Genomic DNA, 56,638 nt, shown 5'->3' with positions numbered 1-56,638 from the left:
GTCCGAACTGGTTACGCTCCGCGATTCAAGGATCCGATAGGTTGACCCGGTGACATCCCTCCCCACGCAGTCTGCTGAGCAGCAGGTCCCGCAGTCCCCCGCCGCGGCGTCCGCCGCGACCGCCCCAGACCTCCCCGCCGACCTGCGCAAGCGTCCGTCCCTGCCGGTGGCGCTGGTGCTCGCGGCCCGGCCCCGGCAGTGGGTGAAGAACGTCCTGGTGCTGGCCGCCCCGCTGGCCGCCGCCAAGCTCGGCCACACCGATGTGCTGCGCACCTCGGCGATCGCGTTCGTCGCGTTCTGCTTCGCGGCCTCGTGCATCTACTACGTCAACGACGTGATGGACGTCGAGTCCGACCGCCGGCACCCGAAGAAGCGGTTCCGGCCGATCGCCGCCGGCTGGGTGCCGATCCCGGTGGCGCTGGTCGTGGGGCCGCTGTGCGGCCTGGCCGCCCTGGGCGTGGCGGCGCTGGCGAACTGGACCACGGTGCTGGTGGTCGCGGTGTACATCGTGCTGCACATCGTCTACTCGCTGTGGCTCAAGCACGTGCCGGTGCTGGACCTGGCGATGGTCGCCTCCGGGTTCCTGCTGCGGGCCATCGTCGGCGGCGTGGCGGCGAACCTGGAGCTGTCCCAGTGGTTCCTGCTCACCACCGGGTTCGGGTCGCTGTTCATGGTGGCCGGCAAGCGGTACTCGGAGATGGTGCTGATGGGCGAGGACGCCGCCTCCTCGCGCAAGTCGCTGTCCGAGTACTCGCAGAGCTATCTGCGCTTCGTGTGGCAGGCCGCGGCCACCGTCACGGTGATCACCTACTCGCTGTGGGCGTTCCAGCTGGCCTCGACCCCGGATCTGGCGCACAAGTCGGCCAAGCCGTGGCTGGAGATCTCGGTCATCCCGTGGGTGTTCATCTTCCTGCGCTACGCGATGTTCATCGACGGCGGCAGCGCCGGGGAGCCCGAGGACGTGGTCCTGAAGGACCGCGTCATGATGGGGCTGGGCGCGGTGTGGGTCGCGATCTTCGCCACCGGCGTCGTCCTCGTCGGCGCCCGCGGCTGAGCCCGGGCACCGGCCGGTATTCTGATGGTTGCGATGAGGGACGTGAGAAACGTGGCGGTGCCACAGGAGATTTCCCCGGGGACCGGACTGCACCAGGAGCGGCTGTACGGCTGGGGGATGACCAGCCCGTCGGTGGCCGAGGTCGCCGACCCCACGGCGCTGGAGCAGCTCTCCGAGCTGGTCGTCGGCGCCGGCCCGCGCGGCGTGATCGCCCGGGGCCTGGGCCGGTCCTACGGCGATCCGGCGCAGAACGGCGGAGGACGGGTGGTGCGCACCACCTCCCTCAACAAGATCCTCAACATCGACATCGAGCGCGGGATCGTCGTCGCGCAGGCCGGCGTCAGCCTGCACCAGCTGATGGGCACCATGCTGCCGCTGGGCTGGTTCGTGCCGGTGACGCCGGGTACCCGCTACGTCACCGTCGGCGGCGCGATCGGCGCGGACATCCACGGCAAGAACCACCACAGCGCCGGCTCCTTCACCCAGCACGTGCTGGCGATGGACCTGCTCGGCGCGGACGGGCAGATCCGGACGCTGACCCCGGACACCGAGCCGGAGCTGTTCTGGGCCACCGCCGGCGGCATGGGCCTGACCGGGATCGTCACCCAGGCCACGATCGCGTTCAAGAAGGTCGAGACGGCGCGCATCAAGGCCGACATCTGGCGCGCGCCGGACCTGGACGGCGTGATGGCCGAGCTGGCCGCCACCGACGACAAGTACCCGTACACGGTGGCCTGGATCGACTGCCTGTCCACCGGCAAGAACCTCGGCCGCTCGGTGCTCACCTGCGGCGACTTCGCCAAGCTGGACGAGCTGCCGGCCAAGGTCCGCCGCGAGCCGCGCAAGTTCGCGCCGCTGTCGCTGGGCACCGTGCCGCCGGTCCCGGTGAGCGGCCTGCTGAACAAGATGACCGGCCGGGTCTTCAACGAGATGTGGTTCCGCAAGGCGCCGCTCCGCAAGGAGGGCGTGATCCAGGGCGTCGGCGCGTTCTTCCACCCGCTGGACGGGATCATGGAGTGGAACCGCGTCTACGGGCCGGCGGGCTTCCTGCAGTGGCAGTTCGTGGTGCCGTTCGGCGCCGAGGACACCCTGCGCCAGATCGTCGAGCGGATCTCCGCCCACGGGGCCCCGGCGGCGCTGACCGTGCTCAAGCGCTTCGGCGCGGGCAACTCCGGCTACCTGTCGTTCCCCACCCGGGGCTGGACGCTGGCCTTGGACTTCCCGACCAACACCCCGGGTCTGGCGCAGCTGCTGGACGGCCTGGACGAGAAGGTGCTGGAGGCTGGCGGCCGCCTGTACCTGGCGAAGGACTCCCGCATGCGGCCGGAGCTGCTGGACGAGATGTACCCGCGGCTGGAGGCGTTCCGCAAACTGCGCGCCGAGATCGACCCGCACCAGGTGTTCATGTCGGACCAGGCACGCCGCCTGCACCTGTAGCCCTCGGGCCTTCACAGCCACAAACGGATAGGAACAACGGATATGAAGGACTCCCTGGGCGCGGCCCAGTCCCTGCTGGTCCTCGGCGGCTCCTCGGACATCGCCATGGCCACGGCCCGCAAGATGGCCGCCCTCCGCACCAAGAAGATCTACCTGGCCGGCCGCACCTCCCGGCAGCTGGAGGACAACGCCGCCGAGCTCCGTCAGCTCGGCGCGACGGTCGAGGTCGTCCCCTTCGACGCCGCCGCCACCGAGGACCACGACAAGGTCCTGTCCCAGGTCTTCGCCAACGGTGACGTCGACGTGGTCCTGATGGCCTTCGGCGTCCTCGGCGACCAGGCCGAGGACGAGAAGGACCCGGCCCGCGCCGCCGCGGTCGCGCACGTGAACTACACCGGCGCGGTGTCCAGCGGCATCGTGGTCGCCCAGGCCCTGAAGAAGCAGGGGCACGGCGCCCTGGTGGTGCTGTCCTCGGTCGCCGCCGAGCGCGCCCGCAAGGCCAACTTCATCTACGGCTCCAGCAAGGCCGGCCTCGACGCCTTCGCGCAGGGGCTCGGCGACTCGCTGGTCGGCACGGGCGTCCACGTGATGGTCGTCCGCCCCGGCTTCGTCGACACGAAGATGACGAAGGGCATGGAGAAGGCGCCGCTGTCGACCACGCCCGAGGCGGTCGCCGACGCGATCCTGACCGGCCTGCGGCGCGGGTCGCACACGGTGTGGGCGCCGGGAGCGTTCCGGTACGTGATGTCGGGGCTGCGGCACGTGCCGCGGCCGATCTTCCGCAAGCTGCCCATGTGATCCGGCTGTTCCAGCGGCGCGCCCGACCTGCTCCGGTCGGGCGCGCCGCTTTGTCATGTCCGGGGTTCCGGCCCCGGCGTCGCCAACAGCCAGTCGACGGCGGTGGCGAAGTCAGCAGCCGCATGCCACACCCCGGGCCCATCGGGGACCTGCCGATACTCTCCGGTTTTCACCCTAATAGCCCTTATATCAAGCCTCGCAGCCCCGCTGACGTCTTTTTCAGGACGATCGCCGATGACAACGCAGCGCTCCGGCCTCACGCCGAGCTCCTTCATCGCTTCCCGAAACGGCGCCGCATGCGGCTTGCGCCACTGCCGTCCCCCGAGCGCATCCGAGACGACGACGCAGTCGAAGAATGCCCCGATCCCCAGCGCCCGTACCTTCCATTCCTGCCCGGCCACATCCCCGTCCGTGACCACGCCCAGCCGCAACCCCGCCATCCGCAACCGCGCCAGCGCCGCCCGCACCCCGGGGTAGGGCTCCAACCGCGCCGGCCGGTGCGCCCGGAAGGCGGTGACGAGCTCGGTGATGAGAGCATCCGGTCTCCCGCCGCCGACCGTGGCGAGCGCCCGGTCGATGATCCCGCCCCGCGCCGACCCCAGCGCGGCGTCGGCACGCAGCGCGGCCAGGAAGGCCGCCTCGTCGAGGCCGTACCGCGTGCCGGTCCTGGCCACGGCGTGCCACGCGCCGTCGAGCCACGCCTGCTGCGGGTACAGCGTGTCGTCGAGGTCGCAGAGCACCGCGTCCACGTCGAAGGCGCGGGTGCCGTGACGCGACGCGCTCTGGTCCGCCCGGGTGCGGCGCCCACCGCTCAGGCCCACGGTGTGCCTCCCGCCTCGCCCGGCGGCACCGGCCGGCCGACGAAATCCGGCTCGCGGAACTCCAGCAGACCCGCCGCGGCGGCCTCCGCGATCGCCGACACCACCCGTTCGGCCGCGAAGCCGTCGCCGTAAGGGCACTCCAACGCGTCGACGCGCTTCAGTTCGGCCGCGCCGCCGAACCGTGCCACGGCCGCGAGCACCGCGTCGCCGTCGAGTCCCACCAACTCGGACGAGCGCGCGGCGACCCCCTCCCACCGGGGCGTGGACCGGCGGAGCACGACCACCGGTACCCCGAACCACGCCGCCTCCTCCTGCAAACCGCCGGAGTCCGTCACGACCACCCGCGCCGAGGCGACGGCGGTCAGCATCTCGCGGTAGGGGAGCGGCGGCGTGACCTCGATCCCCGCGGCGGTCAGCCGGTCCAGCAGGCCCGCCGCCGTGAGACGGTCACGCGTCCGTGGATGGACCGGGAACACGACGGGGCCGAGCGCGACGTCCGACGACGCCAGCGCCTCGACGCGCACCAAAAGCTCGACCAGCGCGGCCAGCCGCGAAGGCGAGTCGACCGTCGACGCCCGGTGCGCCGTCACCAGCACCCCGCTCCGGGCGTCCACCGGGACCCGCTTCACCCCCGACTCCCGCACCACGTCCACCACCGTGTTGCCGACCACCCGGATCCGCGCCGCCGCCACGCCCTCCGCCCGCAGGAACCCGGCGGCGAGTGCTGTCGGCGCCAAGTGCAACGACGCCGTGGCCGCCGCGACCCGCCGGTTGACCTCCTCCATCGACGTCTCGTTGAACGAGCGCAGCCCCGCCTCCACATGCACCACCGGCACGCACGCCCGCCGCGCGGCCAGGCAGAACACCGGAACCGTCATCGTGTCGCCGAGCACCAGGACCGCGTCGGCGCCCGCCGCGCCGACCTCCTCGACCGCGCGCTCCAGCAGCGCGCCGAGAGCGGCCGCCGGATCGGCCGGCAGCGTCCACCGCGCATCGGGCTCCATGTCCAGCGAGCGCAGGAACTCCTCACCGAGCGCCGGATCGAAGTGCTGTCCTGTGAACACCAACCGCGTCGGCCATTCCCGCCGACGCGCCGCCCGCACCACCGGCGCCAGCTTCACGATCTCCGGCCGCGTCCCGAACGGGATCGTGAGCCTCATCCTTCGAACACCTCGCAGAACCGTCGCACCATCCGCACCCCCGGCCGGTACCCCAGCCGCGAGCTGCGGACGGGCAGACCCCTGACCGCCCGCAGGTACTCGCCGACCAGATCGGCCCCGGCCGCCAGCGACAGCGGCAGCCCACCGGAGAAGCGCGGGTTGCACTCGACGAAGACCACCTCGTCGTCATCCGTCACGAACCCCTGCACGCAGGCCACCCCGCGCAGCCCCACCGCCCCCAGAACGGCCGCCGCTCCTATCAGCACCCGGTCGTCGGCGAACGTCTCGCCCTTCGTCGAGATGCCGCCCCGCGTCTCCAGACGCCATCGCGGTACGCCGCCGGCGAACCGTCCGTCCCGCTCGACCAGCGCGTCGACCGTGAACTCCCGCCCCGACAACCGCGTCTGCACGATCGGCTCGCCGACCCGCCGCAGCGCCCACGTCACCTCCTCCGCCGAATCGCACGCGTACACGTCCCGCGACCCGCGGCCATATCTCGGCTTCACGATCCAGGGCCCCGCCACGTCGGAGGCCACCCACCCCGTCGCCGGTGTCGCGATCCCGGTCTCCCCGAGCGTCGCGGCGAACAGCGCCTTGTCCGAGCAGCACTCGACGGCGCGCTGCGACGGCACCCACACGGCGACCCCGCTGTCCGCCAGGTCCTCGGCCCGCGACCCGAGCGCGCCCAGCTCCTCGGCGACCGTCGGCACGATGACGTCGGCACCCTGCGCGACCGCCACGTCCCGTACCGCGTCGACGAACTCCGGGTCGTGTCCGGGAGGTACGACACCCGACGCGTGCCCCAGTGGCAGCCCTGCCGCCGTCGCGTCACAGTCCACGGCGACGACGCGGACTCCCGCCGTCAGCAGCGCGTTCACCACTGAGATCCCCGCAGCCCCGCCCACCCCCGTCACCAGGACCGAGTCCGCCATGTCACTCCTCCCACCAGCCGGTAGCGGATAACGACGCCTGCACGGGACCATCACTGTCGGCCCCGGCGGGCTCGCTCACTGCCGAGGACGTGATCGCCGTCGGCGCTTCCAACCGGCCCCACAACAGCTCCTGCTTCGCCCAGATCCGCAGCCGCACCAGCGTCTCCGTGCATGCCGGCTCCCACCGATGCCGTATCACCGTCTGGGCCAGCGCTTGCCGCACCCAGATGTCCTCCTCGGACTCGGCGACCGTCAGCAGCAGCCGTGCGTTGCGTCCCACGCCGTTCTCGCCGGCGGTCTGCACCGCCGCGACCCGCGCCGCCGGCTCCGCCGCGTGCAAGGCGTTCCGCAGCTGCCGCCGCACACCGGCGCGCATCAGGGTGCCGCGTACCGCGGCCGCCGCGATCAGCGATCCCCCGACCGCGAGCGCCACCGGCTCAGGACTCACGGCGCACCCCCGCGGAACGGGAAACGAGACAGAGATCGTCCAAGGCCACGCCGTCCCGCGGCAGCAGCAACCACATCATCACCAAGAACCCTCCCAGCGTGTACGCGAACGCGAACAGCGAGCCGACCCAGTCGTGGAACAGCACCAGCGCCGACGGCCCGACCAGCAGCCCCACCCCGACCGACGCCGTGATCCGGGCGATGTTGCCCAGGAACACCAGCGCCATCGCCGCGACCACCGCCAGGGCCAGCCGTCCTCGCGCGGCCGGCGGGCGCAGCACCGCGAGCCCGGCCAGGGCCAGCAACGAGGCCAGAGACGAACACGGCGCCGTCAGCACCGCGGCGAACTCCCCGTGCGTGCCGGAGCCGACGACGATCGAAGCCTGATAACCCCGCGAAACCGAGCCGGCGCCGAGCAGGTGGAGCACGTCCACGGTCGCCGCCGCCTCCACTCCCCGCATCCAGCTCTGCAGCAGCGCGAAGCCGAGCAGCGTCCCGACCAGGAGGACTCCGATCCGGGTGAACACCCGCCACGGCTCCGGTCTCACGACCCCACCCGCCCCGTCGGCGCCGCCGCCCGATCCGTCCGCACCCACGTGTAGGAGGACCCCGACAGCCCGTCGATCCAGGCCTTCGCGCACAGCACCGCCGAGATCAGGAACATCGGCAGGAACCACACCAGGGCCGGCACGTCCGACCGCCGCGTCCGCGCCAGCAGCATCCCCCCGCCGATCTCCAGCAGCGGTCCCAGGAACAGCAGCGTCCACAACACGAAGCCGCCCGGCACCGACGCGGCCGGCACCGCCCCCACGGCCGACAGTCCCAACAGCCCGAGCGCAAGCAGCGAAGCCACCGGCACGTGGTAGACGAGAAGGAACATCACGGTCTCGACGCGCTCGAGCACTGACAAGTGCGGCGCGCGCAGCACGTGCCGCAGGTAGTCCCGGCACACCTGCTGATGCCCTCGCGCCCACCGATAGCGCTGCTTCCAGTACCGGCGGATGGTCGTGACGCCCTCCTCGTCGTCGACGGCTGCCGGTTCGTAGCGCACGTGCAGTCCGGACAACAGCAGCCGCAGCGTCACGTCGGTGTCCTCGGTGACACTGTGCACGTTCCACCCGCCCAGATCGCGCAGCGCCGACAGGCGGATCGCGCAGTTCGCGCCGCCGTAGGCCGGCAGTCCGAACACCGCCTGCCGCCCGAACTCGTTGACCAGATAACCGGCCAGGTAGTCCACCGTGATCAGCCGGGTCAGCGGCGCGTCGGCGGCGTTGCGGATGCGGCACCGGCCCTGTACCGCGCCGACGCCCTGGTCCTCGAAGTGCCGCACCAGCAGCGCCAGGCTGTCGCGGTGCGGACGGTGGTCGGCGTCGAAGACCACGACGATCTCGCCGGTCAGCCGGGGGAGGGCGAAGTTCAACGCGGCCGACTTGCCCGCGGGCCCCGAGCCGGCCGGGCGGTGCAGCGCCAGCAGGCGCGGCTCGGCGGCGGCGCGGGCGTCGAGGATCTCGCCGGTCCCGTCGTCGGAGCCGTCGTCGACGATGACGATCTGCAGCAGCTCGGCGGGATAGTCCAGCCCCAGCAGCCCGGTCACCAGCCGGCCGGCGACGAAGCGTTCGTTCTTGCACGACACCAGCACCGACACGGCCGGCCGGTAGCCCACCGCCCCCTCGACCTCGAGGGTGTCGGCCTTCGCCGACGCGATCCGCTCCGGGTTCGCGTGCCGCAGCGCCGAGACCGTGAACGCGGTGTGGCGCAGGAAGAAGCCCAGGAACACGACGTCGAGCGCGTACACCACGACCGCGGTCGACGTGGCCGTCCCGAGCACCGCCCACGCCACCAGCACGCCGCCGAGCAGCAACGCGAGTCTCGGCCATCCGGAGGTCAGGCGGACGGCCGGGGCACGGCGGTGGCCGGCGCGCCTCACCGGCCCGCCGGAGGTGCGCCGGCTCCCGCGCGTATCGCGGCCGACACGCCGTCGGCGGCGTCCCTCCCGGAGTCGGCGCCGCTCAGATCCCATGCGAACCGCTCGGTTTCGAATCCCTCCGCGTGCAGCAGCCGGGCCTGGAACCCCCGATACCGTGCCTGGGCCTCGACCGCGTCCAGATCGACCAGCTCGTTCCGCAGTACCTGCGACACGTGCGCCCGCAACGCCTTCAGCTTGCCGGGCAGGTGCTCGGCGGCGTCCACGAACACCGTCGGCGCGAACCCGAGCGACGACGGCGTCTCGTACAGCAGGATCCTGCGGACGTGCCTGCCGGCCGCGAGCGTCGCCGCGGCGGCCGAGCGGTGGTCCTGGTGGCTGTCGCGCGGGCTGTGGGTGTAGACGACGTCCGCGCCGGTGGCCCGGATCGCCTCCTCGACCACGGCGACGGCGGCGCGGCCCTCGGGCACCGCACCGTCCTCGAAACCGCCCCAGAGCAGGTCGGCGCCGAGGAGCGAGGCGGCGATCTCCTGCTCGGACGTCCGCGAGGACCGGCCCTGCGGGCCGTGCTCACCGCCGGTGAGCACCAGCAGCCCGACCCGGTCCCCGCGGGCCCGGTGCGCCAGGAGCGTGGCACCGCACCCGAGCTCCACGTCGTCCGGGTGCGCGCCGACGGCGAGCACCCTCACGCGGCGGTCCCTTCGTCACCGGGGCCGCCCGCACCCGTCGCGACCGCCTTGCCCGTGCGCCGCTTGCGCACCTGGTAGCCGGTGAACAGCACACCGAGCACGCCGGTCAGCACCACGCCCCCGACCGCGCCGACAGGCATCTCCGGCCCGTTCGTCAGCGAGCACCGCGACTGCGCGGCGTAGACGTCGCCGGTGCCGAGGCCGAGCAGGCCCGACAGCAGTTTGATGTGCACCGCGGTGACCGTGATGCCCGGCGAGGACGCCGACCCGCTCGGCGTCTGCTCGTTCACCGTGACGTCCGCGATTCCCGCGACCGTGACGTGCGTGTTCGGCGCTGCGTTCGCGGCCACCTTCTGCCCGCCGATCACCAGGTTCGCCAGGGTGCTGCCACCGGACGCGCCGGAGCCGTCGGCGGTGCACTGCGAGTGCACGGCGTTGTCGCCGGTGATCAGCGCGGGCACCGCCAGGTTCTGCACGTCGGCGGTGCTCTGCACGCTGCCGCCGGCCGGTGTGCCGGCCGTGCTGACGTCCAGCACGCCCAGTGCGGCCAGCGTCCCGACGTTGAGGCCCACGACGTGTCCGGTGAGCGGCGTGGCGCTGCCGCCGGGCGCCGGCAGGGACACCGCCGGAGCCGGGCCGACCTGCAGGTGCAGGCCGGCCAGCAGCGTGACGTCGGCGGAGACGCCGAACGCGCCGCCGCCCACGCCGGCCGGCGCGGCCTGCGCCGCCGTCGTCCCGCCCAGGCACAGGGCCATGCCCGCGGCGGCGACCCCCAAACCCCGGGAGGCCAGGCCTCGTCGAAGTGCCCTCATATGGGGTGTACTCCTCATCTCGTGCTCGGTTGCGGGGAAGCATGGGAATGTGAGCCGAACGCACGTGGTGACGGCCCGCTCACCCGTAGTCTCTTCACCGGACGCGGAAAGGGGATCGTGCAGGCGCCGTCACTTCGGACTCCTGCATTCGGAGTACTGGACGGACGACGTGGGGGCGGTGATGGCGGACGGCACGATCGTGGTCTGCGACGGGCTGCGCGCGGTGGGCGAGTCGCTGGCGGCCTACCTGGTGCGCGACGGACTGACCGTGGCGGCGGTGGTCGTCACGGCCGAGCAGCTGCTGGACGCGGTCGCCGGGCACCAGCCGGCGCTGGTGCTGCTGGACGTCGCGGTGGCGCGCCGCTATCCCGGGCGGCTGGTCGCGGCGCTTGCCAGGACCGGCGACGCCAAGGTTTTGATGCTGGGGCCGCTCACGGCGGCCGGGGACGCCGCCGAGGCGCTGCGCGACGGCCTCCAGGGCTGGGTGTCGGATCGGGCCTCAGGCGCCGAGATGCTGGACGCGGTGCACGCCGTGCTGCGCGGCGAGTTCCAGGTGCCGCCGGAGCTCGTGGTGGGCGCGTTACGGAGTACCGCCGGCTCCCTCGCCCTGCTCGCGCAACCCGGTGACCGGGGGAGCGCCTGCGGGGATCCGCGGATCGCGGCACTGGGGGACCGCGAGCGGACGGTCCTGGTCTGTCTCGTGGAGGGGATGGACCGGCGCGGCATAGCCACCCGCCTGCGGATCTCCGAGAACACCGTCAAGACCCATATCGGACGGATCCTGGTCAAGCTCGGGGCGCACAGCATGCTGGAAGCGGCGGCCATCGGGCGGGCCGCCGGACTGAACAACTCATAGTCCGATACGACGGGAAGTTTGTCCGATGGAGTGACCTGAACCTGGTGGCGTCGTTGTCCCGGGAGTGAGAGTCCTGCTTTGCGACGCCTACCGCCTGTTCGCAGAGGCCTTCGCGGCGGTGCTCGCTCAACGTGGCCACGACGTCGTCGGCGTGTGCTTCGATCCGCGCACGCTCCCCGGCTCCGCGCCCGCGGAAGCCGACGTCTGCGTCGCGGACTTCGGCCGGCCGGGCGGGGATCTGGCCGCTCTCACCGACGCCGCCACCCTGCACAGCGCCAAGACGCTCGCGCTGACGAGCGAGGAGGCGGCGGGACCGCTGCACGCGTTGATCACCGCCGGGGTCGACGGCCTGATCTCCAAGCGGCGCAGCCTCGAAGAGATCATGACCGCGATAGACCGTCTGCACAGCGGCACCGGGTACTACGACCCGGTGTTGGTCCGGCACGCGGTGGCGGCCGGACCACCGAAGCCGGAAACGGGGACGCGTGCTCTGACCGGTGCTTTGACCCCGCGCGAACTGGAGGTGCTGACGCAGCTCGTGCGCGGTATGTCGACCGGCGGCATGGCGGCCGCGATGGGCATCTCGGTCACGACCGTCCGGACGCACACGCAGTCGGTGCTGAACAAGCTGGGCGTGAACTCACGGCTGCAGGCGGCGGCCTGCGCGGTCAGTTACGGGCTCGTGGAGCCGCCGACAGCGTGAGAACCGCCGAAGGTGTGAGAGCCGTCGGCGGTGGCCGAAGCGGTCGGAGGTCGCCATGACCTCGGCGAACAGTTCCTCGAATGCCATCGTCGGAGCCTACGCGCCCGGCGCCGCGCGAGCGCACGGGTTTTCGCCGGGCCGGGGCGGCCGACCCTCCCACAAACCGGCCGCCCCGGCGTGATCCGCGCCCGGCCGGCAGGAACGGGACGCGGAGTCTGGAGGGCGGCTAGGCGACCGCCAGAGTGGGCACGAAGTCGGCGCGCGGCAACGGGTCGAGGGCGGGGAAGTGGTCCTCGGGGCGCAGCAGGCCGAATCGTTCCCGCAGCGTTCCGCCGTCGTAGCCGCTCCGGAACAGGCCGCGCCGCTGCAACACGGGCACCACGCGGTTGACGAACGCCGTGAGTCCGCCCGCGGCGGCCGGCGGACGCACCACGAAGCCGTCCGCCGCACCGGCTTCGAACCACTCCTGCATCACGTCCGCGATCTGCTCGGGCCTGCCCGCCGGCACAAGGGCCGGCAGGATCAGCGGAAGATGCGGTTCCCTGCCGTAGGCCGCGGCACGCGACTTCACCTCACGGGCGAACCCGGCCGCCTTGTCGACGTCGCGATGCGGGGTGAACACCGTCTCGGCGTACCGTGCCGCGAATTCCGCCTCGTCGGCCGAGGACCCGGCCTGCTGCGCCAGCAACGGCCATCCCTGCGGAGTCCGACGGACGTTCAACGGCCCGCGGACTTTGAAGAACAACCCGATGTGCTCGATCTGCCGGACCCGTCGCGGATCCACCACACCGGCTCGCGTCACGGCGTCGTCGGCCCAGCTGTCCCACAGTTGCGTGACGACGTCCAGCAGCTCGGCCGCGCGCTCGTACCGCACCGCGTCCTCGACCGGCTCGTCCAGATGGAAGTTCGCCGCCTCGTCCAGATCGCCGCCGGTGTCGATGGTCCACCCAGCGCGGCCATGCGAGATGTGGTCCAGCGACGCCAGCGCCCGCGCCAGGAGGTAGGGCTCGTGGAACGTCGTCGACATGGTCGCGATCAGGCCGATGTCCTGCGTGGCCGACGCGACGGCCGCCAGCAGCGTCAGCGGCTCCAGGCCCCCGGCGGCGCCGGGACCGCCCCCGCCGTCCGCCGTGGGCACCGCGAGCCCGTCGTCGACGAACACCGCGTCCAGCAACCCGCGCTCGGCGGTGCGGGCGAGGTCGACGAAATGGGCGATCTCGTGGATTCCGGGGGCGTGCAGGGACGCGATGAGATGCAGCATGAGCACTCTTCTGAAATGAGATTCTTCGGACACGAAGACGAAAGGGTCCCGAATATTTCGGAGACAGAACCTAATGCTCTGAATCTAGGCGCACGCAGGACAGATGGCGCTCGCGGTCCGTCGCAGATCGACATGCCGGCGAGCCACGAGAATGGCGGCGCGTCCCATGTTCCGAGAATGGCAGCGCATCTCAGAGAGCGTCAATATCGCCGAATAGCCGTCTCAGGATCCGGACCGAAATGGCCCACTCCGCCGCGGCAAGATCAGCTCTACCCCCGCCGTCGTCGCACACCCTAGGGTCGAAGCCATGTCGTACCCGTCACCCCGTTACTTCGCCGACCAGGGCGAGATCAGCGCCACCTTCCGCACCGCCGGCACCGACCCCGAGCTGCGCATCGGCGAGCGCTCCCGGGTGAGCCTGCTGTCCACCGGCACCACCTCCGGCGGCCTCTACGGGCTCTACCGCTGGGACCTGCTTCCCACCGACCCGGAGCCGACCCCCGCCAACTCCGGCCACTACCACCGCACCTTCTCTGAAGCCTTCTTCATTCTCGACGGCAGCGTCGCCCTCTACGACGGCGACACTTGGCGCGAGGCCACCGCCGGCGACTATCTGTTCGTCCCGCCCGGCGGCGTCCACAGCTTCGCCAACACCTCCGGCGCCGCCGCGTCGATGCTGGTCCTGTTCGCCCCCGGCGCCCCGCGCGAGCCCTACTTCGAGGAACTGGCGGCGATCCGCGCCGAGGGACGCCAGCTCACACTTGAGGAATGGGACGAGCTCTACGCCCGCCACGATCAGTACCGTGCCTGATGTGACGAAATCCCAAGCTTCTGAAATACGCGTCTCAGCGCGCGTCCTCCTGGTCGACGCCCAGAACCGGCTCCTACTGTTCCAGACCAAGACCGCCCCGGACGCCCCCGAGGCCGACACCCTCTGGATCACCGTCGGCGGCGGCGTCGAACCGGGCGAGGATCTGGTCGTCGCCGCCGCCCGTGAACTCCGCGAGGAGACCGGCCTGGACGTGGCTCCCGCGACGCTCGGCGGCGTCGTCGCCACCACCGGCGGCCCGGCGGACCTCGGCTGGCTGTCCGGCGTGTTCCGCGACGACTTCTTCTTCCTCCGGATCGACGCCCACGAAGTGGACATCAGCGGCTTCGAGGACTTGGAAGCGAGCACCTACGTCGGCCACCGGTGGTGGACGCTTGACGAACTCGCCGAGACCGACGAGCGGATCGTGCCCTACGGCCTGGCGGAGCTGATGCGCGACCTCACGGCTGGCCGGATTCCCGCCGAACCGGTTCGGCTGCCCTGGCACCACTGACGGTTGCCAGCGCGGGTCCGAGGCCGGGGAGCAGGTTCTGTCGTGGCTGTCATCGCCGTGGCACTCACTTGCTCCAAGGCCCGTTGAGCTGCCCATATCTCATCAAGTAACTACCGTCACAGTGTGATCGCTCACAGCGAACGCCCCGCGGGGAACACCAGTCGGCTCACAGACATTGAGTGAGTCAGACTCAACTTACCTCTCGTAGGGAGCCACAGCAGATGAGTGAGAACATGACCGGCGCGACCAAGGCCTTCCCGGTCATCCCGCTGGACGACGCGGTCGTCCTGCCGGGCATGGTCGTGCCGCTGGATTTGTCGGACTCCGAGACCCGGGCCGCGGTCGACGCCGCCGCGAACGGGCCCACGCGCGGGGGCAAGGCGCAGGTGCTGCTCGTCCCGCGGCTGGACGGCAACTACGCCAAGTCCGGCGTGGTCGCCATCATCGAGCAGACCGGGCGGATGGCCGGCAGCGGGCGCATGGTCGCCGTGGTGCGCGGCACCCACCGCGCCACCATCGGCGTCGGCACCACCGGTCCGGGCGCGGCGCTGTGGGTCGAGGCGATCGTGCTGGAGGAGCCGCCGGTCACCTCGCGCACCCGCGAGCTGGCCAAGCAGTACAAGGAACTGGCCATCGAGATCCTGCAGCACCGTGAGGCCTTCCAGGTCGTCGACATGGTGCAGCAGATCACCGACCCCTCGCAGCTGGCCGACTCGGCCGGCTACGCCCCCTACCTGAAGGCCGTGCAGAAGGTCGAGCTGCTGGAGACGCTCAGCGTCGACGAGCGGCTGGAGAAGCTGCTGGAGTGGGGCCGGGAGCACCTGGTCGAGCTGGACGTCAACGAGTCCATCCGCAAGGACGTCGAGGACGGCATGGAGAAGCAGCAGCGTGAGTTTCTGCTGCGCCGCCAGCTGGCCGCGATCCGCAAGGAACTCGCCGAGCTCGACGGCAAGGAGGCCTCCGAGGAGGAGGACTACCGGGCCCGCGTCGAGGCCGCTGACCTTCCCGACAAGGTCCGCGAGGCGGCGCTGAAGGAAGTGGACAAGCTGGAGCGGGCCGGGGAGCAGGGCCCGGAGGCCGGCTGGATCCGCACCTGGCTGGACACCGTCCTGGAGATGCCGTGGAGCGAGCGCTCCGAGGACGCCTACGACATCGCCGGCGCCCGCGCCGTCCTGGACGCCGACCACGCCGGACTGGACGACGTCAAGGAGCGCATCGTCGAGTACCTGGCCGTGCGCAAGAAGCGGCAGGACAAGGGCCTGGAGCTGGTCGGCGGACGGCGCTCCGGCGCGGTGCTGGCCCTGGTCGGCCCGCCCGGCGTCGGCAAGACCAGCCTCGGCGAGTCCGTGGCGCGCGCCATGGGCCGGAAGTTCGTCCGCGTCGCCCTGGGCGGCGTGCGCGACGAGGCCGAGATCCGCGGCCACCGGCGCACCTACGTCGGCGCGCTGCCCGGCCGGATCGTGAGGGCGATCAAGGACGCGGGGACCATGAACCCCGTCGTGCTGCTCGACGAGATCGACAAGGTCGGCGCCGACTACCGCGGCGACCCGACCGCGGCGCTGCTCGAGGTGCTGGACCCGGCGCAGAACCACACCTTCCGGGACCACTACCTGGAGGTCGAGCTGGACCTGTCCGACGTGGTGTTCCTCGCCACGGCCAACGTCCTGGAGGCCATCCCCGGCCCGCTGCTGGACCGCATGGAACTGGTGCGGCTCGACGGCTACACCGAGGACGAGAAGGTCCTGATCGCCCGCGACCACCTGCTGCCGCGGCAGATCGACCGCGCCGGACTGTCCGCCGACGAGGTGGCGTTCGACGACGACGCGCTGCGGCTGCTGGCCCAGCAGTACACGCGGGAGGCCGGTGTGCGCGATCTGGAGCGCGCCATCTCCCGGGTGCTGCGCAAGGTCGCCGCGAAGACCGCGCTGGCCGACTCTGAAGCCGCCGCCAAAAGCCCGGCGACGGTTCTGGATCAGGACGGTGCGGAAGCATCCGACCGCGACGCGGCGGCATCGAGCCCTGAGGCCGGGGCCGGGGTGACGTCCGGCGAGGCGGCCAAGCTGGTCGTGACGGTCGAGAACCTGAAGGACTACCTCGGACGGCCGCGCCACACGCCCGAGACCGCCGACCGCCTGGCCGTGCCCGGCGTGGCGACCGGCCTCGCGGTGACCGGCGCCGGCGGCGAGGTGCTCTTCGTCGAGGCCTCGCTGGCCGACCCGGAGACCGGGAACACCGGCGTGACCCTGACCGGCCAGCTGGGCGACGTCATGAAGGAGTCGGCGCAGATCGCGCTGAGCTACCTGCGGTCGCACGGCGCCGAACTGGAGCTGCCGGTGGCGGACCTGAGCAAGCGCGCGGTGCACATCCACGTGCCGGCCGGGGCCCAGCCCAAGGACGGCCCGAGCGCCGGCGTCACGATGACCACCGCGCTGGCCTCGCTGCTCAGCGGCCGGCTGGTCCGCCAGGACGTGGCGATGACCGGTGAGGTGTCGCTGACCGGACGGGTGCTGCCGATCGGCGGCGTCAAGCAGAAGCTGCTGGCCGCGCACCAGGCCGGCGCCACGACCGTGCTGCTGCCCAAGCGGAACGGCCCCGACCTGGACGACGTCCCGGCCGAGGTGCTGGACAAGCTGGACGTGCACCTGGTCGCCGATGTGCGTGAGGTCCTGAACCTCGCGCTGGAGCCCGCGGAGCGCCCTGTCGCTGTGGCTGCCGTCTAGGCACTCCGTGTGAGGAAACCGAGGCCCTGGACCGATCCCCTCCGGTCCAGGGCCTCGGCGTTTCCGGGTGTCAGACCGCTTCGGCGAACAGGTCGCCGCGCGCCGAGGCCGCGGTGACGGAGACGTCGTAGACGTAGCCGAACCACTTGCCGCGGGTGACGGAGACGGTCGCGCCCTCGCTGAGGCTTCCGAACGCGTCACGCGCGACCGGCCAGGCGTGGATCTTGGCCACACCGCCGGGGTCCACCGCGAGATGGCGGTCGTCGGAACGGTCGCGGATCCGGACGAGCTCGCCGACGATCTGCTCGCGCAGCGCCAGGTCGGCCAGGGCGCCGAAGAGCAGCACCACGTTCCAGGCGGTCACCAGGGACAGGAGCGTGCTCACGGCGATGACGCCGTAGCTCACGTAAGTGTGGGAGACCTCGTAGTCCGTGAGCTTCAGCCCGTGGCTCACGTACCACAGCAGGGCGCCCGGGGCGAGGATGTAGAACGCGATGCCCACGACCTTGCCCTTCGAGACCCGGCCGCCCACGTTGTACAGCGACACGCTCACGATGACGCAGGCGACGGCGATCCCGAGAGCGGTGAACGCCTTCACATCGGTGCCGTGCCCCAGCGGCAGCCGCACCATCCAGTGCTTGTGCACGGCGATCCACACCAGCCCCGGAGCCAGGACCAGGCACGCGGCGATGCGGCGCACCGCGATGCGGACGCTCTGCTTCGGATGCCGGACGCGGCGCTCGGTCGCCGCGAGGTAGCCGAGGCGCACCTCGTGCCACACCCCGCCGTACGTCGACCAGGCACGGCGCTCGTCACGGGCCCCGAGCGGCAGCGCTCCGATTGTCTTGCGCGCGATCCCGAAACCGGCGGCGAACGCGAGGTACCGGTCCCAGATCGCGACCGCGGCCGGCGGCAACCGCCGGAACTGCTCGTCGGCGGCCAGCCAGTCCCGCACCCCGAGCCACTCGGCGCAGACCTCCTGCCCCGCCTTGGTCTCCCGCTCCCCGGTGAGCGTGCCGAGGACGATCAGCGCACCGGCCATGACGACCGCGAACGCGCCGCCGTCGCCGTCCCCGTTCGCCCGGCTCCTGGTCGCGGCGGCCGCGGCGAGGACCGCCGGAACCAGCGCGGCCACGGCCAGCAGGGCCTTGATGCCGAAGCCGTACCGCGCACGCGACAGCCCCCGGGCCCGGGCGTCCGCGACGACCTCACGGTCGAAGGCCTTGTGCCACTTCGCATCCTGGTCCTTGGTGCCCTGCGCCAGTGCGCGAGCCGGGACGACGCCGTCTCTGGCGAGAACGCTCACGCGGTGGAGGACGCGCTTCTCGAAGGGGAGGAGCGGACCGGGGTTGCCGCGGGCGGGGACGTGGACGGGGCGGCCGGCGACGGTGGGGGTGGCTTCGCTCGCCGAACCACCGGTCGCCGAGCCGGGTCCATGCCCGGTCACCGCGAACGGAGCCGCCAAGCCTTCGCTTGCTGCTACGCCGTACATGCGCGCGGCCGCCGGGATGGTCGAGCCGAGGCCGCTGTTCGGAGCCGAGCCGGTCGAGCCGGGACTGCTGCCTTGGCCGAAGCCGCTGCCCGGAACCGAGCTGCTCTGGCCGAAGCCGCCCGTCGGGCCGAGGCTGCTGCCCGGTGCCGCGCCGGCCTGGCCGAGGCTGCTGCCCGGTGCCGAGCCGTACTGGCCGAAGCCGCTGCCTGGAGCCGAGCCGTACTGGCCGAAGCTGCTGACTGGAGCCGAGCCGTACTGGCCGAACCCGCCCCCGCCCCCGGCCTCACCCTTCACCCGCACGATCGTGTCCCGCGGATCCGGCCCCACCTGCTCGAACCCGAGCAGCCCGCGGCCGGCCAGATCCACCAGCGTCGCCTGCACCGCGCTGCCGCCGACCTCCCAGCCGCCGGTCAGGAACTCGGCGACGGCCGGCGGCTCGGGGCGCAGGTCCATGGTCTTCGGGCCGGGGCGGGGCATGCGGGGGCGGGTCGCCGTCCTCGCCGCCAGGACCGCCAGCAGCCACAGGGCCACCGCCGCCAGGGCGGCGAGGGTCAGCGGGACGTTCAGGTCGCTGAAGTGCCACGCCGGGCCGGTGGTGTGACCGTGGTGCGGCGTGCGGGCCGCGTGCATGTCAGAACTGCACGCGGACGGGCGCGGTCTCGGCGCCGGCCGCGCGGAAGAACTCGCGGCTGCGGAAGCCGAGCATGGCGGCGAAGAGCACGGTCGGGAAGGTGCTGACCGCGTTGTTCAGGCCCAGCACCGCGTCGTTGTAGTACTGGCGGGCGTACGCCGCGCGGTCCTCGGTGGTCGCCAGCTCCTGCTGCAGCGCCAGGAAGTTCTGGTTCGCCTTCAGATCCGGGTACGCCTCGGCCACCGCGAACAGCGTCCGCAGCGTCCCGGTCAGCACGCCGTCGGCCTCGGCCGCCTCCTGCGGCCCCCCGGCGCCCACCGCCCGGGCCCGTGCCTGCGACACCGCCTCGAAGATCCCGCGCTCGTGGGAGGCGTACCCCTTCACCGTCTCCACCAGGTTCGGGATCAGGTCGTAACGCCGCTTGAGCTGCACGTCGATCTGCCCCCAGGCGTTGTCCACCTGGTTGCGGCGCTTCACCAGGCGGTTGTACAGGCTGACCAGATAGAACAAGAACAGCACGACGGCGGCGCCTACCGCGATGAGCCCGATCATCATCTTCGTGTCCCGATCCCCTGGCGCGGTGATCCGCGCGTTCGGTACCGATTGTGGGCTGGCCTGACCTGCGTCGACATGCGGGTTTTCCCTAGTGGGTCACGCACGGTGAACGCGTCGGCCGAGACCCCTCCCGGCCGACGCGCCCACCGTCTCGTCGCTAGCTCAGCGCCCACCGCTGCGTCGCCGCACCGGTGTCCGCTTCCTGGGTCACCGACGCCCCGTCCGCCGTAGAGGCCGCCGTCATCAGCAGCCCCGTGTGGTTGTTCTTCAACGTCCACAGCCCCGACGGCAGCTGCGTCGCCGTCCACCGCTGGTTCGACGCCCCCGAACAGTCCCACTGGATCACCGCGGTCCCCGGCGCCGTGAACCCGCCGTTGTCGTCCGCACACAGCCCCGAGTCGCCGTTCGTCAGCGTGTAGCTGCCGTCCGTCTGCCGCGCGAACGTCCACTTCTGGTTCGCGGCCCCCGAAGCGGCCCCGGTCACCAACTGGTCGCCGCCGTCCTTGGAGCCGTTCGGCGTCTGCAAGGCCATCCCGGACACCGCCAGCGTGTGCACGCCCGACAGGTCCACCGGCTTCGGACTCACCGCGAACGCGAACGTGGCGCTCGCCGAAGCGTGCCCGGACGAGGCCGTCACCGTCACCGTCGACGTCCCCGGCGCCGTCGGCGTCCCGGAGATCACCCCGGACGCGGCGTCGATCGACACCCCCGCCGGCAGCCCGGACGCCGAGTAGCCCAGCGTCCGGCCCTTGGAGTCGGTCCCGGAGACGTCCACGCTCACCGGCGTGCCGACCACGCCGCTCTGGTTCCCCGGCGTCACCACGTGCACGACTTCGGGCCCCTGCGTCGGGTGCGCCGGCGTGAACGTCAGCGTCTGCTCCGACGGCTGCCGTCCGGCGCCGACCGCGCTGCCCGAGGCGTCGGTCCACGACCGCACCGGCGTGGTCTCCGCCGACCGCGCGGCGTCACCCACCATCCCGAGGGCCAGGCCGCTGTACCGGTTCACCAGCCGGAACGAGCCCGGCGCCACGGTGTTCGGCACCGCGAACCACTCCTGGCCCACGGTCGGGCCGTCGGCGCCGACCGGCGTCGCCGCGACAGCCGTTCCCCAAGCGCGAGAAGCGGCCCGCGACGAGTCCACGCCGAGCGCGTCACCGGTGTCGGCGTTGACCACCGTGTACGAACCGTCGCCGGTCGGCGCGATCGTCCACGCCGCCTGCGCCCAGCCGTAGTACGCGTCCAGGGAGGTGACCGCCGAACTGCCCGCAGTCTGCGCCAGCACGCGGCCGTTGCCACTGCCGACGACGTAGTTCCGGCCCGGGTCCACCACCGGGGCGGCGGGAGCGGAGCTGCCGATCGTCACGTCCGCGTACTCGCCGTCGGACGTCGCACAGGCGATCGAGCAGTACGAGCGGAACGTCTTGCCGACGATCGTCGGACTCCACTTGTTCGCGTTGTCGGCGAACCAGCGATACCAGGACCCGGAGACGTAGCTCCCGGAGTCGCCGATCAGCCGCCACTTCTGCGTCGCCAGGTCGTCGGTCGCGTAGAACTGCTGCGGCTCCTTGCCGGTCTGGCCGACGGTCTCCGGCTCACCGATGTAGAGGCCGAGGTAGGCGTCGTAGGTGATGTTCATGATGAACAGCGGCGACTTGCCCGGCAGAGTTCCGGCCGCCATCTGCTGGTCGGCGGTGCCGGTGTTGGCCGGGTTGTAGTCCTTGGCCGGTGCCGTGTACCCGGCCGGGTCGGCGGCGTCCACCGGCTCCATGTTGCTCTCCAGCCCGCCGATGCCGGGCTGGGTCCACGTGCCGTTGTACCACTTCTGCCAGGTCCCGGCCGCCATCTTGCCGGCGATCGGGGCGCGCGCGACGTGCGCCAGGCCGCCGGTCAGCTTGCCGTGCGTACCCGGCTTGTTCACGACGCGGGAGCCGTAGTAGACGTAGAAGTACCCTGACGCGTAGTCGACGAACAGCCGCTGGTCACCGTCACCGTAGTTGTACGTCTGGTTCGGGAACGCCTTCGTGTCACCGCGCGTGGTGCTGTAGGGCGAGGTGATGGCGTGGCCGAGGATCGACCACGTCTTGCCCTTGTCATGGGAGACGGCGTAGTCGATGGCGTCGTAGTGCAGGCCGTCGCCGAACGGCTGCGGGGTGAACTCGTTGTGCACCAGGCCGTACCAGTCGCCGGTGTCCGGGTCCACCCACGTGCCCGACAGGTCGCAGAAGTTGCGCTGCGAGTAGTAGCCGGTGCCGTTGTTGACGTACGTCGACTCCAGCCCGGTCGGGCTGTTGTTGCACCGGGACGTGGTGTCGTTGTTCTTGTCCTGCGGATCGGCCGGGTTCACCGCGTTGTTCAAGACGGTGTCCGGAACCGCGTCGTCGAAGTTCGTGCCCTTGTAGAACTCCCAGGCGCGCGGATCGGTCTTGGCGTACAGCGAGTACGACTCCTGGAAGTGGAAGGAGCCGTCGCTGTCGACGTATGCCGACGCCGGGGTGTCGTCGGGATAGTCGAAGGCGTTCACCGCGCCGATCGAGATCTGATACGTGGGGTGGGAGGCGGCTGCGGACGTCGCCGACGCCGGCCCGGACGGCAGGAGCGCCCCGGTCACGGCGGCCGCCGCCGCGACGCTCGCAGCGAGGGTTTTGCGGGGGTGTAGCACAGGTACTCCGTTCCACTCTGAACGTTCACACGGTGGTACCCGTTGGTTATCTCTCAAGACCGAGCAGCGAGTCGAGCATTCTCAAACAGAATCCAAGGCGTCGGCGAGAAAAGTGCAGGCGTCTTCACAGCGACCAGCCCGGGTCGAAGGCGGGGTGTTCGGCATGGGGCGCGGCCAGGTCGAGCAGATCGGGGCAGGGCCAGCGGCGACCGTCGTGCCGGCAGGTGTCGTCCGTGTCGGGGACGTGGCGGTTCAGGGCTCGCTGTCTGGCCGCGACTTCGCGCAGAACCCGCTCCGGATCGTGGCGCGTGACGTGGCGCGCGACCGTCGGATGAAAGCCGTCCAGGTCGTACTGGCAGAAGTCCACCGTGCCCCCGTCGGCGATCCAGCGCCCGCAGCCGTCTCCGTCACATCGGCGGGCGATGTCGGCGTCCTCGTCGAGTCGCGCTTGGACGAAGGCGATGATGTCCTGGTTCATGGGAACACCCTGCCATCCGGTGCCCCCCCTCGCATGACGGTGCGGGCACCGGCATACCTGCCGGTGCCCGCGCAACGCTCTAGCTGATCGTCCACTGCTGAAGCGCCGAACCCGTGTCCGTCTGCTGCGTCACCAACGCGCCGTTCGCCGTCGACGCCGTCGTCATCAGCAGGCCGCTGTGGACGTTGGTCAGCGTGTAGGTGCCGTTCGCCAGCTTCGCCGCGGTCCAGTGCTGGTTGGAATTGCCGGTGCAGGTCCACTGGATCACGGCGGTGCCCGCTGTCGTGGCGCCGCCGTTGTCGTCGACGCAGAGCTGGGACTCCTGGTTCACGATCTGGTAGGAGCCGTCCGCCTGCTGGGTGAACGTCCACGACTGGTTCGCGCCGCCGTTCGGCGACCACGTGATCAGCTGCGTGCCGGCGGTGGTGGAGTGGTTCGGGTCGTCCAGCGCCTTGCCGGAGGCGACCACCGTGTGCGTGCCGTTCAGGCTGGGTGTCGAGGCGGAGACGGTCCATGCGAACGTCGCCGTCCCGCTGGCCGTGCCCGACGACGCGGTCACGGTCACCGTCGAGGTCCCGGTGGCCGTCGGAGTGCCGGTCACGCGGCCGGAGCCGCTGATCGACAGCCCGGCCGGGAGCCCGGTCGCCGAGAAGGTCAGGGCCTTGTTCTGGCTGTCGGAGGCCGAGATCTGGAGCGAAACCGCCGTGTTCACGACGGTCGTCTGGGCGCCCGGGTCGGCGACGGTCACCGTCTCGGCACCCGAGGTCGACGCCGGCGTGAACGTCAGCGTCTGCTCCGCCCCGGTGCGGCCGCCGCCGACGCCGGTGCCGCTGGTGTCGGTCCAGGCCCGGACCGGCGTGGTCTCGGCGGTGCGGGCCGCGTTCGACGACAGCGCCAGCACCAGGCCGCTGTACCGGTTGACGAGCTTGAACGCGCCGGACTGGCCGGTGACCGGGACGGCGAACCACTGCTGGCCGACGGTGCCGGTGGAGCCGGACAGCGCGGTCACGGTCGGCTTGGTGCCCCAGGCGCGGTTCGCGGCCGAGGTGCCGACGCCGAGCGCCTGTCCGGTGCCGGCGTTGATGACGCGGTACGAGCCGTCGCCGTTGCCGGTGAACTGCCAGGCCTCCAGCGATGAGCCGGTGGCCGCCGCGTCGGAGGTGGTCGCCGAGCTGCCGGACACCTGGGCCAGGACCCTGCCGTCGCCGGTGCCGATGGTGTAGGTCTTGGTGCTGTCGACCGGAGGCGCGGCGGGGGAGGCCGAGTCGATGGTCTCGTTGGCGTAGGTGCCGCCCTGGTTGTTCGCGCAGGAGATCGAGCAGTAGGAGCGGAACGTCTTGCCGACGATCATCGGGTTGGTCTTGTTGGCGCCGTCGAGGAACCATCGGTACCAGGACCCTGAGACGTAGCTGCCGGAGTCGCCGATGAAGTACCACTTCTGCGTCGACAGGTCGTCGGTGACGTAGTACTGCTGTGGTTCGCTGCCGGTCTGGCCGACGGTCTCCGGCTCACCGATGTAGAGGCCGAGGTAGGCGTCGTAGGTGATGTTCATGATGAACAGCGGCGACTTCGAGGGCAGCTTGCCCGCGGCGACCTGCTGGTCCACGGTGCCGGTGTTGGCCGGGTTGTAGTCGTTGGCCGGGAGCGTGTAGCCGGTCGGGTTCGTGGAGTCGGTCGGCTCCATGTTGCTCTCCAGCCCGCCGATGCCAGGCTGGGTCCACGTGCCGTTGTACCACTTCTGCCAGGTCCCGGCCGCCATCTTGCCGGACAGCGGAGCCCGGGCCACGTGTGCGAGACCGCCGGTGCTGCCGCCGACGCCGCCCTTGGGCACGACGCGGGAGCCGTAGTAGACGTAGAAATACCCTGACGCGTAGTCCACGAACAGGCGCTGGTCGCCGTCGCCGTAGTAGTAGGTCTGGTTCGGGAACGCCGTGGTGTCGTTGCGCGTGGTGCTGTACGGCGAGGTGATGGCGTGGCCCTGGATGCTCCACGTCTTGCCCTGGTCGTGGGACACGGCGTAGTCGATGGAGTCGTAGTGCAGGCCGTCGCCGAACGGCTGCGGCGTGAACTCGTTGTGCACCAGGCCGTACCAGTCGCCGGTGTCCGGGTCGACCCAGGTGCCCAGCAGGTCGCAGAAGTTCTTCTGCGAGTAGCCCGAGCCGGCCCCGGCCGAGGTGGCGGACAGGCCGGTCGGGCTGTTGTTGCACCGCCACGTGGTGTCGTCGTTCTTGTCCGAGGAGTTGTTCGGGTTGACGTAGTTGCTGATCGTGGCGTTGCGGGTCGCGCTGTCGAAGTCGGTGCCGGAGTAGAAGTCCCAGTAGCGCGGGTCGCTGGTGCCGTAGAGCGAGGCCGACTGCTGGAAGTAGAACGAGCCGTCCTTGTCGATGTACGGCGAGGCCGGCGTGTCCGTCGGATAGGCGAAGGAGCCCGACGAGCCGATCGTGATCGTGTAACCGGACGTCGGCGGGGTCGCCGAGGCCCCGGCCGGGGCCAGGGCCAACGCGGCGACGCCGGTCAACACGCCGGCGGTGGCGGCAGCCGCCAGGGATTTGCGGAGTCTCACGGGTGCTCCCTTCAGAGGTGTGGGGGAGGTGCCCAGGATTTATCTCTCAGAAGTGGTCACCAGTCGAGCTTTTCCAAGCAGAATCCAAGGCCGCCGGGAGAAAAACACAGTGGCCCATGACGAAGTCCCAGTCGGACGACGCCGTGGCGGAAGGCTGGGGGAACGGGTCGGCGTCGGGCAGGTCGCAGCGCATGATGCCTCCTGAGCGAGGGGTGGGGATGCGGCTCAGGAGAACACCCGGTGCGCGCGGCGGCGCATCGTTTCAGGCACCGCTGAAACGTCGGCGGGCGGCCGTGGTGACACGGCCGCCCACCTCAAAGCCGGTGCCCGGGACCGGGACTAGCTGATCGTCCAGTGCTGAAGTGCGCTGTTCGTATCAGCCTGCTGTGTCACCAGCGCGCCGTTCGCGGTCGACGCGGTGGTCAGCAGCAGGCCGCTGTTCACGGACGCGATCGTGTAGCCGCCGCCGGCCAGCGGCGTCACCTTCCAGTGCTGGTTCGCGTTGCCGGTGCAGGTCCACTGGATCACCGCCGCGCCGGCGGCGGTCGAGCCGCCGTTGACGTCCGCGCACAGGCCCGACACGCCGTTGACCAGCTGGTACGAGCCGTCGGGCTGCTCGGTGAAGGTCCACTGCTGGTTGCTGCCGCCGTGCAGCGCCCAGGTGATGAGCTGGGTGCCGGTGGCGGTCGAGCTGGCGGGGTCGTCGAGGGCCTGGCCGCCGGTGGTGACGGTGTGGACGCCGTTCAGCGACGGGGCCGAGTCGTGGAAGACCTCGAACTCCCACAGCGAGTACCCGTACTGGGAGCCGCGGGCCGTGCCGTTCATCCGGATGTAGCGGCCGGAGGCGTTCGGGAACGTCAGCGTCTCCGTACCGCCGGTGCCGTTGGTCCGGGTGTAGACCGTGGTCCAGGTGGTGCCGTCGTTGGAGACCTGGATCTGGTAGTTCTTCCCGTACGCGGCCTCCCAGGCCAGCACCACGCGGTTCACGGTCTGCGTCGAGCCGAGGTCGACCTGGAGCCAGGTGGGGTCGACGTACTGGCTGGACCAGCGCGTCGTGGTGTCACCGTCGGTGGCGTTCACCGCCGGGAAGGCCGATGTCTCCACGCTGGAGGCCGTCGTCGGCTTGCCCTGGGCGAGGTCGCCGGCGATGACCGGAGTCGGGTAGAGCGGGTTGCGGCCGATGGCGTCCATGATCGGGACGAACGCGGCGTAGGTGGAGACCAGCTTGGGCGTGTTCCACGTCATCTGTGCCAGGTCCCGCAACGGGTACTTGATCCCGGCGGCGGTCTGGTCCTCGGTCTCGGCGCCGGGGTTGTCGCACCAGACGTGGATCAGGGAGCCGAGATTCTTGGTGCCGTCAGTGAGGGTGTTGGAACCCTGGAACAGGTCGGGGTTCCAGGACTCGTACATCCATGTCGTGTCCGGCTTGGCGCCGCCGTAGACGTAGTACGTCGGCGTCCAGGACTCGTTCGCGACCGTGTGCCCGGCGTTGACGAGCTGCTGCGGCGTGAGGCCGTAGTTGTACCAGTACTCGACGATGATGTCGGCGTTGACGGCGATCGTGCCGTCGCCGGACTTGATGCCGTCGTTCCACATCCGCATCGTCTTGCCGCCGGCCCGGACGATGCCGTCGGCCCAGTTCACGAAACCGTAGTAGGTGTCCTTCGCCGTGGCGTTGGCCCCGTAATTCTGCTGCGCGTAGGTGAGCAGCTGCGGGTAGGCGCTGTAGTTCGTGACGTATTCGTCGGCGCCCAGGTGCCAGTACGAGCTGCTGGTGAACAAGGGCTCGTACTCGGCGATCAGGTCGCTGATCAGGCTGCGGGCGCCGGGGATCGTCAGGTCGATGAAACTGCTGCTGGCCGCGCCGGTGTTGTCCTTCAGCCGGTAGTCGTGGCCCGCGTTCAGCTCGGCGGTGAGCACCGCGTCCAGGTGCCCCGGCATGTCGATCTCGGGGACGACGGTGACGTGGTACTGGTTGCCCAGGGCGATGATGTTCGCGATGTCCTGCTTGGAGTAGTGCTGCGCCGAGGTGATCTCGGGGTGCGTGCTGCTCTCCAGCCGGAAGCCGTACGTGTCCGACAGGTGCAGGTGCAGGTAGTTCAGCTTCAGGTAGGACATGTCGCGGATCTGGTTCTCGACGAACGGCACGTCGAAGAACCGCCGGCCGGTGTCGAGCATCAGTCCGCGCTCGGACTTGGTGGGGGAGTCGGTCGCGGTGCCGGCCGGGATCGACGGGTTCTGGTGCAGCAGCTGCAGCACGCTGCGGGTGCCCCAGAACTCGCCGGTGGTGGTGCTGCCCTGGATCGAGATGCCGGCGCCGACGGTCATCGTGTAGCCCTCGGACGGCTGGGACCCGCCGAGGGTGAGCGCGATGTCGCCGGGGCCGGCCGTGCCCTGCACGACCGCGACCGTGCGCCCCTCGAGGGCGGTCAGGTCGGCGGCGAAGGTGTTCGCGTCGCCTTGCAGCTGCGACGCGTACGCGGGGTCGATGACGACGCGGCTGGCGGTGCTCCAGGTGAAGGAGCCGGACCCGGCGGACCAGGTGCGCAGCGCGGGGATCGTCTGCGGGGGGCCGGAGGCGGCGTGCGCGGTTGGAGCCGTGGCGCCGAGCGCGACGGGGACGGCGGCGGCGACGAGGGCCGCCGCCGGGAGGATTCTGAGGGATCGCATGGACCTGCCCGGTTCACTAGGGAGTGCTGGGGAGCGGTGCATGGTTTTGTGCGAACGTTGCGTGGTCTAGACCGCTGGGGCGCGCTAGTGCGCAGTATTGAACAGGGATCAGTCGTTGGCAAGGCTCTGGACGAACTCCGCGAGGAATACGGCGACCGGGCCCGGGTCGGTGAGGAGCGCGAGGTGGTGCGCCTGGAGGCGGCTGGTGAGCCAGCCCAGTGACCAGTGACGCGGCCTGGTCGGCCTGCGCGGCCGACCAGGACGATCTCATCGGCGTCCCCGGCTCCGGCGCCGACGGCCGCGTCGACCTTCGCGAGGACCGCCTCGGCGAACCGCGGGGCGTAGGGCCCGGGCCCGCCGGACAGGCCGAGCAGACTGGGGGTACGGGCCGTCAGGCCGCCCGCGTTCAGCGCTTCGGCGACCGGACGCCAGGACGACGGGCCGACCAGGGGGCTGTGCACCAAGATCAGAAGGGGTGCGTGAGACATGGGGTGATTGTGTCCAGGTGCTCCCGTTCCAAGCTTCGCGCCCTTGTCAGACCGGCCGCGTAATCTCTAAACCATGCGCCCCTTGTCCGAACTCAACCGCACCGTCGCCCCGATCGAGGTCGTCAGCGACTACCAGCCCGCCGGCGACCAGCCCGCGGCCATCGCCGAGCTGGCCCGCCGGATCGAGGCCGGGGAGCAGGACGTGGTGCTGCTGGGCGCCACCGGTACCGGCAAGTCCGCCACCACCGCGTGGCTGATCGAGAAGCTCCAGCGCCCGACCCTGGTCATGGCGCCGAACAAGACGCTGGCCGCGCAGCTGGCCAACGAGTTCCGCGAACTGCTGCCGAACAACGCCGTCGAGTACTTCGTCTCGTACTACGACTACTACCAGCCCGAGGCCTACGTCCCGCAGACCGACACCTACATCGAGAAGGACTCCTCGATCAACGAGGAGGTGGAGCGGCTGCGGCACTCCACCACCAACTCGCTGCTGACCCGGCGCGACGTGGTCGTGGTGTCGACCGTCTCCTGCATCTACGGTCTGGGCACGCCGGAGGAGTACCTGAAGAGCTCGGTGCGCCTGCAGGTCGGGGAGGAGCACGACCGCGACAAGCTGCTGCGCCGCTTCGTCGACATGCAGTACGCGCGCAACGACGTGGCCTTCACCCGCGGCACGTTCCGGGTGCGCGGCGACACGGTCGAGATCTTCCCGGTCTACGAGGAGCACCCGGTCCGGATCGAGATGTTCGGCGACGAGATCGAGCGGCTGATGACGCTGCACCCGGTCACCGGGGAGATCCTGACCGTCGACGAGGAGCTGCGGGTCTTCCCGGCCACGCACTACGTCGCCGGCTCGGACCGGATGGAGCGCGCCCTGGTCGGCATCGAGGCCGAGCTCGCCGACCGGCTGGCCGAGCTGGAGAAGCAGGGCAAGCTGCTGGAGGCGCAGCGCCTGCGCATGCGCACCACCTACGACCTGGAGATGATGCGGCAGGTCGGCTTCACCTCCGGCATCGAGAACTACTCGCGGCACATCGACGGCCGCGAGGCCGGCTCGCCGCCGTCCACCCTGCTGGACTTCTTCCCCGAGGACTTCCTGCTGGTCATCGACGAGTCGCACGTCACGGTGCCGCAGATCGGCGCCATGCACGAGGGCGACGCCTCCCGCAAGCGCACCCTGGTCGAGCACGGCTTCCGGCTGCCGTCGGCGATCGACAACCGTCCGCTGCGCTGGGAGGAGTTCGAGGAGCGGATCGGGCAGACGGTGTACCTGTCGGCCACGCCGGGTCCGTACGAGCTGGCCAAGCAGGACGCCGAGCCGTCGAAGACCCCGGTGGAGCAGATCATCCGGCCCACCGGCCTGGTGGACCCGCAGGTGGTGCTCAAGCCGACCCAGGGCCAGATCGACGACCTGGTGGCCGAGGTCCAGGCCCGCGCCGCCCGCGGCGAGCGCTCGCTGGTCACCACCCTGACCAAGAAGATGGCCGAGGACCTGACCGACTACCTGCTGGAGCGCGGCGTCCGCACCCGCTACCTGCACTCCGAGGTGGACACCCTGCGCCGCGTGGAGCTGCTGCGCGAGCTGCGGCTGGGCGAGTACGACGTGCTGGTCGGCATCAACCTGCTGCGCGAGGGCCTGGACCTGCCCGAGGTGTCCCTGGTGGCGATCCTCGACGCGGACAAGGAGGGCTTCCTGCGCAGCGGCCGTTCCCTGATCCAGACCATCGGCCGCGCCGCCCGTAACGTGAGCGGCGAGGTCCACATGTACGCCGACACGGTGACGCCGTCCATGCGGCTGGCCATCGACGAGACCAACCGGCGCCGCGCGAAGCAGACCGCGTACAACGAGGCCCACGGCATCGATCCGCAGCCGCTCCGCAAGCGCATCGCGGACATCACCGACCTGCTGGCCCGCGAGGACGCCGACACCGCCGAGCTGCTGGGCGGCTCGGGCCGGCAGCAGTCGCGCGGCAAGGCGCCGGTGCCCGGCGTCGCGTCGAAGGGGTCGGTGCGGACCCTGGACGTGGCCGGCAAGCCGGCCGAGGAGCTGATGGGCCTGATCGAGGATCTGTCGCAGCAGATGCACGCCGCAGCGGCGGAGCTGCAGTTCGAGCTGGCGGCGCGCTTCCGGGACGAGATCGGGGACCTGAAGAAGGAACTGCGGGCGATGCAGGCGGCCATGTAGGGCTGACGTCTGGCGGGGCTGCCAGGCGCTGCCGGGCGGCGTTCCCGGCTTCTTTCAGCCGCGGGGCGAACCGTTCGACCGTGGGGACCGTGTCCATCTGTGCAGGGCGGTCCGCAGCCGATGCGCCGGCTGCGGACCGCCCTCTCGCAGGAAGGACTCCTTGCTCAGCGGTCCGTGGGAGAGCCGGGCGCGTGTCGGTGCCGTTCCTGCCCGATTCGGCCGGTTGACCGGCGCTAGGGTGGGCATGAGGGACCGGGAGTTCCGTGATGACCAGGTACGATCCCCACCGGATCCGCAGCGGCGACGAGCCGATGCACGCTCGCAGCCCGCTGCGCATGCGCCTGACGATGGCGCTCATCGGGCTGGCGAGCGCCATCGGCGGCATCGTCTTCTTCCTCACCCAGCACGCCACCGGCTTCGTCATCGCGTGCGCGGTCATCGGCGCCCTGGCCCTCATCGACGTGGTCATCGTGGCTCGCCACATCCGCCAGGGGCCGCACTGGCAGCCGGGCCGCGACATCCCGCCGTACCGCCCGGTGGAGGAGCCGGAGGACTGGCAGACGTCCAGGGCGCCGCTGTCGCGGCGCACCCGCGAGCAGGTGTACCTGGCGATGATGGGGACGTGTCTGGTGCTGGTCATCCTGGCGTGGACGGTCGTGCGCCTGTTCTCGCCGGGGCTGGCGGTGGGGATGAGCGTGGTGGCGGCGTTCATTCCGCCCTTCGCGGTGATGGTGGCCAACTCGCGGGGCCGGAACTGGTGAGGCGGTTCCCGGGACGTGCCCCCGTCCTCGCCGACTCTGGCGGCCACGCGCCCGCTTCCGTACTCTGACCCGTACTGTAACGTGTTCTAGTTCCATTCTCACGGCGAGGAGAGCCTCCATGACCGCGGACCTCAAGCTCGGCCTCCAGCTCGGCTACTGGGCCTCCCAGCCGCCGGAGTACGACTGGGTCGGGCTGGTGCGCGAGGCCGAGGACCTCGGCTTCGACTCGGTGTGGACGGCCGAGTCCTGGGGCTCGGACGTGTTCACGCCCCTGGCCTACCTGGCGGCCGGCACCAGCCGCATCCGCCTGGGCACCGGCATCGCGCAGATGGCGGCCCGCACCCCCACCGCCACCGCCATGCACGCCATCACCCTGGACCACCTGTCCGGCGGCCGCGTGATCCTGGGCCTGGGCCTGAGCGGGCCCCAGGTCGTCGAGGGCTGGTACGGCCGCCCGTACCCGAAGCCCCTGGCCCGTACCCGCGAGTACGTCGAGGTGATCCGCAAGGTCCTGCGCCGCGAGACGGTGACCAACGACGGCGAGTACTACCCGCTGCCCTACCGGGGCCCGGACTCCCTCGGCCTGGGCAAGCCCCTGCGCACCAACCTCCGGCCCCTGCGCAAGGACCTCCCGATCTTCCTCGGCGCCGAAGGCCCGAAGAACGTCACCCTCACCGCCGAGATCGCCGACGGCTGGCTGCCCCTGTACTACGTCCCGGAGCGCCCCGAGGTCTACGCCGACCAGATCGCCGGAGCCAAAGACGGCTTCGAGATCACGGCCATGGTGCACCTGGCGGTCACCGGCGCGAAGCAAGAGGACATCGAACAGGCCCTGTGGCCGATCAAGGGCGCACTGGGCTTCTACGTCGGCGGCATGGGAGCGAAGGGCGCCAACTTCCACAAGAACCTGATGGTGCGAATGGGCTACGAGGAAGAAGCCGACCGCATCCAGGAGCTCTTCCTGGCCGGGAAGCGCGAAGAAGCGGTGATGGCGGTCCCGAGCAAGTTCGCCGACGAGATCTCACTGGTGGGACCGCCGGAGCGGATCAAGGAGCGCCTGGCGTCGTGGCGGGAGTCTCCGGTGACGACGCTGTTGGTGACGGCGCGGGAGCCGGAGACGCTGCGGACGCTGGCTGATCTGGTTCTGTGAGTGTGTGGCGTCCGGCGAGGAGCTGACGCAGCGATTCTTGCAGGTGCTGCCACATCAGCCGGGCAGGCACGTCGTCGTCTTCAATCGAGACTATCGAGGTCTCGCGATGGATTGCCTCGTAGAGTTCCTTCGGCACTACGTCCGCGATGACCCCTGCGTACAGTGTGCCGAGCGACATCGCCAAGAACGAGTATAAATCGCTGGTGGGCGCGCCATGGCCGGCGATCGCTTCCATGACCTTCAACAGGTCACCCATGGCCTTGTCGGCGTCCCGAGGGTCCGCCAACGCGGCGATCGCGCCCAGCAGCGCGTGCGATGCGGTCATCGGCGGTCGATCGGGCAACTTGACGATCATGTGCGCGATCTCCGGCATCGCGGCCGCGATCGGCTCAAGGCCGTGGAGAAGGACGTCGCCGGCTTTGGCCGCCGTGAAGTTGTCCTTGAGGCGCATCCAGTCGACGGCGTAGCCGGGGCGCACAACGTCGTCTCCGGTGAGGTTGTACGTCCAGTCGAGGAGCGGTGGGGAAGCAACCGCCCTGATACTGACCGAGATTCTGAGATCACGATCGGGGTTCTCGCCCGTCCGTTCGATGTGCAGGTTGCCGATCAGGCCGTTGCGGCCCTCACTGGTGAGCTGTCCGCGCCACAGCAGCGCGGTGTCCCGCCAGCCGGCAGCCGCGAACGCCGAGCCGCCGAACAGCTCGCCGGCCATGATCCCGTCCGCGGAGATCGCCGCCAGCAGCATCAGGTTCGCACTCCAGTTGGCGTGCCGCTGGACGGCGGTGATCGGCACCGGCCGGTACGTGGAGTACCGCGTGTCGGACCGTTGGTCCAACGACGTGGCGAACAACTCCAGCAGCAGGTCGGTCAGCCGCCGGTCCCGGGCGACGAGGCTGGACAGGAACGTGATGACCGGGGTCCGCGCCGCCAGGCACTCGAACGAGAGCAGTGCGTGGAGCCATCCGTCGTCCGGGGCGGCCGGCAGCAGCGTCGACGCCCTGCCGCGGGCCTCGGCGAGCTCGGCGGTCAGCCTCGCGACGAAGCGCGCGATCAGGAATTCGCCGAACGTCGCGTGCAGGAATTCATACGTCTGCGAGACCGTGCCGTCCCGCATGGCCTGGGTGTCGTGGATGAAGAAGAACCGGCCGACCGCCAGTTGACCGGCGGTCAGGTGCCTCTGCATCCGGCGCTCTTCGGCGGCGGGGGCGGCCATCCGCAAGCCGGTCAGATCGGCGGTGACGTCCTCGTCGGTGGCCCACTGCGCCCGGCGGTTGAACATCGCGAAGGCCACCACCGACAGGCGGGCGAGCTCCTGCTCGACAGCCGCGTCGTCGACGGGGTCGGTCTGATGCTTCTCGACCTCCCGCCGCGCGAAATCCGTGAGCAGGGCTTCGTAGAGCGCGGCCTCGCTGAAGTCCTCCTCGGCGCCGCGCAGGGCATTCGCCGAAGCGTCGTACAGCGCCAGCATGAGCAGCATCAGCGGCTGGGCCGCCAGCTGCCGGTGGCGCAGCGCCACTTCGGCCGTCAGGGGACGAAGACCGCGGGCGGCGAGGATGCCCTCGTTGTGCCCGGCCCAGGTCGTCAACCAAGCCTCGACCTGCCGGTCGTCGAACGGCTCCAGGCACATCACCACGGTGCCGGCCGGGACGCGGGCCCGGTCGGCCACGGCGATCCGGCTGGTGACCACCACCGCCACGGCCCGGCCGTTGTCGATCTCCCGTTCCTGGAACCGGCTGACGCGCTCCAGGAAGTCGGTCCGGGCCACGCCGGTCGCCTGGAGCAGCTCGTCGAACCCGTCGAGCAGCACCACCGGCATCGCCTCCGGCGCCTCACGCACCAGATCCGGCCACCGTACGGACTCCGTCGTGACCTGGCGCACCGCCTCCTCGATCTGCGTCTGCAGGTCCGCATCGGCGTCCACGCTCCGCAGCTCGACCCGGATCGGCAGGAACCGCTCGGCCGGCAGCCGGGCGGCCAGGATCCGGGTGAGCACCGATTTGCCGGAGCCGGGTTGGCCCAGCACGAGCAGCGGTGCCGTCTTCGCGGCGTCCGACACCAGATATGAGGCCAGATACAGGTCGAGATCCTCGAAGACCGAGAACTCCCGCCACCAGTTCTCCGCCGCCGGATTCATCGTGGGCTGGCTGGCCGCGACCCGGAACCGGTGCTCGACGTAGCCCTCGCCCAGCGTCGGCACCACGAGGTCGGAGGCCGCCTGCTGCGTGATCGCCTTGTCCAGCTGAGCCCGGTAGGCCATGCACAACGTCCCCCGGACGCCGTGCGGGACGTCGGTGGTGGCCAGACCCGTGAGAAGCGACTCCAGCCGGGCCAAGCCGTCGTTCACCCGGCGTACCTCGCGGGCGGTGTGCTCGTGAGCGCTGAGGTTCAGCCAGATGTTGAACTCCGGGACGTCGTCGGCGAGCTCGCGCAGTCGTTCCCGGTAGCGGAGCACGGCCGTGGCCGAGAGGGTCTCGCGCATGCCGAGGGCCTTCCGGCGCTGAGCATCGTCGAGCGACTCGAAGACGGCGAGGCCCTGAAGATGCTCGATGAAGCGCTCGGCGCGGAGCCCATAGAAGGGCTCGACGTCGGCCATGACGCTGTGCCCGCTGAGGACGCGGCCCATGCCGAGGATCGAGGCGTCCGAAGGGTAAGTCCTGGTGATCAGTGCCACCTGCTCCCCGGCCGACGCTCCCAGCTCCTCGATGCCCACGCTCTTGAGGCACTCGTCGGCGGCCTCGAAGAAGGCCGTGATGGCGATGATCCAGTGCGCGGCCGCCACCCGCTCACTCCGCGTCAGGGCGTTCAGGCCGCGCAGCCTCCCGGCGAATCCCTTGAAGACCTTCTCGGCGAGCCGCACCGCCTCGCTTTTGGCCTCGAAGACGTCCAGGATCTCCAGACCCATCAAGGCCGCGGAGCTCGCGTCGTCGACGAACGCGAGCAGCTTGCTCTCCCCGCCGCCGAGCATCCTCACCGCATCGCTGTAACGTAAAGACCGCCGCACCCGACCATCATCGCGGGCGCGGCGGTCTCAGGCCACCTGAATCAGAACCCTTACGGCCTCGCGCGGGCCCGGGCCCTCACGAGTTCGGCGGATCGGCGTCCTGGTCCGCCAGGAAGCGCTCGAACTCCGCCGCCAGCTCGTCCGCGGTCGGCATCCGACCGTCGGTGTCGCTCAGCAGGTTCTTGCGGCCCTCGGTCGCGTTGAACGCGTCGTACTGCCGCTCCAGGGCGCGGACCACGTCCTCGACCTCCGAGGACTCCTGCACCTGGCGCTCGATGTCCTCCGAGGCCCGGCGGGCGGCGTCGCGCAGCTCGGTGTCCGGCAGGACCAGGCCGGTGGCCTCCGACACGGCGCGCAGGAGGCGGATCGCAGCCTGCGGATACAGAGACGACGCCAGGTAGTGCGGCACGTGGACCGCGAAGCCGGCGGCGTCGTAGCCCCACTCGCCCAGGCGGTACTCCAGCAGGCTCGCGGCGGAGCTGGGGACCTGGAGGCGGTCGAGGACCGGCTGGTCGGTGGTGTCGACCAGGTCGGGGTTGGTGGCGTGGGCGGTGATGCCCAGGGGGCGGGTGTGCGGGATGCCCATGGGGATGCCGTGCATGCCGACGGTGAGGCGGACGTCGAAGTGGTCGATGAGGGTGCGGACGGCGGCGGCGAAGAGTTCCCACTCGCGGTCGGGTTCCAGGCCGTCCAGGAGGAGGAAGCGCTTGCCCTCGCCGTCGGTGAGCAGGTGGAGGTCCAGGGCCGGGTCCTCGTAGTGCTCGTAGTGGTCCTTGTCGAAGGTCATGGCCGGACGGCGGCTGCGGTAGTCGATCAGGCGGTCCACGTCGAAGGAGGCGACCAGGCGGTGGTCGAACTGGTCCAGCAGGTGCTCGCCGGCCAGCCGGCCCGCCCCGCCGGCGTCCATGAACCCCTCCAGCTGGTGCAACAGGACCACGCCGGCGAGTCCCGGGGTGCCGGGCGCCAGCTCGTACAGAGCCTTCGGATCCTTGCGCGCGACCACTGTGAAGCACCTCATCCGTCTCGTCGTGGCTGTCCGGCGGTTCACGTCCAGCGTAACCATCAGCGGCGAACGGGTGTCGATCTATTCCACGGTCCGTTACCGGTGACGCATAACGGATCGGACGCGCCGCCGGTTCACTCGGCGGCGCGTCCCGGCGGCACGGCCTGCTCAGGAAGCGGCGCGGCGGATCCGGCCGCTGTAGCGGGCCTCGAGCGCGTCGTTGTGGACGTCCCCGCCCTCGATGTTCGCCGACAGGTACACCGGCGGCTCCACGCCGCGCCCGGCCAGCAGCCGCACCGCCTCGGCCACCATGGCCTGGGCCAGGATCGTGTTGCCGACCGAGGAGATCCCGCACACGTTCGCGCCCAGGGAGGGCAGCGGCAGCACCGAGTCCCCGTACGGCGCGCCGTTGTCCAGCACCACGTCGGCGAAGTCCATCAGCCGCTTGCCGGAGGAGTGGCGGGAGGTGATGCGCGTGGTGTGCTGCACGGAGGTGATGGCGATCAGCTTGTGCCCGAGCGCCGTCACCAGCTCGGCCAGGTCGACGATCACGCCGTTGCCGCCGGAGTTGGAGGCGATGACGAACACGTCCCGCGGCTCCACCGGCGCCAGCTCGTAGACGCGCTTGGCCAGGCCCTCGCGGCGCTCGATCTTCGGGTCGTCGAGGAAGTCCACCGGCTCCCCGCCGAACAGGATCAGGTCCCGCATCGCCAGCTTGTTGCTCGGCACGAAGCCGCCGGCCCGTCCGGACAGCTCCATGGCCAGCGCCTCGGAGTGGCCGGTGCCGAAGGTCTGCAGCACGCCCTCGGCGGCGATCGAGTCGGCGATCAGGGCGCCGGCCGCCGCCACCGCCGGCAGCTGGGTGGTCTCGACGTGCTCCAGGACCCGGCGGACCTCGGCCAGGTAGCCGGTCGGCGACAGCTCGGGCGGCAGGGACTCCATGCGGCGGGTCTCCCCTCGGTGAGGATGTGGTCTGGACCACTTGTGATCCGCGTCCATGAAAGCAGATCCACGGTTCATCCGTATGGCGGTTTGCCATACCCGGGACGGTCCTGGGATCATGGCGGGAACGGAGGGGAGTACTCCCCAATCGGACGGGTCGTCATCACGGAACCGCACCAGGCTCCCGGCCCCCCAGCCTGATCTGCGGTTTCAGGTGGAAGAGACCTCCGGCGATTGTGAGCGCCTTGACAACGCCGGAGGAGTCCTGCCCATGCACGTCAGCCTTGCCGCCTGGATCGCGACGATCGCCGTACTGGCGCTGGCCGTCGCCGCCGACCTCTGGCACGGCATGCGCGACCCGCACCCGATCAGGACCCGTGAGGCCGCCATCTGGGTGAGCGGGATCGTCCTGGCGACCGTGGTCTTCGGCGCCGGCCTCTGGTACGTCACCGGGCACCGCTACGGCAGCGAGTTCTTCGCCGGCTGGATCACCGAGTACAGCCTCAGCGTCGACAACCTGTTCGTGTTCGTCATCATCCTGGCCCGGTTCAAGGTGCCGCGCGCCTACCAGTCCCAGGTGCTGCTCTGGGGCGTGATCATGGCGCTGGTGCTGCGCGGCGGGTTCATCGCCGCGGGCAGCGCGATCATCAGCAAGTTCAGCTGGGTCTTCTACATCTTCGGCGCGTTCCTGATCTACACCGCGGTCAACCTGGCCACCGGTCACGGCGGCGACGACGACTTCAAGGAGAACCGCCTGCTCAAGCGGGTCAAGAAGGCGGTCAAGACCACCGACGACTACGACGGCGCCCGGCTGGTCACGCACGTCGGCGGGCGCCGCCGCTTCACGCCGATGCTGATCGTCATGGTCGCCATCGGCTCCACCGACCTGCTGTTCGCGCTGGACTCGATCCCGGCGATCTTCGGGCTCACCAAGGAGCCGTACATCGTCTTCACCGCCAACGCCTTCGCGCTGCTCGGGCTGCGGCAGCTGTACTTCCTGCTCGGCGCGCTGATGGACCGGCTGGTGCACCTGTCGTACGGACTGTCGGTGATCCTGGGCTTCATCGGGCTGAAGATGCTGTTCGAGGCGCTGCACAGCTCCGGCGTCGAGCACATCGGGCCGATCACCATCCCGACCATCGGCATCGCCGCCTCGCTGAGCGTCATCATCGGGGTGCTGGCGATCACCACGGTCACCAGCCTGTGGAGCACGCGGCGGCAGGCGAAGGGCGGCGACGGGGCCGCGGTGACCGGGACGGCGGGGACGGCTGCGACGACCAAGACGGCTGACACGACCGGGACGACCGGGACGACCAAGACCACCGGTGCGGTCGGCGCGACCGCCACCGAGCCCGTGAGCCCGGCCCGGAAGAAGGACTGACCCCGGCTGGGCGCCCCCTTCGCGGGCGCCGGCGAAATGTGGCATGCTGCCGCCGCGCATTCGTCAGCGTCCTGAAACCGACCCAGGGGGGTTCGTGAACGGGTTCTTCAAGTTCGTGGTCCGCGGCAACGTCATCGGCCTGGCGGTCGGCGTCGTGATCGGGGCCGCGTTCTCCACCATGGTCACCGCCTTCACCGGTGCGTTCCTGACGCCGCTGATCGGCTGGGCCACCGGCAGCATCGGCGACTACACCAAGAAGACCTTCGCCCTCGGCAAGACCTCGTTCCCCTACGGGCAGTTCCTGAACGCCGCCATCTCCTTCGTGCTGACCGCCGCCACGCTGTACTTCCTGATCGTGCTGCCGGTGAACAAGATCGCCGAGGAACTGAACCCGCACCACGACCTGGCCCGCTCGAAGCGGCCGTGCCCGGACTGCCTGCAGCAGATCCCGGCCCGCGCGCGGCGGTGCAGCTTCTGCACCTCGCACGTCGACCCGATCTCCGACGAGGACTCCGCGGTGCTCATCGAGCAGCTGCCCGGCGAGATCGAGCTGGAGACGCCGCTGCCGCGGATGAGGCCGGCGGCCGAAGGGGCCGGCGTCGCCGCCGGGGAGGGGGAGGCGGCGGCCGCCGAGGTGAAGCTGACCGAAGTGAAGACGGCTGGAGCGGCGGCCGGCGCGGAGTGAGGGTGCCGGCCTGAGGCCGGCGGGCTGAGCGGCGCGGCCACGAGCGCCGGGCGAGCGCAGCGGCCGTGACGCGTGACGCGGCGGCCGTGACGCGGCGGCCGGAGGGCAGGCCCGGAGCGCGGCGCGCCGGCCGGGTCTGTCAGCCCTCGTACTGACAGAGCTCGATCAACGTGCCCTCCGGCGCGCGCAGATGCGCCACCCGCAGGTTCCACGCCGCCATGTCCCGGGGCTCGGCCACCGTCGCCGCGCCCCGCTTCTCCGCTTCGGCGTAGGCCGCGTCGACGTCCGGAACCCGCAGCACCAGCACCAGATGGTCCTCGCTGCCCCGTGCGGCGTGCGGGGCTCCGATCGCCCCCTCCATGATCGAGCGCTCGAACAGGGCGACGTCGGCCGTGCCCACGGTGAACCCGACGTAAGGCCCCGTCGAAGGATCACGGCCCAGGTCCTCGTCCTTCGGGCGCAGCCCGAGCACTTCGGTGTAGAACGCGAAACTGGCGGCGAAATCGTCGGTGAGCAGGCGAAGCTCGGCGAAGGTCGGAGTCATCTCCTTAAGTTAGCGATCACACTAGGGTCGCGTCATGAGTTTGTTACTCGGGCCGCTGTTCGTCCTGTCCACGGTCGTCTCGGTCGCGATCCTCGCCTCGATCATGCGGCGGCTGCTGGGGGTCCACTTCTCGTTCACCCGGCTGGTGATAGCCGCCTGCATAGCCTGGGGCGCCTCGACGCCGATCATGCTCGCCGTGCTGGGCCCGAGGCAGCCCGACGGCACGCTGCGCGACGCCGGCAAGCCCGCGCTGCTCGTGCTGGCGCTGCTGATCATGCTGCTGCCGTCGATGGTGTTCCTCGTCGTGGCCGAGGCGCTGGCGCCGAGCGGGAGCCTGCCGACGCCCCTGGAGTGGATCAGAGGGCTGCGGAGCCGGATCGCGCGCTCGCGGCGCTACTGGCGGTTCACGATGATCCTGATCCGCCACGGCCTGGGCCCGTACCTGCGCGGCCGCCGCCCGCACGCCGACGTCGGCCGGTCGCTGCGCGAGGCGCTGAACGAGGGCGGGCTGACGTTCATCAAGTTCGGCCAGATCCTCTCCACCCGGCGCGATCTGCTGCCCGCGGAGGTGATCGAGGAGCTCTCGGCGCTCCAGCATCAGGCCGCTTACGTGCCGTGGCCCCAGATCGAGGCGGTGCTGGTCGCGGAGTACGGAGACATCGACAGTGTCTTCGCGCGCTTCGACCGGGAGCCGATGGCCGCGGCGTCGGTCGCGCAGGTGCACGCGGCCCGGCTCGTCACGGGCGAGGACGTCGTGGTGAAGGTGCGCCGGCCGGGAGTCACGACGCAGGTCTCGCGCGACCTGGACATCATCCGGCGGCTGGCCCGCACGCTGGAACAGCGCACCGGCTGGGCCCGTTCGCTCGGCACGGTGGCGCTGGCGGAGGGGTTCGCGGGCGCACTGCGGGAGGAGCTCGACTTCCGGATCGAGGCCCGCAATCTGGCGGCCGTGGCGGAGACCCGGGTCGAGGGCGTGGCGGTGCCGCGGGCCCATGGCGAGTACTCCTCGGAGCGGGTGCTGGTGATGGAGCGGTTCGACGGCACGCCGCTGCGGCAGGCCGTCCCGCACCTCGCCGAGCGCGGGATCGCGCGACGCGAACTGGCCGAGCGGCTGCTGGACTATCTGCTGCGGCAGGTCATGGTGGACGGCGTCTTCCACGCCGACCCGCATCCGGGCAACATCCTGCTGCTGGCCGACGGGCGGCTCGGGATGCTCGACTTCGGCTCGGTCGGCCGGCTGGACTCCTCGCTGCGCGCGGCGATGCAGCGGTTGCTGGGGGCCGTCGACTCCGGCGACCCGCTGTATCTGTGCGACGCGGTGCTGGAGGTGATGACGGCGCCGGAGGACGTCGACGAGGCCGTGCTGGAACGCGATCTGGGCCGGTTCACGGCGCGGTATCTGCGCGGCGGGTCGGGGTTCGACGTCGCGATGTTCACCGACCTGTTCCGGATCGTCACCTCGCACGGGCTGGCGGTGCCGGCCGAGGTCGCGGCGGTGTTCCGGGCGCTGGGCACCTTGGAGGGCACGCTGACCGAGCTGGCCCGGGACTTCGACATCGTCGCCGAGGCACGGCGGCTGGCCGGCGGGTACGTGCTGGAGCGGGCCACGCCGGAGGCGCTGAAGAAGGAGGCCGCGAGCGAGCTGGTGGCGCTGCTGCCGATGCTGCGGCGGCTGCCGCGGCGGGTGGACCGCGTGGTCGGGGCGTTGGAGAGCGGGAAGCTGAGCGTGAACGTGCGGCTGTTCGCCGACCGGCGGGACCGGGAGGTCGTGACGGGGCTCGTGCACCAGGCGCTGATCACGGTGCTCGCGGCGACGTCGGGGGTGATGGGTGTGCTGATGGTGGGGCGGGACAAGGGGCCGATGGTCGGGACGCAGGTGAGCCTGTACCAGTTCCTCGGGTACAGCTTCTTGGCGGTGGCGAGCGTGCTGGCGCTGCGGGTGCTGGTGGTGGTGTTCCGGCGGCCGGAGTCTTGAGGGCTATCAGCTCCCGTTTCCAGATCACTGACAGAAGATGTCAGTGACGTCCCGCGACACTGTCCGGTATGGAACTCCTCCGGGCCACGCGGCGGGCTGAGCGGTTGCTCGTCCCCGCCGCCTTCGTCACCGCTCTCGGCAACAACGTGCAGCTCATCGCGGGTGCGCTGCTGATGATCCGCTCCGACCGGACCATGTTCGCGGTCGGACTGCTGTTCATCGCGGTCGCGGTGCCGCAGGCGGTGCTCTCGCCGGTGTTCGGGCGGCTGGCCGACCGGTACGACCGGCGGCGGCTGTGGATCGCCTGCGACCTGGCGTCGGCGGTGCTGGCACTGGCGCTGCCGGTGTGGCTGGCGTCCGGCGGGGCGAAGGGGCCGGGCGTGTACACGGCGAACTTCGCGCTGGCGGTGGTGGCGGCGCTGTTCTTCCCGGTGAGCAACGCCCTGATCAAGGAGCGGGTGCGGCCCGGGCAGGTGCGGCGGTTCAACGCGAACTACGAGATGGCCACGCAGGCCGGGATGCTGTTGTCGGCGACCGTCGGGGGGCTGCTGGTGCAGCGGTTCGGCGCGGTGCCGTTGTTGGTGTTCAACGCCGGGACGTTCGTGGCGTCGGCGGGGCTGGTGACGGCGGTGGGGCGCCGGCCGGCGGGTGGGATCGGCGATGACGGTGCCGGCTCCGTACTCAGCCCCGTTTCCAGCCCCGTTTCCAGCCCCGTTTCCAGCTCCGTTTCTCACCCCGAATCGGAGAACCCCGCGCCTGCGCCGCACGCTGCCTCCCGGATCCCGCTCGCCCGGCTGATCGTGCTCTACGCGCAGGGCAGCGTGGTGGTGACCGTGTTCAACGCCCTGCTGCCGAAGCTGGTCATGGGGGAGTGGGGGCGCGGGGCGGGGGTGTTCGGCATCGCGGACGCGGCCGGGAGCCTGGGGTTCCTGGCGGCGACCGCGTTCTACAAGGTGGCCGGGCGGCGGTTCGGGGACCTGCCGATCGCGGTGTTCGGGTTCCTGGCGTGCAACGTGGCGCTGGTGCTGCAGCCGCTGTTCGGTCCGGTGGTGCTGGCCCTGGGAGTGGGGGTCGGGGCGTTCACGTTCGGCACCGCGCGGATCGCGTCACGGTCCCTGGTGATGACCAGCGTCGACGAGGCGCACGTGGGGCGGGCGTTCGGGCTGGCCAACGGCGGCGGGCTGGCGGCCACGGTGGTGGTGATGCTCGGGGTCTCGGTGCTGGTCGACCACACCGACAGCCGCTGGGGCTTCGCGGCGACGGCCGGCCTGAGCGCGGTCGCGGCGGTGGTGGCGGGAGTGCTGTTGCGCGGGCCGCTGTCCCACGCGGCACCGGCTCGGGCCGGGTGGTCACACCCCGCGCCGTCACGGCCCGGGCTGTCACATTCCGGCGACGGCGGACGTCAGAGCGGTGACCGTACCGGGATCCGTAGCAGGATGGTGAGCCATGACCGACGACGCCGAGCGGCTCGCGGAGTTCTTCCAGACCCAGCGCCCGCACCTGACTGCGGTGGCGTACCGGATGCTGGGCTCACTGGCTGAGGCGGATGACGCGGTGCAGGAGGCCTACCTGCGCCTGTGCCGCTCGGACGTCGCCGAGGTGGAAAACCTGGCCGGCTGGCTGACCACCGTCACCGGCCGCGTGTGCCTGGACGTCCTCCGCGCCCGCCGCAACCACGGCGAGGAAGGCCTGGAAGGCCCGGCCGGCGCCGAGGCGGCGGAGCACGCCGAGCGCGACGCCCACACCGACCCGGAGCTGGCGGCCGAGCTGTCGGACTCCCTCGGCATGGCGCTGCTGGTGGTGATGGACGCGCTGAGCCCGGCCGAACGCCTGGCCTTCGTCCTGCACGACCTGTTCGCGGTCCCCTTCGAGGAGATCGCCCCGATCGTCGGCAAGAACACCGCCGCGGTCCGCCAACTGGCCAGCCGCGCCCGCCGCCGGGTCCGGGGTCAGGGCGACGAGACCGACGCCGGCCGCGGCCGCCAGCGCGAGGTGGTCAGCGCGTTCCTGGCGGCGTCCCGGGAAGGCGACTTCGCCGGCCTGCTGCGTCTGCTGGACCCCGACGTGGTGCTGCGCGCGGATCTGACGGCCTCCGGCTACGGCGCGATGCCCGAGGTCCGGGGCGCCGGCGACGTCGCGGAGCAGTTCTCCGGACGCGCCCAGGCGGCGGAGCTGGCGTGGATCGACGGCGCGGCCGGGCTCAGGTGGGCGCCGGGCGGTCGGACGAAGGTCGTGTTCGACTTCACGGTGGTCGGGGGGCGGATCGTGGCGATCGAGATGTTGGCGGACGCGGGGTTGCTGGCGGCGATGGATGTGGAGGTCATGGCGGCGCGGTAGGTGGGTGGGCCGCGCTCCCGCACCAGGGCCGCGCTCCCGTGCAGAGCCGCGCATCCGCGCAAAGGCAGTGCCGCCGGGTCGCGGACCGCAGCCCGCCACGCGCCGCCGCCTACCGCCCCGAAGCCTGCGCCGTTCCCGGCTCCGCGTCCACAACCGTCGTGACCGCCTGGCCCGGGTGCCGGGCGTCGTGTTCGTCGGTGTCGGGCGGACAGTGGCTGATCAGCGACGCGCCCGAGACGCCGAGCAGGGTGATCGGCAGTGCGATCGCGAACACGGCGACCGTGAGGCTCAGGGCCCGTGCTCGGCCGGTGAGGGTCTGGTCCAGGCGGAGCAGGCGGCGTATGCGGCGCAGGGTCGGTGACGAGTCCATGCCGAGGGCGCTGTCGGGTGCCGGGCCGCCGGGGGATGTCAGGGCGGGGGGCAGCGCGGGGGCCGGCGTCGGGTCCAGCTCCGGGCTGTGGCTGGTGCCGATCACGGCCAGGGCGGCGGCCACGGTCGGAGCTCCGGTGTGGGCCACGGCGGCGTCGTCGGCGATCAGTTCGACGAGGCGGCGGGTTTCGCGTTCGGCGTAGGTCAGGAGGCGGACGTGGGGGACGGTGCGGCCGATGGCCGAGGCCATGGCGATGACCAGGTGGTGATGGCCGGAGACGTGGGCGCGTTCGTGGAGGAGGACCGCTTCGAGCTGGGGGGCGCTGAGGCGGGAGAGGGCGCCGGTGGTGATCACGATGTCGCCGGGCAGGCAGTAGCAGGCCGGGGCGGGGTGGTCCAGGACCAGGACGCCCAGGTGTTCGTCGCGGGTGGCCAGCATGCGCAGGACCTTGAGGTGCGCCCGTCGGCGGAACCGCGCGCGGCCGAACGTCATGAGCACGCAGTACAGGATCCGCAGCACCAGGGCTCCGGCGCCGACCAGGCCGACGTGGCCGAGCCAGGTCGCCACCGAGCTGTGTTCGCCGAGCGGCAGCGCGTCGGCGCAGCGGTCCAGGGCGGGGCTCAGCTCGGACAGGCCCTCGACCAGGGTCAGTGCCAGGGCCAGCCCGGCGCCGACGGACGCGGCCAGGAAGGAGCAGCTCAGGATCTGCAGCAATGCCACGGTCAGCCGCGGTGTGCGGTCGGCGGGCCAGAAGCGGTCCAGCAACACGGGCGCCACCAGGGCCACGGCCACCGCGTACGTGCCGAGGATCAGGGCCGCTATCACTGCGGGCTTTCCGCCGGGGGCTCGGGCTCCGGCGGGAAGATCTCCAGAGCCGCGCGCAGGGCCCGCGCCTCCTCGTCCGAGAGCTGCTCCAGGAAGTGCACGAACGCGACCGCCTGGTTGTCGCTGGTCGCCCAGGCGTCCCGCATCAGCCGCGCCGTGTACGACTCACGCGAGGCGACGGCCTCGTAGATGTACGCCCGCCCCTGCGGTTGCCGACGCAGCCAGCCCTTGCGGTGCAGCTTGTCCATCACCGTCATGACGGTGGTGTAGGCGAGGGCGCGGTCGGTGTTCAGGTCGTCGAGGATGTCCCGGACCAGCACCGGGCGGTTGCGCCGCCATATGCGGTCCATGACAGCGGCTTCGAGGTCTCCCAGTTGTCGCATCGCCACGCGCGCAAGCCTAATCCAGGCTGGTCGCTCCGGGAATCAATGGTTTGGGGAAACCGGGGCGACCGCCGACTCGGCGGGCGGTGCCGGCACCGGTCGAGGCCGGGGTTTCGGCTTCGGGTTCGGCTTCGCGTGCGCCTTCGCGTCGGTCGTGGCCGGGGGAGCCGGGGTGACCGCGGGCGGGGGTGCCGGGGCCGGCACGATGGCCGGCGGCGCCGGTGCGGCCGTCGGCGGTGCCGGCACCACCACGCTCCCGGCCACGTTCCCCGCCACCGACGTGTCGGCGCTCCGGTCCACCCGGTCCACCACCGGCGCGACCGGCGCCGCGCTCCGGCTCCCGATGATCCCGAACGTGGCGAGGATGACGCCGGTCAGCGTCATCCCCACGGACAGGGCGTAGTGGACCCGGCGCGCGGGCCGGACCCACGCGAGATACGACGCGTCGACGAGCATGCCGCCACGATCGCCGACGCCGGCCGCCGAACCACGCCGAACGGAGCCGAAGCACTGCGCGCCGCCGCGGGAGTCACCCGCGCGGCGCATTAGTACGACCTCACCCCTCTCACCCCTCCAGTGGCGGGATGTTGTGGTTGATCCGGAACATGTTCCCCGGATCGACCGCCCGCTTCACCGCCCGCAGCCGCTCCCAGTCCGCCGCCGAGTACGCCCGTGCCACCTCTTCCGGCGCCGTCGTGTCCGTCCCGAGCCAGTTCGGCAGCACGCCGCCGGTCAGGGCCGGCTCCAGCGACGCCAGCACCGCGCGGGCGTGCGTGGTCAGCGGCGGCACCAGGGAGGCGTCCGGCGCCAGGCCGAACACCATCACGATGTGCTCGGCGTCGCGGTGGCTGACGGCGCTGGGCCGCGCGGGGGTGCGGGCCAGCGCGCCGCCGAGGAGCCGGATGTTCAGGGCGAAGGGAGGCTGCTCGGCGTCCGGCCCGACCGCGGCGAGGATCCGCTTGAGCGCCTCGTCGTCGAGCGTCCGGAGCAGACCGCCGGCCTCGACGTAGAAACCGGGGTCGGTCGGATCGTCGTAGACCTCGCCGATCCGGCTGTGCGGCAGCGCGGTGACCGTGTCGAGGATCGGGCCGAGGGCCCGCAGCGGCGCGATGAGCCGCGCTCCCTCCTCCGCGTCGCCGGCGAAGCCGACCGTGACGAAGAACAGGTACTGCCCGCGGATCGGCTCCGGCAGCTGCGGCAGGTCCGGGAACCGGATCCACATCACCGCCGTGGCCATCGCCTCCGGCGCCGTGGCCGTCCAGTCGCGCCAGGCCTCGAACACCCGGTCGGAGTCCGCTCCGAGGTACGTGAGCCGCCCGCCGTACACCGTCTTGATCGGAAACAGGTCGATCTCCATCGAGACCACCACTCCGAAGTTGCTCTTCCCGCCCCGCACCGCCCAGAACAGCTCCGGCTCGGTGTCCGGATACACGTGCCGCAGCCGGCCGTCCGCGGTGACCAGGTCGAAGCCGCGCACGTGGTCGGCGGCGCAGCCGTGCGCGCGGCCGAGCACCGGCAGTCCGCCGCCGGTGTGGTAACCGACCGCGCTGACGTTCGGCGTGCTGCCGACCAGCGGGGCCAGACCGTGCTCGGCGGTCGCCGCCACGACGTCCGACCACAGGGCCCCGGCCTCGAACCGGGCCACCAGCGCGTCGGGGTAGACGCGCACGCCGCGCATCGCCCGGGTGCTGATCAGCACCGCGCCGTCGGCGGCCGCGCCGATGCCGTGGCCGGTGGCCTGCACGGCGACCGGACGCCCGGCGCCGGCCGCGTACCGGACCGCGGCCTGGACGTCGAGCTGGTTCTGCGCGCGCACGATGACCGAGGGCGTGTGCTCGACGCAGAGGTTGAACGTCGCCTTCTCCTCCTCGAACCCGGGCTGGCCCGGGAACAGGGTGCGGCCGGTCAGGCCGGCGGGCGACTCGGTGGCGGTCATGCTTCCTCCTGGGATCTCAAGTACCTCCCGGATCTTCGAGCCCGCAGATCAGCGCCCTCTTGACGCCCGATGAACAGGCAGGTGGCGCCTTGGCGCGGGGGTCGCGGGTTTGAGGACTATTTGAGATTTCCTGCACGCGCGGTATTGCCTTCGGGCACTGTGGGTGAGGACAATGACAGGACCCTGGTTAACCTGACTTACGAATAGCCGGGTTTTTTTCGTAGCGGGTGCGCGTGAGCGCTGTGAGGTGACAAGCGATGAGGCTTGTGGTGGCCGGTCGCAGGGATGACCGGCCGCAGCCGGCTTTGGACAACGCACTGCGGCTCGACGGGTTCGCGGTGCGCCGGTTGCGGGCCGACGACCTGCCGGGCATGGCGGCGTTCTCGCCGCACGCGGTGCTCATCGACCTCGGGCTGCTCGACGAGGAGTCGCTGGCGCTGTGCGAGCGCATCCGCCGGCGCACCGACGCCGCGCTGGTGGCGATCACCGCGCGCGCCGACCGCGGGCTGTGGATCGAGGGCCGGCGGCTGGGCGTGGACGACTTCGTGGTCAAACCGTACGGCCTGACCGAGCTGACGACCCGGATCCGGGCCGCGGTGCGGGCGCCGGCCGACCGTCCGGAGCATCTGGGCGTGGGACCGGTCGTCGTGGACGCGGACGAGCGGCGGGTGAACGTCCACGGCCAGCCGGTGGTGCTCACCCGCAAGGAGTTCGACCTGCTCCACCTGCTGGCCAGCACGCCGGGATCGGTGCTGTGCCGGGAGCTGATCCTGCGGAAGGTGTGGCACACGACCGAGAAGTCGGCGAACCGCACGCTGGAGGTGCACATAGCCACGCTGCGGGCGAAGCTCGGAGTGCCGGACCTGATCCGGACGGTGCGCGGGATCGGGTACGTGGCGGACGCGGAGCTGCCGCGGAGCGTGCGGGTGTGAGCGCCCGCTTACATCAGGTGCCTGACCGGCGCCGCAGCGGATCAGCTGCCTGACCGGGCCCGCAGCGTTCGATGGCGCGGTCGCGCGCATCGAACGGCTGCTCCAGCGCGGCCCGCAGTTCGGGGTCGTCCATGCCGTCGAGGCTAGCGCTCGACGGCCAGCCGCACCCCGAGCCCGATGAACAGCCCGCCGGTCGCCACGTCGATCCGCTTGCGGGCGGCGCGGCGGCGGGACAGCCAGCCGCCGATGCGGCCGGCCAGGACGCCGACGGTGCCGTCGACCAGGAACTCGAAGGCGATGAGGATCGCGCCGAGGACGGCGAACTGGACCGGGAGCCAGCCGAGCTTCGGGTTCACGAACTGCGGGAGGAAGGCGACGCTGAAGGTCACCATCTTCGGGTTCAGCAGGTTGGTCAGCAGGCCCCGGAGATACGCCTGCCTGCCCGAGACGGGCTCGGCCGTGCCGCCCGCCGTGAGGGAGCCGTCCTCGGCGCCGCGGTGCCGGATGGCCTGGACGCCGAGGTACACCAGGTAGGCGCCGCCGACGATGCGGAAGGTCGTGAACGCCACCGGGACCGCGGCGAAGAACGCGGACAGGCCGGCGGCCGCGACCGCCACGTGGACCACCTCGCTGGTGGCGATGCCGGTGGTGGCGAGCAGGCCGGCGCGGGGGCCGTTGCGCATGCCGACGCCCAGGACGAACAGCATGTCGGGCCCGGGGGCCAAGGCCGCCACGGCGGTGGTGAGCACGTACAGCATCAGCAGGTGCACGTCGATCGGCATGCTCATGATCCTGACACGCCGGGCCCGCGAACGGCTTACAGCTGCGCTCCGTCTCGTTCCTCGGGACGGTCCGGCCGGGCGGCCAGGGCGCGCGCCACGGAGCCGTCGTGGGCCGCCGCGCTGTCGTGCGCCACAGCGGCCCGGAGCTCGGCCCGCTGCTCGTACCAGCGCTTCAGCATCCCGGGGAGTTCGCTGCGGAGGAACTGGAACATCACGACCGACTCGGCCAGCCGGCGTCCGGCCGGGGTCTCCGGGCCGACGACGGAGACGCCCTCGGCCAGGCTGGACTCCCAGCGGGCCAGGACGGTGTCGCGGTGCAGGATCACCTCCTGCCACACCTCGTCCAGGACGCGGTAGCGGTCGCGCCGCGAGCCCGGGTCGCGTTCGCGGGTGACCAGGCCGACCTGGGACAGGTAGCGGATGGCGCCGGAGACCGCGGCCGGGGAGATGTCGAGCATCTCGGCGAGCTCCTGGGAGGTGAGGCGGCCGTCGTCCTCGGTGAGCAGGGCGGCGAAGACCCGGGACGGCATCCGCGGGATGCCGCTGTCGGTCAGCACGCTGGCGAAGCGCTCTATGTACGCCAGCAGCTGGGCCCGGTTCGGCTTGGGGGGTGCGTCCTTGCTCATGGACCCAATGTAGTCGGACCGCTCGCGTTTTCATAACATTCACAAAATTCTGAAAGTCGGAGTACGCTGGCCGGCATGACGACAGCGATCAGCGCGTCCGGTCTGGTGAAGACGTTCGGCCGGACCCGCGCGCTCGACGGCCTGGACCTGACCGTCGAGGAGGGCGAAGTCCTGGGCTTCCTGGGCCCCAACGGCGCCGGGAAGTCGACGACCATCCGGGTGCTGCTGGGCCTGATCCGCGCCGACTCCGGCACCGCGACGCTGCTCGGCGGCGATCCCTGGCGGGACCGGGTGGCGCTGCACAAGCGGCTCGCGTACGTCCCCGGCGACGTCACGCTGTGGCGCAACCTCTCCGGCGGCGAGGTCATCGACCTGCTGGGCGGCCTGCACGGCGGCGTGAACGCAGCACGGCGCGCCGACCTGTTGGAGCGCTTCGAGCTGGACCCGACCAAGAAGGGCGGCCAGTACTCCAAGGGCAACCGGCAGAAGGTGGCCCTGATCGCCGCCCTGGCCTCGGACGTCGAGCTGCTCGTCTTCGACGAGCCGACCTCCGGGCTGGACCCGCTGATGGAGGACGTGTTCCGGCAGTGCGTGGCCGAGGAGCGTGAGCGCGGCCGCACCATCCTGCTCTCCAGCCACATCCTGTCCGAGGTCGAGGCGCTGTGCGACCGCGTCGACATCATCCGGGCCGGCAAGACCGTGGAGACCGGCACGCTCTCCGAGCTGCGGCACCTGACGCGGACCACGGTCGAGGCCGAGCTGAGCGGGCCGGCACCGAGGATCGAGGCCCTGCCCGGCGTCCACGACCTGAAGGCGGACGGCACGAAGATCCACTGCCAGGTCGACACCGACCACCTGGACGGGCTGCTCAAGGCCCTGACCGCGATCGGGGTGCGGACGCTGGTGAGCCGGCCGCCGACGCTGGAGGAGCTGTTCCTGCGGCACTACGAGCCTGAAGGCGCGGAGCGGTGAAGGGTTTCGGAACAGGGTCCTCCGACCCGGAGCTGAAAACGGCGACGGGCGCACAATCGCAGGCCCCGAAGGTGATGACCGGGCGGAAGGGGTCCGGTCGCGCCGGCTCCGACGACGGCCTCAGGACCTTGATGAAGCTGGCGGCCCGCCGCGACCGCGTCATGCTGCCGATCTGGATCTACGCGCTGCTGGCGACCGTGGGCAGCACCGCGTACTCGCTGAAGAAGCTCTACCCGGCCCAGGCCGACCGCGACCAGCTCGCCACGAGCATCGCCTCCAACCCGTCGCTGCGAGCGCTCTACGGGCCGCTCTACGACACGCACAGCCTCGGCGCGCTCACCGCGTGGCGCGTGCTGGGCTTCGGCGGGCTGCTGATCGGGATCATGGTCATGCTCCTGGTCACCCGGCACACCCGCGCCGAGGAGGAGTCCGGGCGGCTGGAGCTGCTGGGCTCCGGGGCGGTCGGCCGCAACGCGCCGCTGACCGCGGCCCTCACCATCGCCTGCACCGCCTGCTTCGCGATCGGGCTGCTGGCCGCCGTGGTGATGATCGTGCTCGGGCAGGGCTGGGCCGGAGCGCTGGCGTTCGGGGGGTGCCTGTTCTCCGTCGGTGTCGCCATCGCCGGGGCGCAGGCGGTGGCCGTGCAGCTCACCGAGACGGGCCGGGGCGCCAACGGGATCGGTGCCCTGATCCTCGGCGTGGCGTACCTGCTGCGCACGGTCGGCGACGCGGCCGGGAGCAGCGGCGGCGCCGGGTGGGTGGCGTGGCTGTCGCCGTTCGGATGGATCGAGCGGGTGCACCCGTGGGCCGGGAACCGGTGGTGGGTCGTCGTGCTGCCGCTGGCCGCCGGGGCGGTCGCGGCCGCCGTCGGCTACCGGCTGCAGAGCGCACGGGACCTCGGGAGCGGGCTGCTGCCGCAGCGGCCGGGCCCGCCGGCCGCCGGGCCGGGACTGCGCGGCGTGTTCGGCGGCGTGATCGGTCTGGGACGGCGGTTGCAGCAGCCGGCGCTGTTCGGGTGGATGGCGGGGCTGCTGGCGTTCGGCGTCGTGATGGGCACCCTCGCCAAGGGCATCGACCAACTTCTCCAGGAAAACAAGCAGGTCGAGGACATCATCACGCGCTACGGCGGCGTACAGGGCCTGACCGACTCGTACCTGGCCACGTCTGTCAGCTTCCTGGGGATGGCCGCGGCGTTCTACGCGGTGCAGGCCGTACTGCGGCTGCGGAGCGAGGAGACTTCGGGACGCGCCGAGCCGGTGCTCGCGGCGTCCACCGGACGGCTCGCCTGGGCCGGCAGCCACCTGATCTACCCCGCGGTGGGCAGCCTTCTGGTGATGGCGTGCGCCGGCCTCGGCGTCGGGATCGGCGCGGGCGCCGTGCTCGGGGACTTCTGGGGCTGGGTCGGGCGGATGCTGCGCGCCGGCCTGGTCACGACGCCCGCGCTGTGGATCGTCGCAGCGGTCGGGGTGGCGCTGTTCGGACTGCTGCCGAAGTGGACGGCGGCCGCGTACGGGGTGCTCGGGGTGGTGGTGTTCATCGCGTATCTGGGACCGGCGATCAACGCCTCCCAGTGGGTGCTGGACCTGACGCCGTTCACGCACATCCCGAAGATCCCCGGCGGGGTGTTCCACTGGACGCCGCTGGTGTGGATGACCGCGGTCGCCGCGCTCCTGTCCGGGCTGGGGCTCGACGGGGTGCGACGGCGGGATCTGCTACCGTGAAGATATGAAGCGCGCCATGCAGACGACGACGCCGGACTCCGTCCCGGCGCGCTGAATCCTGAAGCGTTAACGAAGCCCCGGGGCGAGTGCCCCGGGGCTTCGTCGTTCTCCGGGACCCTCGCCCCACCTGATCTGGTGAATGGAGAGGTCCCATGAGCGAGAACCTGCGGAACCTGCGCGAGAACCCCCACGATCACCGCAAGCTCGGCCGCGAACTCGGCCTGTTCGACACCGATCCGCTGATGGGAGCCGGGCTTCCCTACTGGCTGCCGGACGGCGCGGTGGTGCGGCACACCATCGAGGAGTACATCCGGTCGGTTGAGAGTCGCGCCGGATATCAGCACGTGTACTCGCCGGTGCTCGGCAAACGCGAGCTGTACGAGATCTCCGGGCACTGGTCCCACTACAGCGACGACATGTTCCCGCCGATGGACCTCGGCGCGGAACAGGTCGTGATGAGGCCGAGCCTGTGCCCGCACCACGCGCTGATCTACCGCTCCCGCGCGCACAGCTACCGCGAGCTGCCGCTGCGGATGGCGGAGATCGGCGGGATGTACCGGTCGGAGCTGTCCGGAGTGCTCGGCGGGCTGACCCGGGTGCGGGCCATCACCCTGAACGACGCGCACATCTTCTGCACCCTGGAGCAGGTGGCGGACGAGGCGTCGGCCGCGCTCGCCCTGATCCAGGACGCGTACGAGGCGCTGGGGATCGAGGCGGCCCGGTTCCGGCTGTCGCTGCCCGGGCCGGGCGGGAAGTACATCGACAAGCCGGAGATGTGGGAGCGCGCCACCCGGATGCTGCGGGAGGTGCTGGACGCGTCCGGGCTCGACTACGTGGAGGCCGAGGGTGAGGCGGCGTTCTACGGGCCGAAGATCGACGTGCAGATCGCCGACCCGGCCGGGCGCGAGGCCACCTTGTCGACCGTGCAGATCGACTTCCACCAGCCGGAGCAGTTCGGCCTGGAGTACATCGGCGCGGACGGCGGCAAGCACCGGCCGGTGATGGTGCACCGCAGCATCGTGGGCAGCCTGGAGCGGGTCGTGGCGCACCTGATCGAGCAGCACGGCGGCGCGTTCCCGGCGTGGCTGGCGCCGGTGCAGGTGGCGGTCCTGCCGATCGGCGAGGACGAGGTCGAGGCGGCGCGCGCGTTCCACGAGCTCTGCGTCGGCCTCGGACTGCGCGCCGAGGTGGTGTATCCGGAGCGCGGGACCCTCGGGGCGCGGATCCGGGAGGTGCGGCTGGCGCCGTACCAGGCGGTGATCGGCGGCCGGGAGGCGGCGGCCGGCGCGGTCGCGCTCCGGCTGCGGGACGGGCGCAAGGTGGAGCCGATGGAAGTGGCCGAGGCGGGGAAGCGGATCGCGGAGCGCGTGGCGGCTCGGGGGAAGGAGCTGTGGGGGGAGTGAGGCGTTACGCCGCGAACAGTCCCGCCAACGCCTCCGGATCCGCGTCCATGATCGCGTTCGCGGCGATCAGCACCTGTTCGGGCAGCACGATCACCAACGAGGCCGGGTCGGCCCCCTCCGCGGCGAGCGCCGTCGCACGCCACAGGTCGGCGGAGGGGAGCACCCGGTGCGTGGTGAGGGTCAGGGCGGCACCGTCCCAGCCGAGGTAGCGGGCGCCGTCGACCCAGGGGAGGGCCCCTTCGTCGCCGAGCACGACCAGGTACTCGGGGTCGGCGACGGTGCGCAGGGCCGCGCCGTCGGCCAGGCTCAGGTGGGTGGCGGCGGCCAGGGCCGTCGCGACCGCGCCGACGCCCAGCACCGCCACCGCCGGGAGCGGGGGTTCGCGCCGGTGCCAGGACTCGACCGCGTGGTCGTCGGGGCGGCCGCCGGGCGGCCGTCGTATCTCGGAGATGGTCATCGGCTCGACACCGCCCCCGCCCTCGGATCGTTCACCGGAAAAGGATACGCACCTCCGGGGTGACGGGGAGATGTCCGACCGGCATGTGAGCATGGGCGCATGCTGCTGCGCATCGACGGACACGACCTGCCCGGGATGCCCGGCATCCGGGTCGCGGTGCAGGTGAAGGACAAACCGAAGGAGCTGCTCGACCCGCAGCGCGGCGATGCCGGCGCGGTCGCCTGGGAGCTGCCGGTCGAGCCGTTCACGACCGGGGACGGACTCCGCACCCTGCGGGGCCGCCACGTCCAGACCGGTATCGGCGGCCGCTTCGTGTACCTGTCGTGGGGCCGGACCGGCGAGGACGGTTCCGGCTTCGAGATGTTCCGCCGCTCCAAGCTGATGCTGTCGGGCATCCCCGAGGACGTGCTCGCGGCCGGTGTCGAGGCCGGCGTCCTGCGGGCCCGCGTCCGTTTGACCGACGCCGAGGGCCAGCCGGTCAGCGCGCGCCTGCTGCCGCCGGAGGTGGAGTGGTCCGCGGGCTGACCCCCGGCCATCACCGAACCTTCACCTCGGCTGTTACCAACCGGAGTACTAGACTCCCGGGGAAGTTCTGGCGGGCGGTGGGTTGGAGAACGGTGTGACGGACGAGCCGATCGAGTCGATACCCGGGTACAGCGACCTGACGTGCATCGGGATGGGCGGCTCCGGCATCGTCTACCGGGCCCGGCAGCGGGCCTTCGACCGGGACGTGGCGGTCAAGGTGCTGCGCGGCGACTTCGACGAGTCGGCCCGGCGCCGCTTCCTGCGCGAGGCCCGGCTCACCGGCCGGCTGACCGGCCACCCGAACGTGGTGACCGCGCTGGACGCCGGCACCACCGACAGCGGCAAGCCCTACCTGGCCATGGACCTGTTCGAGCGTGGCTCGCTGCAGGACCGGCTGACCGCCTCCGGCCCCTTCCCGGCCCCGGAGGCCGCGGTCATCGGCGCCAAGATCGCCGCCGCCCTGGCCGACGCCCACGAGCTGGGCATGGTGCACCGCGACGTGAAGCCGAACAACATCCTGGTCTCCCGCTTCGGCGAACCGGCACTCGCCGACTTCGGCGTGGCGGTGGTCCCGGACTCGGCGACGCTGGTGACCATGTTCCGCGCCTTCACCCCACACCACGCGGCACCCGAGGTGCTCGCCGGAGCGGACGCGACCGCACTGTCGGACGTCTACTCCCTGGGCTCGACGCTGTACCAGCTGCTCACCGGCTGGCCACCGTTCGCCGGCGACGACGGCGGCGCCCAACTGTCGGCGCTGATGTTCCGCATCGTGAACACCCCACCGCCACCTCTGGACTGCCCGGAGTTGCCGGACCTGGCCGAGATCGTGATGCGCACCCTGGCGAAGAACCCGGCCGAACGCCCCGAGTCCGCGGCGGCGATGGCCGCGGAACTGCGGCTGCTGGTCGGCGCCGGGGTGCGGCTGTCGACGACGTCGCTCACGATGCTACCCCTGACCAGCGCCGACCCGACGCACAAGGCGCAGGCCGAGGGCGCGGGCCCGGCTTTCGCGGGGGCGCCGGGGGTCGAGGCGGCCGGAGTCGGGCCGCATGGGACGGTGGAGGATTCGGGACCTGAGGAGGTCACGGTGCAAGGGGCGGGAGCGCAGGGCGGGTCCGAGGGACTCGATGGCCGAGGTACATCGGGTCCGAGGTATTCGCCGGACGCTGCGCATGGTCCCGGCTCCGCCCCGGCGGGTCCGCCGCCGACCGCGCCGCAAGGTCCTGGCTTCGGGTCCGCCGGTCCGTTGCAGGCCGCTTCGCACGAT

Annotated in this window: 50 protein-coding genes (1 of these 50 only partly in view); 23 read left to right on the top strand and 27 right to left on the bottom strand. The window is 71.3% G+C overall.

The window, feature by feature from the left end; genetic code table 11:
* The 4 genes in view from coaE to dprE2 are tightly spaced (at most 42 nt apart) and all read left to right on the top strand, a layout consistent with a single transcriptional unit that may run on beyond the window.
* Positions 1–40: the end of a dephospho-CoA kinase gene (coaE, locus tag ABD466_RS15465; RefSeq protein WP_344657732.1), read on the top strand. It extends 638 nt beyond the left edge of the window; 40 of the gene's 678 nt are visible here — the last part of the coding sequence; the start codon falls outside the window, past its left edge; it ends in the stop codon at positions 38–40.
* Positions 41–49: 9 nt separating this feature from the next.
* Positions 50–1,054, top strand: a complete 1,005-nt coding sequence (locus tag ABD466_RS15460; protein ID WP_344657731.1) for a decaprenyl-phosphate phosphoribosyltransferase — start codon at positions 50–52, stop codon at positions 1,052–1,054.
* A 33-nt stretch (positions 1,055–1,087) separates the two neighbouring features.
* Positions 1,088–2,491 (top strand): decaprenylphosphoryl-beta-D-ribose oxidase, encoded by a 1,404-nt coding sequence (gene dprE1 / locus ABD466_RS15455; protein ID WP_344657730.1) that lies wholly within the window; start codon positions 1,088–1,090, stop codon positions 2,489–2,491.
* A 42-nt stretch (positions 2,492–2,533) separates the two neighbouring features.
* Positions 2,534–3,289 (top strand): decaprenylphospho-beta-D-erythro-pentofuranosid-2-ulose 2-reductase, encoded by a 756-nt coding sequence (gene dprE2, locus ABD466_RS15450; protein ID WP_344657729.1) that lies wholly within the window; start codon positions 2,534–2,536, stop codon positions 3,287–3,289.
* A gap of 53 nt (positions 3,290–3,342) precedes the next feature.
* On the opposite strand, the gene ABD466_RS15445 is transcribed toward dprE2, so the two are convergent.
* From ABD466_RS15445 to ABD466_RS15410, 8 genes are read right to left on the bottom strand one after another with little or no spacing between them, the layout of a single operon-like run.
* Positions 3,343–4,110 (bottom strand): HAD family hydrolase, encoded by a 768-nt coding sequence (locus tag ABD466_RS15445; protein WP_344657728.1) that lies wholly within the window; start codon positions 4,108–4,110, stop codon positions 3,343–3,345.
* Positions 4,101–5,270, bottom strand: a complete 1,170-nt coding sequence (wecB, locus tag ABD466_RS15440; RefSeq protein ID WP_344657727.1) for a non-hydrolyzing UDP-N-acetylglucosamine 2-epimerase — start codon at positions 5,268–5,270, stop codon at positions 4,101–4,103. Before wecB ends, ABD466_RS15445 begins: the two co-directional genes overlap by 10 nt.
* Entirely contained in the window at positions 5,267–6,202 is a 936-nt protein-coding gene (locus tag ABD466_RS15435) for an ATP-grasp domain-containing protein (protein ID WP_344657726.1), read from the bottom strand. The genes wecB and ABD466_RS15435 overlap by 4 nt, the downstream gene beginning before the upstream one ends.
* Position 6,203: 1 nt before the next feature.
* Entirely contained in the window at positions 6,204–6,650 is a 447-nt protein-coding gene (locus ABD466_RS15430) for a hypothetical protein (protein ID WP_344657725.1), read from the bottom strand.
* On the bottom strand, positions 6,640–7,197 hold the full coding sequence (locus tag ABD466_RS15425) for an exosortase/archaeosortase family protein (protein WP_344657724.1): 558 nt from the start codon (positions 7,195–7,197) through the stop codon (positions 6,640–6,642). Before ABD466_RS15425 ends, ABD466_RS15430 begins: the two co-directional genes overlap by 11 nt.
* Positions 7,194–8,576, bottom strand: a complete 1,383-nt coding sequence (locus tag ABD466_RS15420; RefSeq protein ID WP_344657723.1) for a glycosyltransferase family 2 protein — start codon at positions 8,574–8,576, stop codon at positions 7,194–7,196. The genes ABD466_RS15425 and ABD466_RS15420 overlap by 4 nt, the downstream gene beginning before the upstream one ends.
* The gene (locus ABD466_RS15415) at positions 8,573–9,262 is read right to left on the bottom strand and encodes a PIG-L deacetylase family protein (protein ID WP_344657722.1); all 690 of its coding nucleotides are present in this window, start codon (positions 9,260–9,262) and stop codon (positions 8,573–8,575) included. Before ABD466_RS15415 ends, ABD466_RS15420 begins: the two co-directional genes overlap by 4 nt.
* Positions 9,259–10,074 (bottom strand): choice-of-anchor P family protein, encoded by an 816-nt coding sequence (locus ABD466_RS15410; RefSeq protein ID WP_344657721.1) that lies wholly within the window; start codon positions 10,072–10,074, stop codon positions 9,259–9,261. Before ABD466_RS15410 ends, ABD466_RS15415 begins: the two co-directional genes overlap by 4 nt.
* A 181-nt stretch (positions 10,075–10,255) precedes the next feature.
* Between ABD466_RS15410 and ABD466_RS15405 the strand changes: the two genes are divergently transcribed.
* Both ABD466_RS15405 and ABD466_RS15400 read left to right on the top strand, forming a co-directional pair.
* Entirely contained in the window at positions 10,256–10,930 is a 675-nt protein-coding gene (locus ABD466_RS15405) for a response regulator transcription factor (protein WP_344657720.1), read from the top strand.
* A gap of 64 nt (positions 10,931–10,994) precedes the next feature.
* Positions 10,995–11,633, top strand: a complete 639-nt coding sequence (locus ABD466_RS15400) for a response regulator transcription factor (protein ID WP_344657719.1) — start codon at positions 10,995–10,997, stop codon at positions 11,631–11,633.
* Positions 11,634–11,859: 226 nt separating this feature from the next.
* On the opposite strand, the gene ABD466_RS15395 is transcribed toward ABD466_RS15400, so the two are convergent.
* Positions 11,860–12,894 (bottom strand): LLM class flavin-dependent oxidoreductase, encoded by a 1,035-nt coding sequence (locus ABD466_RS15395; protein WP_344657718.1) that lies wholly within the window; start codon positions 12,892–12,894, stop codon positions 11,860–11,862.
* Between the two features lie 84 nt (positions 12,895–12,978).
* A complete protein-coding gene (locus tag ABD466_RS15390) occupies positions 12,979–13,062 on the bottom strand; it encodes a putative leader peptide (protein WP_344657761.1) in 84 nt (27 codons plus the stop codon).
* 139 nt (positions 13,063–13,201) lie between these two features.
* Between ABD466_RS15390 and ABD466_RS15385 the strand changes: the two genes are divergently transcribed.
* The 3 genes from ABD466_RS15385 to lon all read left to right on the top strand — a co-directional run bounded on the left by ABD466_RS15385 (position 13,202) and on the right by lon (position 16,936).
* Complete coding sequence (locus tag ABD466_RS15385) at positions 13,202–13,705, top strand: cupin domain-containing protein (protein WP_344657717.1); 504 nt, start codon at positions 13,202–13,204, stop codon at positions 13,703–13,705.
* A 1-nt stretch (position 13,706) separates the two neighbouring features.
* Positions 13,707–14,216: an NUDIX hydrolase gene (locus ABD466_RS15380; RefSeq protein WP_344657716.1), complete on the top strand. Its 510-nt coding sequence runs from the start codon at positions 13,707–13,709 to the stop codon at positions 14,214–14,216.
* A gap of 221 nt (positions 14,217–14,437) precedes the next feature.
* Entirely contained in the window at positions 14,438–16,936 is a 2,499-nt protein-coding gene (gene lon / locus ABD466_RS15375; RefSeq protein WP_344657715.1) for an endopeptidase La, read from the top strand.
* Positions 16,937–17,006: 70 nt separating this feature from the next.
* Here the strand turns inward: lon and ABD466_RS15370 are convergent, their stop codons facing one another.
* The 6 genes from ABD466_RS15370 to ABD466_RS15345 form a co-directional block, all read right to left on the bottom strand.
* Positions 17,007–19,058 (bottom strand): nucleoporin FG repeat-containing protein, encoded by a 2,052-nt coding sequence (locus ABD466_RS15370; protein ID WP_344657714.1) that lies wholly within the window; start codon positions 19,056–19,058, stop codon positions 17,007–17,009.
* Position 19,059: 1 nt separating this feature from the next.
* Positions 19,060–19,614, bottom strand: a complete 555-nt coding sequence (locus ABD466_RS15365; protein WP_344657713.1) for a LemA family protein — start codon at positions 19,612–19,614, stop codon at positions 19,060–19,062.
* A 157-nt stretch (positions 19,615–19,771) separates the two neighbouring features.
* Complete coding sequence (locus ABD466_RS15360; RefSeq protein WP_344657712.1) at positions 19,772–22,273, bottom strand: RICIN domain-containing protein; 2,502 nt, start codon at positions 22,271–22,273, stop codon at positions 19,772–19,774.
* A gap of 124 nt (positions 22,274–22,397) precedes the next feature.
* A complete protein-coding gene (locus tag ABD466_RS15355; RefSeq protein ID WP_344657711.1) occupies positions 22,398–22,751 on the bottom strand; it encodes a DUF6221 family protein in 354 nt (117 codons plus the stop codon).
* Positions 22,752–22,830: 79 nt separating this feature from the next.
* A complete protein-coding gene (locus ABD466_RS15350) occupies positions 22,831–25,314 on the bottom strand; it encodes an RICIN domain-containing protein (protein ID WP_344657710.1) in 2,484 nt (827 codons plus the stop codon).
* Between the two features lie 339 nt (positions 25,315–25,653).
* The gene (locus ABD466_RS15345) at positions 25,654–27,984 is read right to left on the bottom strand and encodes an RICIN domain-containing protein (RefSeq protein WP_344657709.1); all 2,331 of its coding nucleotides are present in this window, start codon (positions 27,982–27,984) and stop codon (positions 25,654–25,656) included.
* Positions 27,985–28,545: 561 nt separating this feature from the next.
* Between ABD466_RS15345 and uvrB the strand changes: the two genes are divergently transcribed.
* From uvrB to ABD466_RS15330, 3 genes are all read left to right on the top strand, one after another.
* Entirely contained in the window at positions 28,546–30,657 is a 2,112-nt protein-coding gene (uvrB, locus tag ABD466_RS15340; RefSeq protein WP_344657708.1) for an excinuclease ABC subunit UvrB, read from the top strand.
* A 266-nt stretch (positions 30,658–30,923) separates the two neighbouring features.
* Positions 30,924–31,418 carry a DUF6343 family protein gene (locus tag ABD466_RS15335; protein WP_344657707.1) on the top strand — a complete coding sequence of 165 codons (495 nt, stop codon included), beginning with the start codon at positions 30,924–30,926 and terminating at the stop codon, positions 31,416–31,418.
* Positions 31,419–31,536: 118 nt separating this feature from the next.
* On the top strand, positions 31,537–32,568 hold the full coding sequence (locus ABD466_RS15330; protein ID WP_344657706.1) for an LLM class F420-dependent oxidoreductase: 1,032 nt from the start codon (positions 31,537–31,539) through the stop codon (positions 32,566–32,568).
* On the opposite strand, the gene ABD466_RS15325 is transcribed toward ABD466_RS15330, so the two are convergent.
* From ABD466_RS15325 to ABD466_RS15315, 3 genes are all read right to left on the bottom strand, one after another.
* On the bottom strand, positions 32,465–35,569 hold the full coding sequence (locus ABD466_RS15325) for an NACHT domain-containing protein (protein WP_425558653.1): 3,105 nt from the start codon (positions 35,567–35,569) through the stop codon (positions 32,465–32,467). The two genes, ABD466_RS15330 and ABD466_RS15325, sit on opposite strands and share 104 nt — an antisense overlap.
* 76 nt (positions 35,570–35,645) lie before the next feature.
* Positions 35,646–36,572: a proteasome assembly chaperone family protein gene (locus tag ABD466_RS15320; RefSeq protein WP_344657704.1), complete on the bottom strand. Its 927-nt coding sequence runs from the start codon at positions 36,570–36,572 to the stop codon at positions 35,646–35,648.
* 168 nt (positions 36,573–36,740) lie between these two features.
* A complete protein-coding gene (locus ABD466_RS15315; protein ID WP_344657703.1) occupies positions 36,741–37,514 on the bottom strand; it encodes a sugar isomerase domain-containing protein in 774 nt (257 codons plus the stop codon).
* 271 nt (positions 37,515–37,785) lie between these two features.
* Here ABD466_RS15315 and ABD466_RS15310 point away from each other — a divergent pair, with 271 nt between their 5' ends.
* Positions 37,786–38,895: a TerC family protein gene (locus tag ABD466_RS15310; protein ID WP_344657702.1), complete on the top strand. Its 1,110-nt coding sequence runs from the start codon at positions 37,786–37,788 to the stop codon at positions 38,893–38,895.
* A gap of 94 nt (positions 38,896–38,989) precedes the next feature.
* Positions 38,990–39,580, top strand: a complete 591-nt coding sequence (locus ABD466_RS15305; RefSeq protein WP_344657701.1) for an MscL family protein — start codon at positions 38,990–38,992, stop codon at positions 39,578–39,580.
* A gap of 139 nt (positions 39,581–39,719) precedes the next feature.
* On the opposite strand, the gene ABD466_RS15300 is transcribed toward ABD466_RS15305, so the two are convergent.
* Entirely contained in the window at positions 39,720–40,124 is a 405-nt protein-coding gene (locus ABD466_RS15300; RefSeq protein WP_344657700.1) for a VOC family protein, read from the bottom strand.
* Between the two features lie 34 nt (positions 40,125–40,158).
* Here ABD466_RS15300 and ABD466_RS15295 point away from each other — a divergent pair, with 34 nt between their 5' ends.
* The 3 genes from ABD466_RS15295 (at position 40,159) to ABD466_RS15285 (ending at position 44,436) form a co-directional block, all read left to right on the top strand.
* Positions 40,159–42,099, top strand: a complete 1,941-nt coding sequence (locus tag ABD466_RS15295; protein ID WP_344657699.1) for an ABC1 kinase family protein — start codon at positions 40,159–40,161, stop codon at positions 42,097–42,099.
* A 68-nt stretch (positions 42,100–42,167) separates the two neighbouring features.
* Positions 42,168–43,640 carry an MFS transporter gene (locus ABD466_RS15290; RefSeq protein ID WP_344657698.1) on the top strand — a complete coding sequence of 491 codons (1,473 nt, stop codon included), beginning with the start codon at positions 42,168–42,170 and terminating at the stop codon, positions 43,638–43,640.
* Positions 43,546–44,436, top strand: coding sequence for a sigma-70 family RNA polymerase sigma factor (locus ABD466_RS15285; RefSeq protein WP_344657697.1), 891 nt, complete (start codon positions 43,546–43,548; stop codon positions 44,434–44,436). The genes ABD466_RS15290 and ABD466_RS15285 overlap by 95 nt, the downstream gene beginning before the upstream one ends.
* 109 nt (positions 44,437–44,545) lie before the next feature.
* Here ABD466_RS15285 and ABD466_RS15280 read toward each other — a convergent pair whose 3' ends face one another.
* Genes ABD466_RS15280 through ABD466_RS15265 form a run of 4 tightly spaced genes read right to left on the bottom strand, consistent with a single transcriptional unit; the run spans position 44,546 to position 47,950 of the window.
* Positions 44,546–45,631: a M56 family metallopeptidase gene (locus tag ABD466_RS15280; protein WP_344657696.1), complete on the bottom strand. Its 1,086-nt coding sequence runs from the start codon at positions 45,629–45,631 to the stop codon at positions 44,546–44,548.
* Positions 45,628–46,014, bottom strand: a complete 387-nt coding sequence (locus ABD466_RS15275; protein WP_344657760.1) for a BlaI/MecI/CopY family transcriptional regulator — start codon at positions 46,012–46,014, stop codon at positions 45,628–45,630. Before ABD466_RS15275 ends, ABD466_RS15280 begins: the two co-directional genes overlap by 4 nt.
* 42 nt (positions 46,015–46,056) lie before the next feature.
* Positions 46,057–46,560 (bottom strand): hypothetical protein, encoded by a 504-nt coding sequence (locus ABD466_RS15270; protein WP_344657695.1) that lies wholly within the window; start codon positions 46,558–46,560, stop codon positions 46,057–46,059.
* Between the two features lie 19 nt (positions 46,561–46,579).
* Positions 46,580–47,950, bottom strand: a complete 1,371-nt coding sequence (locus ABD466_RS15265; RefSeq protein ID WP_344657694.1) for an FAD-binding oxidoreductase — start codon at positions 47,948–47,950, stop codon at positions 46,580–46,582.
* A 257-nt stretch (positions 47,951–48,207) separates the two neighbouring features.
* Between ABD466_RS15265 and ABD466_RS15260 the strand changes: the two genes are divergently transcribed.
* Positions 48,208–48,882, top strand: coding sequence for a response regulator transcription factor (locus ABD466_RS15260; protein WP_344657693.1), 675 nt, complete (start codon positions 48,208–48,210; stop codon positions 48,880–48,882).
* Between the two features lie 143 nt (positions 48,883–49,025).
* Here the strand turns inward: ABD466_RS15260 and ABD466_RS15255 are convergent, their stop codons facing one another.
* Both ABD466_RS15255 and ABD466_RS15250 read right to left on the bottom strand, forming a co-directional pair.
* Positions 49,026–49,664 carry a LysE family translocator gene (locus tag ABD466_RS15255; RefSeq protein ID WP_344657692.1) on the bottom strand — a complete coding sequence of 213 codons (639 nt, stop codon included), beginning with the start codon at positions 49,662–49,664 and terminating at the stop codon, positions 49,026–49,028.
* A gap of 35 nt (positions 49,665–49,699) precedes the next feature.
* On the bottom strand, positions 49,700–50,290 hold the full coding sequence (locus ABD466_RS15250; protein ID WP_344657691.1) for a GbsR/MarR family transcriptional regulator: 591 nt from the start codon (positions 50,288–50,290) through the stop codon (positions 49,700–49,702).
* Between the two features lie 75 nt (positions 50,291–50,365).
* Between ABD466_RS15250 and ABD466_RS15245 the strand changes: the two genes are divergently transcribed.
* The 3 genes from ABD466_RS15245 (at position 50,366) to thrS (ending at position 54,386) form a co-directional block, all read left to right on the top strand.
* Positions 50,366–51,262, top strand: a complete 897-nt coding sequence (locus tag ABD466_RS15245; protein WP_344657690.1) for an ABC transporter ATP-binding protein — start codon at positions 50,366–50,368, stop codon at positions 51,260–51,262.
* Positions 51,263–51,336: 74 nt separating this feature from the next.
* On the top strand, positions 51,337–52,983 hold the full coding sequence (locus ABD466_RS15240) for an ABC transporter permease (protein WP_344657689.1): 1,647 nt from the start codon (positions 51,337–51,339) through the stop codon (positions 52,981–52,983).
* A gap of 152 nt (positions 52,984–53,135) precedes the next feature.
* Positions 53,136–54,386, top strand: a complete 1,251-nt coding sequence (gene thrS / locus ABD466_RS15235; RefSeq protein WP_344657688.1) for a threonine--tRNA ligase — start codon at positions 53,136–53,138, stop codon at positions 54,384–54,386.
* A gap of 4 nt (positions 54,387–54,390) precedes the next feature.
* Here thrS and ABD466_RS15230 read toward each other — a convergent pair whose 3' ends face one another.
* A complete protein-coding gene (locus ABD466_RS15230; RefSeq protein WP_344657687.1) occupies positions 54,391–54,843 on the bottom strand; it encodes a bpX5 domain-containing protein in 453 nt (150 codons plus the stop codon).
* 99 nt (positions 54,844–54,942) lie between these two features.
* Between ABD466_RS15230 and ABD466_RS15225 the strand changes: the two genes are divergently transcribed.
* Entirely contained in the window at positions 54,943–55,368 is a 426-nt protein-coding gene (locus ABD466_RS15225; protein ID WP_344657686.1) for a DUF5990 family protein, read from the top strand.
* A gap of 94 nt (positions 55,369–55,462) precedes the next feature.
* The coding region (locus tag ABD466_RS15220) for a serine/threonine-protein kinase (protein WP_344657685.1) at positions 55,463–56,638 on the top strand (1,176 nt) is incomplete at its 3' end.

It is taken from the genome of Catenulispora subtropica (genome assembly GCF_039531675.1).
GTDB classification, from domain to species: domain Bacteria; phylum Actinomycetota; class Actinomycetes; order Streptomycetales; family Catenulisporaceae; genus Catenulispora; species Catenulispora subtropica.
Note: the sequence above shows the minus strand (reverse complement) of the source record. Positions and strands in the feature narration are given on the sequence as shown.

Excerpts from the sequence above, each read along its gene's own strand:
- dprE1 (WP_344657730.1), top strand. The coding sequence starts at position 1,088 with ATGAGGGACGTGAGAAACGTGGCGGTGCCACAGGAGATTTCCCCGGGG.
- dprE2 (WP_344657729.1), top strand. The coding sequence starts at position 2,534 with ATGAAGGACTCCCTGGGCGCGGCCCAGTCCCTGCTGGTCCTCGGCGGC.
- wecB (WP_344657727.1), bottom strand. The coding sequence starts at position 5,270 with ATGAGGCTCACGATCCCGTTCGGGACGCGGCCGGAGATCGTGAAGCTG.
- ABD466_RS15435 (WP_344657726.1), bottom strand. The coding sequence starts at position 6,202 with ATGGCGGACTCGGTCCTGGTGACGGGGGTGGGCGGGGCTGCGGGGATC.
- ABD466_RS15410 (WP_344657721.1), bottom strand. The coding sequence starts at position 10,074 with ATGAGGGCACTTCGACGAGGCCTGGCCTCCCGGGGTTTGGGGGTCGCC.
- ABD466_RS15405 (WP_344657720.1), top strand. The coding sequence starts at position 10,256 with ATGGCGGACGGCACGATCGTGGTCTGCGACGGGCTGCGCGCGGTGGGC.
- ABD466_RS15395 (WP_344657718.1), bottom strand. The coding sequence starts at position 12,894 with ATGCTGCATCTCATCGCGTCCCTGCACGCCCCCGGAATCCACGAGATC.
- ABD466_RS15390 (WP_344657761.1), bottom strand. The coding sequence starts at position 13,062 with ATGGGACGCGCCGCCATTCTCGTGGCTCGCCGGCATGTCGATCTGCGA.
- ABD466_RS15385 (WP_344657717.1), top strand. The coding sequence starts at position 13,202 with ATGTCGTACCCGTCACCCCGTTACTTCGCCGACCAGGGCGAGATCAGC.
- lon (WP_344657715.1), top strand. The coding sequence starts at position 14,438 with ATGAGTGAGAACATGACCGGCGCGACCAAGGCCTTCCCGGTCATCCCG.
- ABD466_RS15370 (WP_344657714.1), bottom strand. The coding sequence starts at position 19,058 with ATGCACGCGGCCCGCACGCCGCACCACGGTCACACCACCGGCCCGGCG.
- ABD466_RS15365 (WP_344657713.1), bottom strand. The coding sequence starts at position 19,614 with ATGATGATCGGGCTCATCGCGGTAGGCGCCGCCGTCGTGCTGTTCTTG.
- ABD466_RS15355 (WP_344657711.1), bottom strand. The coding sequence starts at position 22,751 with ATGAACCAGGACATCATCGCCTTCGTCCAAGCGCGACTCGACGAGGAC.
- ABD466_RS15345 (WP_344657709.1), bottom strand. The coding sequence starts at position 27,984 with ATGCGATCCCTCAGAATCCTCCCGGCGGCGGCCCTCGTCGCCGCCGCC.
- uvrB (WP_344657708.1), top strand. The coding sequence starts at position 28,546 with ATGCGCCCCTTGTCCGAACTCAACCGCACCGTCGCCCCGATCGAGGTC.
- ABD466_RS15335 (WP_344657707.1), top strand. The coding sequence starts at position 30,924 with ATGACCAGGTACGATCCCCACCGGATCCGCAGCGGCGACGAGCCGATG.
- ABD466_RS15330 (WP_344657706.1), top strand. The coding sequence starts at position 31,537 with ATGACCGCGGACCTCAAGCTCGGCCTCCAGCTCGGCTACTGGGCCTCC.
- ABD466_RS15315 (WP_344657703.1), bottom strand. The coding sequence starts at position 37,514 with ATGGAGTCCCTGCCGCCCGAGCTGTCGCCGACCGGCTACCTGGCCGAG.
- ABD466_RS15310 (WP_344657702.1), top strand. The coding sequence starts at position 37,786 with ATGCACGTCAGCCTTGCCGCCTGGATCGCGACGATCGCCGTACTGGCG.
- ABD466_RS15300 (WP_344657700.1), bottom strand. The coding sequence starts at position 40,124 with ATGACTCCGACCTTCGCCGAGCTTCGCCTGCTCACCGACGATTTCGCC.
- ABD466_RS15295 (WP_344657699.1), top strand. The coding sequence starts at position 40,159 with ATGAGTTTGTTACTCGGGCCGCTGTTCGTCCTGTCCACGGTCGTCTCG.
- ABD466_RS15290 (WP_344657698.1), top strand. The coding sequence starts at position 42,168 with ATGGAACTCCTCCGGGCCACGCGGCGGGCTGAGCGGTTGCTCGTCCCC.
- ABD466_RS15285 (WP_344657697.1), top strand. The coding sequence starts at position 43,546 with ATGACCGACGACGCCGAGCGGCTCGCGGAGTTCTTCCAGACCCAGCGC.
- ABD466_RS15275 (WP_344657760.1), bottom strand. The coding sequence starts at position 46,014 with ATGCGACAACTGGGAGACCTCGAAGCCGCTGTCATGGACCGCATATGG.
- ABD466_RS15270 (WP_344657695.1), bottom strand. The coding sequence starts at position 46,560 with ATGCGCCGCGCGGGTGACTCCCGCGGCGGCGCGCAGTGCTTCGGCTCC.
- ABD466_RS15265 (WP_344657694.1), bottom strand. The coding sequence starts at position 47,950 with ATGACCGCCACCGAGTCGCCCGCCGGCCTGACCGGCCGCACCCTGTTC.
- ABD466_RS15260 (WP_344657693.1), top strand. The coding sequence starts at position 48,208 with ATGAGGCTTGTGGTGGCCGGTCGCAGGGATGACCGGCCGCAGCCGGCT.
- ABD466_RS15255 (WP_344657692.1), bottom strand. The coding sequence starts at position 49,664 with ATGCCGATCGACGTGCACCTGCTGATGCTGTACGTGCTCACCACCGCC.
- ABD466_RS15250 (WP_344657691.1), bottom strand. The coding sequence starts at position 50,290 with ATGAGCAAGGACGCACCCCCCAAGCCGAACCGGGCCCAGCTGCTGGCG.
- ABD466_RS15245 (WP_344657690.1), top strand. The coding sequence starts at position 50,366 with ATGACGACAGCGATCAGCGCGTCCGGTCTGGTGAAGACGTTCGGCCGG.
- ABD466_RS15240 (WP_344657689.1), top strand. The coding sequence starts at position 51,337 with ATGACCGGGCGGAAGGGGTCCGGTCGCGCCGGCTCCGACGACGGCCTC.
- thrS (WP_344657688.1), top strand. The coding sequence starts at position 53,136 with ATGAGCGAGAACCTGCGGAACCTGCGCGAGAACCCCCACGATCACCGC.
- ABD466_RS15230 (WP_344657687.1), bottom strand. The coding sequence starts at position 54,843 with ATGACCATCTCCGAGATACGACGGCCGCCCGGCGGCCGCCCCGACGAC.
- ABD466_RS15225 (WP_344657686.1), top strand. The coding sequence starts at position 54,943 with ATGCTGCTGCGCATCGACGGACACGACCTGCCCGGGATGCCCGGCATC.